The following is a 57057-nucleotide window of genomic DNA, read 5'->3' on the forward strand; positions in this document are numbered from 1 at the left end:
CAAATCGGGTAGCGCGATACGTGCCCCCCAGCGGCAGGATGTCGGCAACGGGCGGCACATCCTCCACGTCCGGATCGGGATCGGCGAGGGGCGTATCTACGGCCGAGGACGCAGCAACGTCCGGCTTCGCCTGCTCTGCAACCGCGGCATCCGCGCGCGATCGGTCGAGCATCACCTTCAGCGCGACATCGAGGCGATCGAGCGCCGTTTCAGCATCGATCCACCAGTCGGTCGACCAGACCCGGACCAGCGACCAGCCCAGCCCCGACAACACCGCCTCACGCACCTTGTCCCGGTCGCGCGCAGTCGCGGCGCTGTGGTACGAGGCGCCGTCACACTCGACACCGGCAAGAAAATCACCGGGCCGATCGGGGTGGACGATGCCAAGGTCGATCCGGAAGCGCGAGACGCCGATCTGCGGGACGGGCGTCCAGCCGCGCTCCGTGAGCCCGCGTGCGACCGCCTGTTCGAACGGCGATTCGAACGGCGATTCGAACCCGCCTACCGATCCCATCACCGCCTCGCCAAGCGCGCGTGGGCCGCGCTCGGCATATTCCAGGAAGTGCTTCAGGTCGCGCACCGCCTTCGCATTGGTCCGGTTGAGGTCGATCAGGCCGGGCGGGAACGATGCGAACACCACCATCTCCCGGCGTGCGCGGGAGATCGCGACGTTCAACCGCCGCTCGCCGCCTTCGCGGTTGAGCGGCCCGAAGTTCATCGCCATCACCGGGGCACCGGGCGTCTCGGGGCCATAGCCGATGCCAAGCAGCACGAGATCGCGCTCGTCACCCTGCACCGTCTCCAAATTCTTGACGACGACCGGCTCGGCGGCATCTTCTGCAAAGAAGCGTTCCAGCTCGGGCCTTCCCCTGCGTGCCCGGTCGAGCAGATCCTCGATCAGCTTCTGCTGTTCGGCGTTGAGCGTGATGACCGCGATCGTCAGCGGGCGACCGGCCTCGTCGACGAAGTCCGGATCGGTCAGACGCGCGATCACCTCGGCGACGATCGCCTCCGCCTCGATCTGGTTGGTGCGCGATTTGCCGCGCGACCACGCGCCCGCGACCGATCGCAACGACACCGCGGTGTCGCGCGTGACGGGTGCGGGGAAGGTGATGAGATCGCCGTTGTAATAGCGATGGTTGGAGAATGCGATCAGGCTCTCGTGACGGCTGCGGTAATGCCAGGTCAGCCGGCGTTGCGGCAGGCGTGCGCCGAGGCATTCCTCGAGAATGCTCTCCTGGTCGGTCTCGACCTCGCTGTCATCCTCCTCGGCGCCGGCGGCGCGGTCGAAGAAGCTGGTCGGCGGCATCTGCTTGGGATCACCCGCCACGACCAGTTGCCGCCCGCGCGCGATCGCACCGACCGCATCCCACGGCGTGATCTGCGAGGCTTCGTCGAAGATCACGAGGTCGAACAGCGCTGCGTCCGCCGGCAGGAACTGCGCAACCGACAACGGACTCATCAGCAGGCACGGCGCGAGCGTCGTCAGCGCCGGGCCCATCTCGGCCACGAGCTGCCGCACCGGCTTGTGGCGTTTCTGGAGTTTCAACTGATGCGCCAGCGTGCCGAAGCCCGGTGGTTGCGTCTTGGCATCCTTGGCAGGGATACCGCCGGCAATCCGTGCGCGTATGACGCCTTGGGTCAACTCCGCGAACTGGCGATCCAGATCGCGGAAACGGTCGATCGTGTCCGCCTGCTCGGCAAGGTTGAAGTCGCGCACGACCGGTTCCGCATCGATCGTCGCCTCGGCCCACCAGCGCGCATAGGCGAGATCGAACGCATCGACGGCGCCGCCCGCGGGGACGGTCTCCGCCTCGATCGCCGCTATCAGCGGCCCGAGCCCGGCATCATGCGCCGCCGCTCGCGCCCGGCACCACGCGACCCAGGCGTTCAGCTGCCCGGCGCGCGCGATCAGGGTAGCGGCGACCGCTTGCACTTCGCCGAGCAGGTCGGGCGCGTCGATCGCCGCCGGCGACGCTGCAATTCTCTCGAAGCCACCCAGCGCCTCCTGAAATCGGGCATGAGCCGTGCGGTAGACGGCGCCCGCGCGACCGATCGCCGCATCGGGGCCGAGCAATTCGTTGGCATCGGTACACAATGTCCGCATCGCCGTACGCAGCGTCACCAACTGCTCGGGCGTCTCGGCCGCACCGACCATCGCCGTCCGCATCAGGTCCGCTGCGTCGAGCAGATGCGTGACGCGTGCGTCATCGGTATCGACACCGGACCAGCCGGGAACGGACGACGCCACGCTCGACAGCGGATCGAGTTTCGCCAGGACGTCCTGAAGCCGCCCGATCCGAGGCAAGTCCTCCGCCACGTCGGCCCCACCGCCAGGGGCAAGACGCTGCGCCACCGCCTTGCGGCGAAAGACCGACAGCGGCCAGATCGACTCGTTCGCGGTCGTCCAGGCGGTTTCCAGCTCGGCCAGCGGCAGCGCGGCGATCGTCGCGTCGTCGAGCGGTACGGACAGGCTGGCCGCCTCCGCGCGATAGGCGGCGATCAACGGCAGGGCCTCGCGGGCATGGCCGATCGTTCGCGCGGCATCGGGCGCAAACGCGAACCGGAGATCGAGCCCCGCACTCGCCGACAGCGCAGCCGCAAGCCGCGCCGTCGCCGCCAGCCCCCGCGCGTCGCGATCGAGCGTCGTGCCGATCGCCTCCGAAAAGGCCGCGCGCGCAATCTCGGTCTCGGCGGCTCTGGTTCGCAGCGTATCGGCGGCAGCGACGAGTTCCGCCTGCCAGCCATTCGACCATTCGGTGCGGCCGACATGGACAAACGCCGTCCGCGCCTCGCCGAGCCCTGCGGGGCGTTGCAGGTCCAACCGTCGTGCGGTTTCGCGCAGGGCCTCCAGTTGCGCCTCGTCATGCTGCACGCCCGTCGGCCAGTCGAGCCGAAGCGCGCTGCCCGCGCTGCCCCCGCCGTCCCGGACGACACGGCCGACCGCGGCATACAGCGTAAGCCCGTTGTGACGTCGCCGGTGAAGCGCGGACACCAGCCGGTTGAGCCGATCGCGCGTGGCCTTCAGATCGTCGGCGCGACGCTGCCAGACGTCGGCACTCGATGCCTCGCTGGTCGACCAGGCGGCATCGAGCTGTCGCAGCACGTCCGCTTTCACCGCCTTGTTGCTGTGCAGTTCGAGGCAGAACGGCCCGAGCCCGTGCGCCACCAACCGCCGGTGCACGACCTCGAGCGCCGCGCGCTTTTCGGCGACGAACAGCACCTTGCGCCCGAGCGCGAGGTTGTGCGCGATCATGTTGGCGATGGTCTGCGACTTGCCGGTGCCGGGCGGCCCATCGAGCACGAAATCGCAGCCCCGCGCAGACCCCACCACTGCGGCAAGCTGCGACGAGTCCGCCGGCAGCGGCGTGAACAGATCGGCCGGCACCACTTCCGCGTCGAGCGCTTCGGGGCGCGGTGGCACGGTGTCGCACGCATAGGGCTCGCGCGGGGACTCGAGCAGATGGCGAACCACCGGATTGGTCTTCAGCGCATCGGTGCGGTCGACCAGATCCTTCCACATCAGGTATTTGGCGAACGAGAACGCGCCGAGCACGACCTCCTCGACCACTTCGAACCCGGCCATGTCGCGCACCGCACGCCGGACGATCGTCCAGATCCGCGCCACGTCGACGCCCGAAGCGTCGGTCGGCAGCGTGCCGGACAGTTCGGGAATGTCGAGCTCGAAATCCTGTCGCAGCATCTGCAAGAGCGTAAGGTTGAAGCGCGGTTCGTCCTCATGCGCGACCAGCCGCACGCCCGATCGCACGCTGCGCCGCTCCAGCTTGACCGGGAGCAGGATCAGCGGCGCACGGTAGCTCTTCGCATCGGTCGCGGACTTCTTCCACGTCAGGAAACCGACCGCGAGGAACAGCGTGTTGGCGCCGCCCTCCGCCATGTCCAGCCGCGCCTTGCGGTAGAGCTCGACCAGCTGCCCATCGAGCTTGTCGGTGGCGGACGGCGATAGGATCTCGCCGCGATCGAGCGCATCGCGCGCATACGCCTGGTCGAGTTGCTCGCCGGTCCGTTGCGCGTGCAAGCCGGCGTCGCGTCCTGCCGCGCCTTCCAGTTCGGGCGCGCCGACGATCTTGAAGCTCTTGCCCTCTGCCAGCGCATCCTCGAGCCCCGCCGGATCGGGACATAGCAACCGGATCACCATCGCGCCGGGCTTCACGTTCAACAGCCGGTTGCGCGTCGTCAGGTCGAGCAGCTTGCGTTGCCAGCGTTCGAGCCGCCCCTCCGCGGTGGTCGGCGGCAGGTCGGGTTCGGCGAGATCGAAGTCGGGGAGGGCAGGGCCTGCTTCGAGGTTGAGTGCGGTTGCGTCGGGCTCCACGGTCTCGAAGGCCGACGACGCACCCTGATCGGCGATTGCCAGCGGTCGGATCCGCTGCATCCGCGCACGGCGGACGTCGAGCGCATTGACGAACCGCGCTTCATTGTCTTCGCCGATCTTCCGCTGGGCATCGGCCAGCGCGCGCGAGAACGGGGACGGGGACGCACCGGTCGCCAGCGTCGTCTCAAACACGATCAGTTCGTCAAGTGCGACCCGCTTGCGCAGCGCCGCCGCGTCGGGAACGAGCAGCGTCGCAAATTCCTGCGGCTGCAACCAGACGCCGGTGAACGCGTGGCCTTCGGTCAGGATCAGCACCGGATACAGCCCGGCCTGTTCCAGCGCGGCCGCGAACAGCAACGCGGTATCGAGGCACGTCGCCAGGCTACCGTCCAGCACCGCCGACGGGCTGCGCACCTTCTGTCCCTGCAATTCGAAACTGGCGGGCGGTTCGGCATAGGTCAGCCGCAAACCAGCGACCGCGGACCAGATCGCCGAGGCGAGTTCATGCACGCGGGTCCGCGACTTCGACTGATACCCCTCCAGCGAGTCCCGCTTGCCCCCGCGGCGCAGCACGTCACTCGCTGCCTTCAGCACGCGGTTGATCGCCGGATCGTTCGGCAGCACGAACGCTGCGAGCAGTTCGGGCATCGACGCGCCGCCGCCCCATTCGTTGCGCGCAAGCACTTCGACCGCGATCTGCCGTTCGGCGAGCAGCGTTCCGTCGTCGGCCAGCGCACGCAAGGTGACCGTCGTGCGGATCGCCTCGGTCAGTTGCAGCAACAGCCCGGCATTGAGTTCGAGATCGCGCTTGGCGACATGCACCTCGCCGCCGGCCACGATCCGGTCGAACCGCCATTCGTGCCGCGCGAAGATCGGCGGGTCCGCCTCGATCGTCAGCTGGATGTTCTCGACCGCCTCGCCGCCGAAATTGACGACCCGCAATTCGCGCAACACCGGCACCGCATTCTGGTGCGTCGCGAAACTCACCTTCGGCGCGATGACCGCGTCGATCGCAAGGTCGCGACGATCCGCGGTAGCTGTAACGTCGCCGCGATCCGCGGTGGCGGCAGCAGCGGGCGCGATCATGGCGGCGGTATCGGTCGTTTCTGACATGATTGCAGTCCTCAAGAGCCTTCACAGCTTGCACGCTTTGCCCGATAACGAAAGGACATGGCTGATTTCCGTTTCGTCCACGCTGCCGACATTCATCTCGACAGCCCCCTGCATGGCCTGTCGCGCTACGACGGCGTTCCCGCCGACGACATACGCGGTGCAACGCGCAATGCCTTCGACAATCTGATCCGATTTGCCGTGGACGAGGCAGTCGACTTCGTCCTCATCGCCGGCGATGCGTTCGACGGCGATTGGCGCGACATGGGCACCGGCCTGTATTTCGCGCGTGCGATGGGACGGCTGAACGAGGCGGACATCCCGGTGTACCTGCTCGCGGGCAATCACGACGCCGCGTCGGTGCTGACCCGCAGCGTACCGTGGCCCGCCAATGTCCACCGCTTCGGTACGAAGCACGCCGAGACGCATGTGATCGATGCGCTGGGCGTGGCGATCCACGGGCACAGCTTTGCCAACGCCGCCGTCACCGACAACATCGCGCTCGGCTATCCCGCGGCGGTCGCGCATCATTTCAACATCGGCATGTTGCACACCTCGCTGACCGGCCATGCCAACCACGAACGCTATGCGCCGTGCAGCATCGACGATCTGCGTGCTCGCGGCTATGACTATTGGGCGCTCGGTCACGTCCACGACTATCAGCGCGTGTGCGAGGACCCGCCGGTGATTTTCCCCGGCAATCTCCAGGGCCGCACGATCCGCGAAACCGGGCCGAAGGGCGTAGTGCTCGTCGAGGTGCAGGACCGGGCGATCACCGCGATTACGCCGGTGGAACTCGACGTGTTGCGCTGGGCCCGTGCCGAGGTCGATTGCAGCGCTGTCGCCGATCTCGACGTGGTCCAGTCGGGTATCCGCGATGCGCTCGCGCGCGCGCATGCCACAGGTGACGGCCGGCCGGTGATCGCACGCGTGATCCTCAGCGGAGAAACGGCGCTTGCCGGGATGCTGGCGGACCGCGCGACGGCACTGCGCGACGATGCCCGCGCGCATGCGGCGGCGATCTCACCCGACCTCTGGATCGAGAAGCTGTCGGTCCGTGTGACGGCGCCGCGCACCGACACCGTGGAAGTCGGCGACGAGTTTCTCGCGTTGCTCGCCGAAGCGCACGAAAGTCCTGAGCTTGCGACGTTGCTGGCCGCCGATCTCGCGCCGTTCCTCACCACGACCGCGGCGATAGGTCCGGCCGATCCCGACGAACTGCGTCATGCGGCCTCGGCAGGCGACTGGTCGCGGTTGCTGTCCTCGGCCGCGGTCGCGCTCGAAGCGCGGCTCGCGCGCACCGGAGACGCCTGATGCGGTTCCGTCGCCTGCTGCTGGAACGCTATGGCCGGTTCGAGGATTGCGCGCTCGATTTCCGCGAAGGCGCGCCCGACCTCCACATCGTCTACGGCAACAACGAGGCCGGCAAGTCGACCACCCTTGCCGCGGTGTCCGACCTGCTGTTCGGCTTCGCCCGGCGCACCGCGTATAATTACCGGTTCGACAACGCCCTCCTGCGCGTCGGCGCCGAACTCGAAGACGAGGGCCGGACGCTGTTTTGCCGGCGTCGCAAGCGCGATACCGCGACGTTGGTCGATGCCGACGACCAGCCGATCGACGAGGGCGACCTGCTCGCGATGCTTCGCGGCCAGACGCGCGACACGTTCCGCCTCGCATTCAGCCTCGACCAGCAGGGGTTGCGCGACGGTGGCCGGGCGATGGTCACCGCGAAGAACGATGTCGGCCAGGCGCTGTTCGCGGCAAGTTCCGGGCTCACGGGCGTCGCGGGTACGCTCGCCGCGCTCGACGAGGAGGCGGATGCGATCTGGGGCAAGCGCGCCAAGGCCAGCCGCACCTACACCGCCGCCGAGCGCACGCTGGCCGAAAGCCGCCGTGCCGTGCGCGATCTCGAATTGAAGCCGAAGGCCTGGGTCGACGCGCATGCGGCCCTCCAGCGCAGCGAAACCGAACTGCTCGACCTCGAACGCCAGCGCGACCAGCTCGGGGCGGAGCACCGCGGTGTCGAACGGCTGCGACGCGTCGGACCGGGCCTGCGTCGCCGGGAAGAACTGATCGCGGCGCTGGGGGACCATGCGGCGACGGTGGTCCTGTCCCCGCAGCGTGAAGCCGCCGCGCTCGCTGCGCTGACTGCGGCCGACACCGCGGATCGGCTCAGGCAGAGTGCGGCGGCGCTGGTCGCCGATGCGCAGGACCGTGCCGCGCAGCTCCAGCCGGACGTCGAGACGTTGGCCGTTGCCGACGCGATCGATGCGCTCGGCGAACGACGCGGCGCGCTGAACAAGGCGATGCACGACCGCGCCCGGCTCGTCGTCGAACGCCGCGCAAAGGAGGTCCGCATCGCCGACCTGCACCGTGATCTGGGTGGCACGGTGGCGATGGCACCGTCGCGGCTGGTGGTCGGTCGCCTGCGACAGATCGCGCGTACGCATGCCGATGCGGCCTCGGGCGTGCGCGCGCTGGACGGCACGATCGCCGATCTCGTCGCGCGCGAACGACCGTTGCGCGACCGGATCGCCGACGCGACGCTGAGCGAGACGTTGCCCACGCTGGTTGCCGCAGTCGATGCCGCACGGCGTCTCGGGGGCGATGTCGACGAACGCTGTGCAGCAGCCGACCGCGCCGTGGCGCGCGCGGAGGACATGGTGCGCGATACGATGGCGCGGCTGCTGCCGTGGCCGGGGACGGTCGACGCTCTGGTACGCCTGCCGGGCATCGCCGAGGCCGAGATTGCGAGCGCACAGGCGGCGCATGCGGGACATCAGGCGCAGGCGGACCACGAGGCGGCAACCATCGTCAGGCTAGATCAGGAGCGCGAGACGCTTCTGCTCGAACGTGCCGAACTCGCCGAGCGCAGCGGCGCGATATCGGCGGACGTGGTCGACGACGCACGGTCGATGCGCGAGCGGCAATGGCACGAGCTGCGCGATCACCTGCGCGGGTTGTCGCCGCTGCCTGATCCGGTCGGATCCAGCGACGCGTATGAGCGTGCGGTGATCGGCGCGGACGACGTGGCCGACCGGCGGTTCATCCTCGCCGAAGCCTCCGGGCGCCTCGCGAACCTCGACGCGAGCGATGCGAAACTACGCCTGCAGGCCGAACAGGCGCGATATCGGCGCGAGGCTGCGGTCCGTGCGCTGGCGGCGGCGCAGGCCGGATGGCACGCGCGGCTCGCCGATGCCGGATTGCCGACGCTCGACCCGATACCCCTTCGCGCGTGGCTTGGCGATCGTACAGCCGTGCTGGATGCCGAGGCGAAGGCCGTCCAGGCGCGCGATACCGCGGCAATCGAGCAGAAGCGCCGGAGCGATGCCTGCGCCGTGCTTGCCGCTGCGATGGCGGAGAGCCTCGTCCCGCTGCCTGACGGTTCGCTCCTCGCGCCGTTACTCTCGCGAGCCGAGACGCTTCGTCACGAGGGCGAGGCCCGCGATCAGGCGTTCCGGGACGATCGCGCCGAGCTGCGCCAGGTCGAGACGTCGCTGGCGGAACAACGCCGGCGCCAGGCGCAGGCGACCGGCGATCTCGATGACGCGGTGCGGGCCTGGAACGCAGAACTGGCGGACACCGGGCTGACGCTGGCGATCGAGGCATCTGAGCCGCGGCTGGTCGCCTTCGAGGACTTGCGCAGCGAACTCGATGCCGCGGCGCATCTCGATACGCGGTTGAACGGTATCGACGTCGATACCGCGCGGTTCGCGAGCGACGTGGCCGCGCTGGCGATCCCGTTGGGGGTCGATCCTGCCGAGGATGCTTCGGCGACCGCCTCGACCTTGCTGGCAAGACTGGACGCCGCGCGCCAGACCGCCCGCGCACTCGCCGACCTCGCCGTCGAACGTGACCGTCGCCAGCGTGAGGTCGATGCCGCCGCCGCCGATCATGCTGCCGCGATCGCGATCGTCGCACCGATCCGCGATGAGCTCGGTCTGGACGAACGGGGCGACGTCGCCGCAGCGATCGAGGCCTCTCGCGCCGCGCGACGCCTGGGCGAGGAACGCGACGCGATCGAGCGGACGGTGACTGCGCAAGGCGACGGCTATGCGCTGCTCGATCTGGTTGCGGCGTGGCAGGCGCAGGACCCTGACGGCGTGGCCGGTCGGGCCGATGCACTGGCGAACGAGATCTCCGAGCTGAATGCGCGGATTTCCGCCGCCGCGACCGCGACGGGCGATGCCAGACGCAGCTTCACCGCGCTCGAAGGCCAGCCCGGGGCCGCATCCGACGCGCTCGCCGATGCCGAGCAGGCGCGGGCCGAAATGGGCGCGCAGGCCGAGGCGTATCTGCTCAAGCGAACCGAGGCGGTGATGCTGCGCTGGGCGATGGAGCGCCACCGTGAGCGCCGCCAGGATCCGTTGCTGTCCCGCGCCAGCGAGGTGTTTCGCACGTTGACGCTCGGCCGCTACGTGCAGCTCCGCGTCGATCTCGACGGCAGCACCCCGCGCTTGGGTGGCCTGCGCGACGACGGCCGGACCGTCGTCGATGTCGGCGCAATGAGCGAAGGGACGACCGACCAGCTGTTCCTCGCGCTACGCCTCGCCTCGGTCGAGCAATCCGTTGCCAACGGCGTGCGCCTGCCGTTCCTTGCCGACGATCTGTTCGTGAACTTCGACGACGATCGGTCGCGCGCCGGGTTCGAGGTGTTGGCCGACCTCGCCAAATCGACTCAGGTGCTGTTTTTCACGCATCACGCCCATCTCGCTGCGGTGGCGCGTGACGTGGTCGGCACGACGCTGCATTCCGAGTGCGCGCTCGACTAGGCGATCAGGACTTCCGGCGTGACGTCAGGCAAGCCGAATTCATGCTCCGAGACGATCCGGATCGTGCCGCCGAGCCGCCGATATTGCTCTGCCCGGCGATACGCACCGCTGTTGCGGATCGAATATGTGAATGGCGCACGCCCGGCGATCACGAGCACCGTCGTGGTGTTGCCGACCGCGGACACGATCCGGCCGCCAAGCGCCGCAATTCGGCAGGCGAGGGGGCCATCGCGAGGCTCGCCCAGGATTGCGATGCGCTCGCCACTGAGCGGGCCGGTCGGCGCGGGCCGGGGGGCGGGACCCGGTTTGCGCGGCGGCGCGAGCCATTCGTCGAGTGCGATGCCGGTATGGTCGATCGCCTTGACGATCACCCAGTCGGCGGCGCGCGCATCGCTCAGGGCATCATGATGCTTGTGCGCAATTCCCAGATATTGCGCGAGCAGGCCCAGCCTGTGGCTCGCCAGATCGGGCCAGGCGCGCTGCGCGACGCGCACGCTGTCGAGCCATCGTGTCTCGATCATCGGCCGGTCGTGCACGCGACACGCGGCGGCGAGCGCGCCCTTGTCGAAATAGGAATGCGCCACCGTCGTGCGGCCCGACAAATGCCCATGCACGATAGCGTGGACGTCGCCGAAATGCGGTTTGCCCACGACATGATGCTCGGCGATGCCGTGGATCCGCGTGTTGAACGCGTTGAATTCGTCGCGCGGGTCGATCAACGTCTCGTATTCGAAGATCTCGCAGCCGTCGCGAAAGCCGACGATCCCGACCTGGCAGATGCTGCTGACGCGCGAGCACGCGGTCTCGACGTCGATGACCACGAAATCGGGTGCCAGCGCGTCGGTTCGGGTCTCGGTCGGGAAATCTGACATCGCTGGCTCATATGTGGCTGCCGGCAGTGTAGGCAACCACCGTGAGAGTTTGCGGCCTACTTGGCCTGCGCCGCCAGATCGGGATAGCGATCGAGGATCGCGCTGGTTACGCCGTTGGTCCACCCGAAGCCGTCCTGCACCGGATATTCTCCGCCACCGCCCGGCGTCCGCTGTTCGATATTGTATTTCTCGAGCATCTTGCCGGTTTCGGCATAGGCCGCGCCCACCGTGCCGAGCCAGCGTCTGGCGATATCCTTCGCGACCGCCGGTTCGCCGTTCCGCTCCAGCCCGGCGATCGCCACCCATTGCAGCGGCGCCCAGCCATTGGGTTCGTCCCATTGCTGCCCGGTGTTCAGCGTGGTCGTCCGCAATCCGCCCTCCGCCACCAGCGATCTGCGCACCGTAGCCGCGACAGCCTTCGCTTGTATTGGCGACGCGAGCCCCACGAACAGCGGGTGCAGCATCGCCGCGTTGACGCTGACGGTGGGTTTGCGCGTCGACAGGTCCCAATCGGCGTAGCGCGCCGTCGTGGCTTGCCAGAGGTAACGATCGATCGCCGTCTTGCGCTTCGTCGCGAGCGTTGTGAATTCGGTTGCGCAGGCTGCGTCGCCCGCGGCTCGGCATCGCTCGGCGATGCGGCGCTCCATCGCCCACACCAGGCTGTTGAGATCGACGGGCACGATATCCGTCGTGTGGACCGTTGCGAGCGACTGCGGATCACGGAGCCAGCGCGAACTGAAATCCCACCCGCTTTCCGCACCTGCACGCAGGTTGCGTTGCGTGTCGGCCGCGGGGCGGGGTGCCGCCTTCGCCGCGGTCTCGACATCCTCGGCATAGGATTCGTCACGCGGCGTATCGCGGTCATCGTAATAGCGGTTCAGCACGCTGCCGTCGGGCATCCGCACCAAGCGCAGGCATGCCGGCCTGCCCGTCAGGCAGGTCGTGCCCTTCATCCAGAACGCGTGTTCCGCCTTCAGTGCGGCCAGCCGGCGCCTGGCGACCGCGGGATCGGCGTTGGTCGAAAGGTCGAGCATCAGCGCGTAATAAGGCGGCTGCGAGCGGCTGAGATAATAGGTCCGCGTCCCGTTCGGGATATGGCCGTACCGCTCGATCAGGCTGGTGAAATCCTCGAGCATCGATTCGACGAGCGGTTGCTGGCCGTCGACCTTCAGGCCGAGCATCGTGAAATAGCTGTCCCAGTAATAGATCTCGCGGAAACGCCCGCCGGGGACGACATAGGGGGCGGGCAGCGGCAGCGCGGAACTGCCCGCGACGGGCACCACCGGCTGGCGCACCAGTTGCGGCCATAGATTGCGCACATGCGTCCTCAGATTGCCGGAGCCGCGATCATTCTCGCCCGGCACCACGAAATTGGCGAGTACGAACGCCTTCAGGGCGGGGCCGGCGGGCCTGGTCCGGGCGTAGTCGGCCATGATCGCGTCGGCGGCGCGCTTCGGCGTCGCATCCACGAACGTCTTGCCGTCTGCGAACACATGGCCCTGCTGGACCGCGCGGAACAGCGCACCATAGACATCCGCGGGAGATTGAACGGTGGGCGGAGAGGGGACGGTGGGCGGAGAGAGGATGGCCGGCGGGGAGGGGACGGTCTGCGCCGGGGCCATCGCGGCGATCGATGCCAATGCGGCGAAACGGCTAAAATACTTCATCACGTCGCGAACATCCCGGTAGAGCGATCGATCCCTCGCATATCGAGGGATCGACCGTTTGTGCCCGTCTTAGGGCGTGAGGGTCAGAACTTGAACGCGGCGGCGAACCGGATCGAGCGACCAACGATCGGCCGTGCCAAAATCGTGCCGCTGCCCTGCGATCCGAGTGTGCGCGGATTGCCCTCGGTCAGCCCGATCTCGTCGGTCAGGTTGTCGCCGATCACCTGGAACTGGATCTGCCGGGTGACGTCCAGCGTGACGCCCGCGTCTAGCTTGTAATAGCCTGGCAGGACCTGCGCGTTCTGGACGTCGGAGAACCGGTCGCCGACATAGCCGACCGTCGCATACACGCCCGCCTTCGCATCGCCGCCAAGCTCCAGATCATAGGCTGGGGTCACGCGCCACTGCCATTTCGGCTGGCGCTGAACCCGGTTGCCGGTCAGGTCGGTCCGGCCGCCATCGGTGAAGAAGTCGCGGTATTTGGCGTCGAGATACGTTGCCGACCCGCTGAGCGTGAATCCAGCGAACGGGCGCAACTGCCCCTCGAACTCGACGCCGGTCGCCTTGGCGCCGCCGACCGACGCGATCGGTGCGCCGCTGGTGATGACCGTCGTCGCGAGGCCGTCGAACGTGTTGTGGAACACCGTCGCGTACAGGTTTGCGATGCCGGTCGAGACCTTCACGCCGCCCTCATAGCTGTCGACCTGCGGCGCCACGTCGATGCCGTCGCGCAGATTGTCGAAGAACGGGAAGCTGTTGCCACGGCTGTAGCGGACGAACGCGCCGATCTGGCGGGTCAGGTCGTAATTGACGCCACCGGTCCACGACCACGCGTCGCCGCGGTAGCGTATCGTGCGGAAGGTGCCGTTCAACTGCGCGTCGCCATTGTCGTACAGCGTCAGCGGATTGCCGTCCGCACCCGCCGCCGGCACCGTGCTCGCGAGGTTTTCGAGCGTGCCGTCGACCGAGTGATGCTGCCAGCGCACGCCGCCATCGACGCGCAGCTTGTCGGTGATCTGCAGCTCGTCGACCGCATAGCCCGCAACGTCCTCGCCGGTGTAGCGCGCGTTGACCTTGAACGTCGATCCGCTGGAAAAACCGTCGCGCGTGACGATCCGGCCGTCCGCCAGCGTCAGGTTCAGGCGGCGCGCATTGGGCTCGGCGGTGAGCAGCATGCTGTTGCCGAGGTTCCACCGGTCGCGCGACTTGTAGCGCGTGTAATAGACGCCGCCGGTCAGCGTGTTGCTGCCCGACTTCCACTCCAGCGCGAAATCGTTGACGAACGCCTGGATGTGCTTCTCGACGCTCCAGAGCCCGGCCTCGACGACCGCCTGGTTGGGCGAGGCCGCGGCACCGCCGGTCGCGAAGGTGAGCGATCCGATCGTCCCGCCCCTGCCTGCGGCATAGGCCGCAGCGGTGATCGGCGGGGTGCCGCCGGGGACGAGACCGATCGTGTCGGCATCGCCCTCCATCCAGCTGCCACGATCGCGCACCGTGATGCCGCTGCCGAGTTCGTAATCGAAATTGCCACCGAGATTGTAGATCTTCGCGCTGCGTCCATCCGCCAGGTCCACGCGGCTGCCGTCGTTGCGCACGCCGATCCGCGTGTCGCGCCCGACCAGCGTCCCGGTACCGGCATCGAACCCGGGATATTCGCGGATCTTGTCGCCGTCCTGCACCACCGGGATCGGCAGCAGCCACTGGCCACGGTCGTCGAGATAGCGACCGAACAACAGGATCGAGCCCTTGTCGAAGTCATGACGGATATTGCCGGTGATCTGGCCGCCACGCTCCGCCTCGAACTGCGCGTCGCGAATGCCGCGCGATGTCGAGTAATAGCCGCCGAGCATGTAGGTCGTGCTGTCGTCGATCGGGCCCGAGACATAGCTGTCGACGCGGAACTCGCCGAAATCGGTGCCGCTGAGCTTCAGCAACCCGGCCGGCGTCTGCTTGCCCTCGCGCTGGACGAGGTTGACCGTCAGGCCGGGCTGGCCGTTCGAGAACAGCGCGCCGGTGCCGCCGCGCACTGCCTCGACCCGCTGGATCGTCTCGTCGATCCGGATCAGCTGCGTGTTCTCGAGGAACGACAGCGTCGGTGGCGGGAAGAACGGCACGCCTTCGGTTTGGAAGGTGACGTATTCCGCGTCGCCACCCGACGGATAGCCGCGCACGAAGATGTTCGCGCCGGTCTTGCCGCCCGAGCTTTCGGTGGTGACGCCCGGCACTGCGCGAAGGACTTCGGCGGTGCTGGCGGTACCGAGGCGCTGCGCCATCGTGCTGTCGATCGTGGTGACCGCAAACGCCGCATCCTGACGCCGGGTGCCTGCGCCCGCGGTGCCGATCACGACGATGTCAGGGGCAGGCTCTTCGGATGCCTGCGCGGCGGACCGATCGGCGGGCTCCTGAGGCGGAGAGACCTGCGGCGCCGCGGGCGTGGTGCCTGCCGCCTGATCCTGCCCGTCGACGATCAGATACGCGCCGCTCGGTGTCAGTTTGTGGCCGAGCCCAGAGCCCTTCAGGATCGTGGTCAGCGCATCGCCGACCTCCATCCGGCCGGTCACTGCGCGCGCGGTCTTGCCGCGGACGAGGTTGGGGGAGAACAGGATCTGCTTGCCGCTCTGGCGCGAGAAGGCGAGCAACGCGGTGCTCATGTCCTGCCGGGCGATCCGGACGCCGGCCGCGGCCTGCGCAGTCACGCCGATCGGGATGCCGCCCGCGCCCAGCGCCAATGCGGTCATCGTCATGCCGCGCAATACCGCGGTCCTGCCTGTGGATGTCATGCAACCCTCCCTGTTCGTGCGATCCCTCTGCCGGGGTCGATCTGAGGGTAAAGACGCGGGGCTTCGAAAAACCCGAACCGCGTTTTGCCGTCCGGTCGATTATTTTTTCGAGGCGACCGTGATGGCGCCGTTCGCGCGCCGATCGACCGTCACCGGAAAGCCCATTTCGAGCGCGTCTAGGAACGGCTGGACCTCGCCCGTCCGGAACGCGCCGCTGATCCTTACCCGTCCCGCGTCGGCATCGGCGATCGTAATCCGTGGCGCGCCGTAGCGGTTCATCTCGGCCACCGCCTGGCGCAACGTCTCGTCCTCGAACACGAGTCGGCCTTCGCTCCAGCTCGACAGGGCCAGCGCGCGACCCGGTATGTGCTGCACGGATACGCCCTCGAACGACGCGGTGAGGACGTCGTCGGGTACCATCGCGACGGGCTTGCCGCGCACGCCCTTGGTCGCGACGCTCACTCGTCCTTCGACCAGCGCGACCTGCACTGCGCCGGGGTCGAGCCGCACGTCGAACGCGGTGCCGTGCGCGGTCACCGATTGCGCGCCGGCGGTCACGACGAACGGGCGGGCCTGATGCTTGGCGACCTCGAACAGCGCCTGACCGCGCTCCAGCACCAGCCGCCGCTCGGTGTCGGTATACGCCATCCGGACCCGACTGTCGGTATCGAGCGTCAGGCGCGATCCGTCGGTCAGCGTCACCATGAGGCGCTGACCGGTTGCCGTCCGATACACCGGCGCTTCGGCGATCCGCACGGCGGGCGCATCGTCGGCAAAGCGCCACAGCGTCAACGGGGCGACCACTGCGGCGCAGGCGGCCGCAGCCAGCATCCACGGCGCGACCCGTTGCGGCTCGCGACCCAGCGCCGCTCGCGCCACCGCGGCATGACGCAGCGCCAGCATGTCGGGATGGTCGGCAAGCGTCGCGCTGGTTGCCCGTGCTTCGGATACCACCGCCCAGGCTGCTGCGCGATCGGGCGCCGCATGCCAGTCGTCGAACCGGGCACGCGTCGCGCCGCCGTCGTCGCGGTCGAGCCGTTCGGCCCATTCCGCCGCTTCGATCATGACCGGATCGCTCACCGTCGCCAATCCTTCAGCCGTTCCGCAACATGCGCCAACGCGCGCGCCTGATGCTTTTCGGCGGCACGTGTCGAGATCGCCATGGCATGCGCGACGTCGGCCATCCTCATTCCTTCCAGCATCCTGAGCACGAACACGTCACGCGTCCGTTCGGGCAGTTCGGCGAGCGCACGACGCAGCGCGTCGGCGATATGCCTACTCTCCAAGACGCGGTCGGGCGCGAAATCCGAACCCTCGAGGGAAAGATCGTCGATTGGATCGGACAATCCGGCGCCGCGCCCCTGATTGCGCCGCGCCTGATCCTTCAGGACGTTGGCGGCGGTGACGAAGATGAAGCTGTCGTGCTGGCGGATGTCGTTCGGGTCCGCGAGCCGGCTGAGCCGCAGGAACACCTCCTGGACCAGATCGGGAACGTCGTGCGACGCCGACACACGCCGATTGAAGTACCGGCTTAACGGTCGACTATACGTCTCGACCAGCGTCCGGAGGATCGTCGCCCTCTCGCCCGGATCGGACGACCTCTCTTCCGCCGCGCCCATGGTCACGGTCTAATGGGTCCGCATCGGCCGTCAACGGCTATGCGCAGACGCCGCGTCATCGGCCTGCCACTCGGGCCGATCACCTCATCTGTATCCACTAGCGCTAGCGGCCAAGGTGGTTCGCGTTATGATGCGCGCCTCTTCTCCAGCGCAATTGATCGAAACGAATGAGACACTTTCCTTCCCGCTTCCGTCGGCTCGACGGCGCGCTTGCCGATCTTCCTCTCGACGAGCCGATGCTGCTCACCGAACTGGACGGCTTCCTCACCGGCATCGTCGTCTGCCCGGACCGGATCCCGTCCAGCGAATGGCTGCAGGGAATATGGGGTGTCGATGACGGCGAGACCGCGCCCTTCGAGGATCCCGCCGACGTCCAGTGGTTCGTCGATGCGGTGACGGCGCGCTCCACCGAGATCGTCCGCGATCTGGGCCGCGGCAAGCCTCAGCCGATCTTTGACGTCGACGAACGCAACGGCGAAATACTCTGGGAGCTGTGGGTCGATGGTTTCTCTGCGGCCATGGCGCTGCGCCCGGACAGCTGGGCGATGATCGCCGCGGGCAACGACCTCGACGCCGCGGACGCCCTGTCCCGCCTGTCTTCACTGATCGCGATCGCCCACGAGGAGAGTCCTTTGGACAGTCTCGAGATCAACGTCGTGAATGACCGGGCGCCGGCTGATCTGAACGACAGCATCGTGCGTCTGTACGCGGCGCGCATGCGCGGTGCTGAGCCCGGCTCGATAGCGCCGGTCCCGCCGAGCGCCGCGAAGGTCGGCCGAAACGATCCCTGCCGATGCGGATCCGGAATCAAGTCAAAGCGCTGCTGCGGATAATTTTTGGTTTCGATCGGGCGCCGCCCCTAAAAACCGCGCATCGGAATGCCGTGATCTGGAACAGGAGCGAGGACCGGGACGCGATCTGTTTTTTGCGCGATGGTGCCCCCGGCGAGATTTGAACACGCGGCCTACGGTTTAGGAAACCGTCGCTCTATCCGGCTGAGCTACGGGGGCATCGGCTGGCGCAATACGCCGGTCGGTTGGGACGATCAAGCGTGGGAAAGCTCGGGGCTCGCGTCCGGTCGTGCACGTTAGCGTTCGAGCAACGACGATATCCTGGGTATTCCGAACCATCGACGGGTTCGATCAAGGGCGACGGGTATCGCTGTGGATGCCCCGTCGCCGCTTGCCGTGCAGTGCTGGCGGTTAGGCCTTGACGTGCTGCGAGATGTACTTGTTCATCTCGAACATCGTGCACTTGTCACGCCCGAAGACCTTCTTCAGCTTCTCGTCAGCCAGAATCTCGCGCTTGTTCTCGGGGTTCTGGAGGTTGTTGGCCTTGATGTAGACCCACACCTTGCTGATCACTTCGCTGCGCGGCAGCTTGTCGTTGCCGACGATCTCGCCGAGCTCGGGAGAGGGCTGGACGGGGGCGTGGATGCCGCCGGTCTTGGGAGCTGTAGCCATAAGCATTCCTTCCTGTTGCGCACGTGCGTTAGGCACTGCGCGCGTGGTCACGCCTTGGTGAGCGCGTCCGCCTTGTGCGCTGCCTTGCCGCCCTTGTCACTCCTTACGATGAACTGCGGCTCCTCCTTGGAGGCCTTGACGGTATGGCTCTTGATCTTCGTATCGGTGGTCTGCTTCTTTTCGACCGTGCCGTGCGCCTCGCCGCCGTGCGATTTCCAGGTGACCTCGTCGCCCTTCTTCGGATCCTTCATGCCGCCATCTCCTTGAATTGAAAGGATCAAGCGCGGGAACACGTCATTGGTTGCATCGCCTACGGGTTGCGGAGCCGGGGCGCGGGGGGCATCAGGGCGGCAATCAAGGAGACCAACCCATGAAGACCCGCGCTGCCGTAGCCTTTGAGGCAAAAAAACCGCTCGAGATCGTCGAACTCGACCTCGAAGGGCCGAAATTCGGTGAAGTCCTCGTCGAAATCATGGCGACGGGCATCTGCCATACCGACGCGTACACGCTCGACGGGCTTGATTCGGAAGGGTTGTTTCCGAGCGTGCTGGGCCACGAAGGCGCCGGCATCGTCCGCGAAGTGGGCGCGGGCGTGACCAGCGTCGCGGTCGGCGATCACGTCATCCCGCTCTACACGCCCGAATGCCGCCAGTGTAAGTCGTGCCTCAGCCAGAAGACCAACCTGTGCACCGCGATCCGCGCGACGCAGGGGAAAGGGCTGATGCCGGACGGGACGACGCGGTTCAGCTACAAGGGCCAGCCGATCTTCCATTACATGGGCTGCTCGACCTTCTCGAACTTCACGGTGCTGCCGGAGATCGCGGTGGCGAAGATCCGCGAGGACGCGCCGTTCGATACGTCCTGCTACATCGGTTGCGGCGTGACGACGGGCGTCGGCGCGGTGGTGCACACCGCGAAGGTCCAGCCGGGCGATACGGTTGTGGTGTTCGGGCTCGGCGGGATCGGGCTGAACGTAATCCAGGGCGCGCGGCTGGCGGGCGCCGGAATGATCGTCGGCGTCGACCTCAATCCGGACCGCGAGGAATGGGGGCGTCGCTTCGGCATGACGCACTTCGCCAACCCGAAGGACGTGGGCGACATCGTCCAGCACATCGTCGCGCTGACCGACGGCGGCGCGGACTACACCTTCGACGCGACCGGCAACACGACGGTGATGCGCCAGGCGCTGGAGGCATGCCATCGCGGCTGGGGCACCTCGATCGTGATCGGCGTGGCCGAGGCGGGGAAGGAGATCTCGACGCGACCGTTCCAGCTCGTCACCGGGCGCAACTGGCGCGGGACGGCGTTCGGCGGCGCGCGCGGGCGAACCGATACGCCGAAGATCGTCGACTGGTACATGAACGGCAAGATCGAGATCGACCCGATGATCACGCACCGCCTGACGCTCGACGAGATCAACAAGGGCTTCGACCTGATGCACGCCGGCGAGAGCATCCGCTCCGTCGTGATCTACTGAGGAGCGGGGCCATGTTCACGCACATCATGCTCGGCGCCGACGATATCGCGGCATCTAAGGCATTCTACGACGCGGCGCTGGGCGCGCTTGGCGTTCCCGAGGGCGTCGTCGATGACTGGGGCCGGGTGGTCTATGCGCACGCCGGCGGGCGCTTCCTGCTGACGAAGCCGATCGACGGGCAGCCGGCGAGCCACGGCAATGGCAGCACGATGGGGTTCGCTGCGGCCTCGACGGATGCGGCCGATGCGTGGCACGCTGCGGGCCTCGCGAACGGCGGGGCGGCCTGTGAGGATCCGCCGGGCGTGCGTGAGGCTACCGGGGGCCGGAAGCTGTATCTGGCGTATCTGCGCGATCCGTCGGGGAACAAGATCTGCGCGCTGCACCGGGTCGCGTGATGGAGGCCGTCTCCACCAGCAAGGCGTACAGCGGCACGCAGGGCGTGTACCGCCACGCCTCGACCGCGACCGGCACGGACATGACTTTCGCGGTCTATGTGCCCCCGCATGAGCAGGGCGCGCGGTTGCCGGTGCTGTGGTTCCTGTCGGGGCTGACCTGCAGCCACGCCAACGTCATGGACAAGGGCGAGTATCGGCGCGCGTGTGCCGAACTGGGCGTGATTCTGGTCGCGCCGGATACCTCGCCGCGCGGCGACGACGTGCCGGACGACGAAGCGTACGACTTCGGCAAGGGCGCGGGCTTCTACGTCGATGCGACCGAAGAGCCCTGGGCGAAGACCTTCCGGATGCGGTCGTATCTCGAGGACGAACTGCCGGCGCTGATCGCTGCGGAGTTTCCGATGGCGGACATGGCGCGGCAGGGGATCTTCGGCCACTCGATGGGCGGCCACGGCGCGTTGACGATCGCGTTGCGCAATCCCGACCGCTTCAAGAGCGTGTCGGCGTTCGCCCCGATCGTCGCGCCGTTGCACTGCCCATGGGGCGAGAAGGCGCTCGGCGGGTATCTTGGGAACGACCGGGCGGCGTGGCGGCGCTACGATGCCTGCGCGCTGATCGAGGATGGCGCGCGGGTGAAGGAGATCTTGGTCGACCAGGGCGATGCCGACGGCTTCCTGGCCGAGCAACTGAAGCCGGCGCTGCTGGCCGAGGCTTGCGACGCAGCTGGAATCGACCTGACGCTACGGATGCAGCCGGGATACGACCACAGCTACAATTTTATCTCGACGTTCATGGCGGATCATGTCGCCTGGCACGCCGAGCGGTTGCGATAGCGCCGAACTTCGTCATCCCAGCGAACGCTGGGATCTCATTGTGTGGCGAACGACGCGCGCCACGCGTGAGACCCCCGCTTCCGCTGGGGTGACGGGTAGGGCTTAAGCTCTGCTTTCTAGCCGCTCAGCGTCCCATCCGTCATCCCAGCGGACGCTGGGATCGCATCGAGTAGCGAACGACGCGCGCCACGAACGAGACCCACTCCCGATCGCGGCGCCCGCACCCTCAGAACTTGAACCCAGCCGCCACGCCATACCGCCGTGGTTCGACCGTGAAGACGTTGGTGAACAACCCCGACGACTGATCCGTCACATACTGGCCGGTAATCGCGTCGTTGCTCGTCAGGTTCTGGACGAAGCCGCGGACGTAATAGCGCTCGTTCGGCCCGTTGAGCTGGATCTGCGCGTTGACCACTTCATAGCCCTGAACGCGGTTGATGTTCTCGTTGAAGATGCTCGCCGAGAAGCCGCCGGTATACGCCAGATCGACGCGCGGGACGATCGTGAAGTCGCCGATGTCCGCGACATATTGCGCGCCCGCCGAGAATTTGTAGCGCGGCGCCTGCGGCAGTTCGTTGCCGCGGATGTTGACCAGCACGCCGCTGCGATCGACCACGAATGGCAGGGCGCCGTTCGCATTCGTCCCGAACCCGGCGTTGAGCGGCGCCTGCAACGCAGCCAGCGCCGGGTTGTAGTTCGCCAGCGCACCAGCCGTCGCGGCGGCGAGCGCGTCGCACACCGAATACGCACCGGTCGTTCCGTTCGGCAGCAACCGCGTCGGTGGCCGCAGCCCGAGCGCGGAGTTCACAGCACCGACGAACGCGTTGACGCCCGCCGCATTGCCCGGCGTGGTCGGCCGCACCGCGCAATTCGACGCGTTGGTGATGTCCTTGATGATCACCGCATCGGCCCGCCCGCCCGACGGATCCTGCGGATTGCCGATGAACTTGTCCTGCGTCACCTTCGACTTCAGATAGCTGAAGTTCATGTTGACGGTGAACTTGGGCGAAGGCCGCATGATCGCCTCCGCCTCGACGCCGTAGATATCGGCGTCGATGTTGTCGTTGACCGCGGTGCGCGCGACGATCCGGCTCAGCTGAAGCTGCTTGTACTTGTAATAGAAGCCGGTGAGATTGAGTTGCAAAGTCCGGTTCAGGAAGCTGTTCTTCGAGCCGATCTCGAACGAGTCGACGGATTCGGGCCTGAACGCCTGATCGACCGCGAACACCGGCGACAATGGCGGGTTTATGCCGCCCGATTTATAACCGCGCGAATAGGAGGCGTAGACGAGGTTGTCGGGCTTGATCTTGTATTCGAGCACCGCGCGGCCGGTCAGTCGACCGAACGAGACGTTGGCGACGCCGAACGGCTGGTTACCCGCGGTGAACGGGTCATAATCGAGCGAGGCATAGTTGATCGCGTTCTCGAGCGCGTTGGTGCCGTAGGGGCTGAGTGCGGTCGAGACCGCAGACACGACGATCGAATTGCCCTCCGCATCGCGCACGGGAGCACCGCCCGCACCGACGAGCGTCCGGGTCTTGTTGTCGAAGATGAACGAGGTGCGCGCCCGGACTTCCTTCTCGTCGTGATTGTAGCGCAGGCCGAGCGTCAGCTTCAGCTTGTCGGTGAAGTCGAAATAGGTCTCGCCGAAGAGTCCGTACGACTTGAGGTGCACCGAATCCGTAAAGCTGCGATAAAACGGCGTCGAGCCGAACGCGTTGGGCAACGCCGCGCCGGCCACGCGCGCGCCGAGCACGTTGGCGGCGCCGATGACCGCGGCGCCGTAATCGAGCGGGAAGGCGGTCACGTAGTAGCTGTTGTCGCGGATCTTCTGGTCGAGATAGATGCCGCCGATCAGGAAGTTGAACATTCCGTCGAAGCGGCTGTCGATATGCGCCTCGGCCGAGAATTGCCGCGATCGGGCGTTCGAGCGATCGACGTCCTGGCTGCTCGGCCCACACAGGCTGCTGCCGCTGAACACGCCGAGATCGGGGCCGGGTGCCGATTGGCAGATCGTGCCGGTGTTGCCGTTCGGAAACAGCGTGGCAACCGCGTTGGTGAACGGGTTGATGCCACCGGGAAACGCCGCGCCGGGAAGCTTGGAGGCGCCGATCAACGTAAGTGCGCCGACATTGGCGCCGAGCGGGTTTTCCACCGCGAGATTATAGTCGTTGGTAGAATCCACCGAGTTCCGCGCATAACCACCGGTAAAGTTGAACGAAACCGGTCCGAAATCGTGGAAGATCTTCGCGGTGTATTGCTCTTCGTCGCTGAAATAGGTGGGCTTGTAATCGATGTTGACGGTGCGGACGTCGGTCGGATTGACGACCCCGGTGTAGGTGTCGCGCCCGTACAGGCTCTGCAGCGCATAGGGGGCGAATGCCGCGCCCAGCGCGAAGCGGTAGAACTCGCTCGACGAATAGGCGGCGGCAAGCGTGGAGTTGCCATTGGTCGTGCCGTAATCGAGCCGGTCGGGAAGGCAGCCCAGTACGCCGGTCGGATCGCGGTGGCACAGCTGCTTCTGGATGCGCGAGCGATTGTCGCGTTCGTGGAAATAATAGCCGATCAGGTCGACGCGCGTGTCGCTGTCCGGCTCCCACGACAAGGTGCCGCGGACCGAATAGAGATCGCGGTCGTCGATCCGGCCGCCGTCGAACAGGTTCTTGGTATAGCCGTCGCGTTTCAGATACTGGCCGGCGACGCGGATGCCGATCGTTTCGGTGATCGGCAGGTTGAACATGCCCTTCACGCGTTTGGAATCGTAATTGCCATATTCGAACTCACCGGCGGCATGGCTCCCCGAGAGATCGGGCTTGGCGGTGATGAAATTGACGACGCCCGCGGTCGCGTTGCGGCCGAACAACGTGCCTTGTGGTCCGCGCAGCACCTCGACGCGTTCGAGATCGTAGAATTCGGACTCGAACAGCCGCGTCGATACCAGCGGCATGTCGTTGACGTGGATCGCGGTTGCGCTGTCGCACGATGCGCCGACGCAGAGATCGCCGATGCCGCGGATCGTGAAGCTCGACGAGGTGAAGTTCGTCTTGGTGAACGTCACGTTCGGCAAGGTCTGCTGGAGCGCGATCGGGTTGACGATCTGCTGCCTTTCAAGGTTTTCAGCGGTAAAGGCGCTCACAGCAATCGGAACATCCTGCAAACGCTGCGATTGGCGTTGCGCGGTGATGACGATATCGTCCGCGCCGTACGGATCGGCCGCTCGTTGCTGGGAGACAGCCTCCTGGCCCGGACCGTTCGTCGGGGCGGTATTTTGCGCGGAACTGGTAGTGGCGGTCTGGGCAACTGCCGGAACAACAGGCAGGAGTATCATCGCCGATGCGGCGAGCAGTTCGAACTTTGCCATGATCTATCCTCTCCCTGAACCGCGTCGGTCTTTGCCGCTCACAGTTTCGATTATCAGGTATGCTCAATAAGCGATCAAAAAACTAAGTCGTCAACGCTTATTTCTTAGGCAAAACGGTGACTAATCCAGCAGGAACGCAAGATGAACCAGTTGCAAATTCGAACTCATGTTACGGAAGTCGCGCGTGACGCTACGGCAGTCTACCATGTCGGTTGACGCTGCCCTGGATAGCGGCGATCTGATCGACGAAGACGGCAAGGTCGTGGTGCCGCCGCACGTCGCCGAGGCGATCAGGACCCTGATCCGCTGGTCGGGCGACGATCCGACACGCGAAGGCCTGATCGATACGCCGTGGCGAGTCGCGCGGGCGTGGAAGGAATATTGTGCGGGCTATGGCGACGATCCCGCCAAGCATCTCGAACGCGTGTTCGAGGAAGTCGGCGGCTATGACGAGATCGTCCTGCTGAAGGACATCCCGTTCCAGTCCCACTGCGAGCATCACATGGCGCCGATCATCGGCAAGGCGCACATCGCGTACCTGCCGCGCGATCACGTCGTCGGCATCTCGAAGCTCGCGCGCGTGCTGCACGGGTTCGCACGGCGATTACAGGTGCAGGAACGGCTGACCGCCGAGGTCGCGGACTGCATCTGGGATAACCTCAAGCCGCAGGGCGTCGCGGTGGTGATCGAGGCGAGCCATGCCTGCATGACGGCGCGCGGCGTGCGCACGCCTGGCGTGACGATGGTCACCAGCCGGATGATGGGCGTGTTCCGCGACGACGAACGCAGCCGCAAGGAAGTGCTGGCGTTGATCGGCCGCGGCGTCTGATGCGATCGGGTTCGAGCAGGGCCGTCCTTGTTACGGGCGGAGCAAAGCGGCTGGGTGCAGCGATCGTCCGGCGGCTGGCGGCGGACGGCCATGCCGTGGTCGTGCATCAGGGACATTCGCCGGACGAGGCGGCGGCGCTCGTGGCGGAGATCGTCGATAAGGGTGGGCGTGCCGTGGCTGTTGCTGGGGACCTGAGCGATCTCGGCACGATCGGCGACCTGTTCGCAGCCGCACGATCAGCGATCGGCGGGCCGATCGACGCCCTGGTGAACTGCGCCTCGAAGTTCGAGTTCGATCGACCGCCGACTGTCAGCCCGGTGCTGTTCACTGAACTCAGCGCGATCAATTGCGGCGCGCCGGTGCTGCTCGCCTCTGCGCTCGCGTCGCAAGACGATGTCACGGACGGTGCGGTGGTGAACCTGCTCGACCAGAAGGTGGCGAACCTCAACCCCGATTTCTTCTCGTACACCTGCGGAAAGATCGCGCTGGACGGGGCAACGGCGATGCTGGCGCAAGCACTCGGCCCGCGCATCGCGGTCAATGCGGTGTCGCCGGGGCTGACGCTGCCGAGCGGGGACCAAAGTGACGAGGAGTTCGCCGCCGTGGCGAGCGATAATCTGCTCCGGCGACCAGTCGGTGCAGAGGCTGTTGCAGACGCGGTGGCATGGCTGCTGACTGCGAAGGGCGTGACGAGCCAGAACCTCTTCGTGGATTGCGGGCAGCGGTTTCTGCGCCGCGACGGCGACGTGATGTTCGATCGGGACCCTGGGGGACGACATGGCTGAATTCACGACGATCCTCGACGGGCTCGAGGTCATGATGCGGCTCGGCATCCACCCGCACGAGGTGGCGCCGCAACGCGTGGTCGTCTCGGTCGAGATGACGGTGGTGTATCCGGGGCCGCTCGGCGAGGATGCGATTGAGGACGTGCTCGATTACGATTTCGTACGCACCGGAATCCTCGCGATGGTAGCGGAGCGCCCGTTCGCGTTGCAGGAAACGCTGTGCGAGGCGATCGCTGCATTGTGCCTGGGTGACGCGCGGGTGCGGCGGGTCGAGATCGAGACGATGAAGACCGACGTCTACCCGGACGCCGCGATCGGTTGCCGCATCGTGCGGGAGCTGCCGACCTCATCGGACAATTAGTCCCACGATCGGGCGCATTTCGTTTCCCCCGCGTAAGGCGCCGATTCTAGAGCCGGATCGTTCTCTCCCCTAGAACATCGATCCGGAGACCCATGTTGAAAATTCTCGTCGTCCTCACCTCGCACGCCGACCTCGGCGATACCGGCCGCAAGACCGGCTTCTGGCTCGAAGAACTCGCCGCACCCTATTATGTCTTCAAGGATGCCGGTGTCGAAATCACGCTGGCATCGCCCGCCGGTGGCCAGCCGCCGCTCGATCCGAGCAGCGCCAGGCCCGATGCACAGACCGACGCGACGCGGCGGTTCGAGGCGGATGCCGAGGCAACCGCCGCGCTCGCCGACACGCGCGTACTGTCCGATATGCGGATTGCCGACTATGACGCGGTATTCTATCCGGGCGGGCACGGGCCGCTCTGGGATCTCGCCAACGATCCGGCCTCGATCGCGCTGATCCAGAACGCGATCGGCGCAGGCAAGCCCGTCGCGCTGGTCTGTCACGCACCCGGCGTGCTGCGCGATGTGAAGGCCGCCGATGGCACGCCGCTCGTCAAGGGCAAGGCGGTCACCGGCTTCACCAATAGCGAGGAGGCTGCGGTCGGGCTCAGCGATATCGTGCCGTTCCTCGTCGAGGACATGCTCGAACAGCAGGGCGGCAACTATTCGAAAACCGCCGATTGGGGGGTGTACGTCGTCGAGGACGGCTTGCTGATCACCGGGCAGAACCCTGCGTCGTCGGAAAAGGCGGCGCAGGCGTTGGTGGCGAAGCTGGCGTGAGGGGAGCGGCCACCGGCTCAGCCGGTGGCCGCTCGTTGGAAGGTCAGGCGCGGTTGGCGGCGCTCAGGACCGCGCGGACCGAGGCGGTGGCGATGTCGGTGTCCATGCCGACGCCGAACACCGTCTTGCCCTCGGCCGTCCGGCATTCGACATAGGCCGCGGCCTGCGCATCGGCCCCGTGGCCGATCGCATGCTCGTTGTAATCCACCACGTCCAACGTCGGCCCGGTCGACTCCGTCAGCGCCGCAATCACGCCCGAGATCAGGCCGTTGCCACGCCCGGAAATTGACCGCTCCTCGCCGTCGATCGCGACGCGGCCGATGAACACGCGCTGCCCCGAGGCGCCGCTTTCCTCATAGTCGCGCAACTCCACCCGGTCGTCCGCCTGCGGCATGTACGTCCGCTCGAACAGGCCCCAGATATCCGCCGCGTTCAGCTCGCGGCTGGTCTCGTCGGCATAGGCCTGCACATGCCGGCTGAAGTCCGCCTGCAAGCGCTTGGGCAGCTTCAGCCCCTTGTCCTGCTCGATCACCCAGGCGACGCCGCCTTTGCCGGACTGCGAATTGACGCGGATCACCGCCTCGTAGCTGCGGCCCAAGTCGGCGGGGTCGATCGGTAGATACGGGACCTCCCACAGCGTGTCGTTCTTCGCTTCCTGCGCCGCGAACCCCTTCTTGATCGCGTCCTGATGACTCCCCGAAAACGCGGTGAAGACGAGGTCGCCGGCATAGGGCGTGCGCGGGTGGACGGGGATGTTGGTGCAATAATTGACCGTGTTCACGACGCCGTCGATGTCCGACAGGTCGAGTTTCGGATCGACGCCCTGCGTGTACATGTTGAGCGCGAGCGTGACGAGATCGCAATTGCCGGTGCGTTCGCCATTGCCGAGCAGGCAGCCCTCGACCCGGTCCGCACCCGCCATCATGCCGAGTTCCGCCGCCGCGACTCCGGTGCCCCGGTCGTTGTGCGTGTGGAGCGAGATCGCCACCGCGTGGCGGTTGCGGATGTGGCGGCCGAACCATTCGATCTGGTCGGCATAGATGTTCGGCGTCGCGCACTCGACGGTCGCGGGCAGGTTGAAGATGATCGGGTTCTCAGGCGTCGGCATGAGGACGTCCATCACGGCTTCGCAAACCTCGAGACTGAAATCGAGTTCGGCGGTCGAGAACGTCTCAGGCGAATATTCGAATTGCCAGCGGACGTTCGGTTGCTTGGCAGCTTCGTCGCGCAGCACCTTGGCGCCGTCGATCGCGATCTGCTTCACCTGCGCGCGGTCCATGCCGAACACGATTTTCCGCCACGCGGGGGAGACGGCGTTGTACAGGTGAACGATCGCGGTCTTCGCGCCGACGAGGCTGGCGAAGCTGGTCTCGATCAGGTCGCGGCGCGACTGGGTCAGCACCTGGATCGACACGTCGTCGGGGATCCGGCCGGTCTTCACCAGCCCCGAGATGAAGTCGAATTCGGTTGCGCCGGCGCTTGGGAAACCGACCTCGATCTCTTTCAGGCCGACCTTGCAGAGCAGGTCGAAGAACCGCGTCTTCTTCTCCGCATCCATCGGGTCGATCAGCGCCTGGTTGCCGTCGCGCAGATCGGTCGAGAGCCAGCGGGGTGGCTTGACGATGGTCTTCGACGGCCATTGGCGGTCGGGCAGGTCGACTTGCGGGAAGGGACGGTATTTGGTCGATGGGTCGCGCAGCATGGCTCGTGTCTCTCGTGTCGTCGGGAGCGTTCGGGTCAGCCCTTAGGCGCGAGGCACGGGGCATGGCCACCGCGCAAACGATCGGCGCGCCTAAGGGCGCGTAAGTCGAAGCAGCAGGAGGCGGCCATACGTCATTGCGCTTCTTCTATCGGCGGCGAACGCTCGCGTCCACTATGGATCGATCTATAAGTGCGTGAATTCTCTGGCGCGGTACGATGGCTCGATCAAGCAGAAGGAGGAGATGCCATGAGTACCGTAGCCCATGCTGTAACCGATATTTACGCTGTCGATGATGTCGCGGTGACGCTTAGCAAAAGTAGGCCACCGATTCTCGGGGTTGAAGCGAAAGGACGGACGAATACATCGGGATGGACCGATCCCGTGCTGTCGAAGTACGTATATATCGTGCCGCCGGATGACGGCATCCAAGGGTTTGACTTCGTCGCTGTCGAGCCGGAGGGTATTGTCTTGCAGGTTGTGACGCCGATCGCCGCGTCCTATTCCGATACCTCCGCCGATTGGGTGAAGGGTGTTCGCATCAAGTCGGCGACGAACACCATCGAAGCACTGATCTGAGGTCGTTCGAGCGATTGGAGTTGAAGGGCGCCCGGGGGCCGTTACGGCGGCGACCCCGGGCGATTGGTATTATTCCGCGGCGAACGCAGCGTTGATGGTTAGGTCGACCTTGTCAGACACCACCGGGGCGTAGGCGCCGATGTTGAAGTCGCTGCGCTTGATCGAGGTCGTCGCGCGGAAGCCGAAGTTGAGCTTCTTGTTCATTGGGTTCGCGCCCGCGCCGACGAAGGTCGCCTGGAGCACGACCGGCTTGGTGACACCCTTGAGCGTGAGGTCGCCGGTGATCGTCGCCTTGTCGCCGGTCGCGACGACCTTGGTCGACACGAACTTGGCGGTGGGGTAGGTCGCCGCGTCGAAGAAGTCCTTCGACTTGAGATGGCCCGCGAACGGTGCCGAGGTGACCGAAAGCTGGTCGATGGCGAAGTTCACTTCGACCTTGGTCGCGTTCGGCTTGGCGGGATCGATCGTGATGCTGCCCCCCGACGCGCCCAGCTGCCCTTCGAGCATCGAGAAGCCCATGTGGTTGACGGCCCACGTGACCTGCGTGTGGTTCGCGTCGACTGCGTAGGTGCCGGCGGTGACGCGCGCCTTCACGGGGGCGCCGGGGATGGCAGCGGTTTGCGCGATTACCGGAGCGGCGGTGAGGGCGAGGATCGTGGCTAGGACTAGGCGCATGCGGGGTCTCCTGTTGAACGCGCGATGCTGGCCGAGTGGAGGGAGCGCGTCAAATGACGTTATGCCAACGCTGTGTTTCGGAATTGGGTCGGTGTTGGGAGGGTGTCGCTCCACCCAGTTCCCCCGCGGACGCGGGGGCCCAGCTAAACCACGAACACCGCGCGAGACCCTGGCCCCCCGCGTTCGCGAGGGAACAGGGAGAGAGAACGGCCCCCACCTCACAATACCACCCCGGCGAAGGCCGGGCCCCAATTGGGGAACGTCGCTAACGGAAGACAGCGCTCCGTTACTGCAGCCTCTCCAATTAGGCCCCGGCCTTCGCCGGGATGGCTGGAGCGGGCGGAAACGCCAGCCCGTCGGACCCGGCGAAGCCGTGCCCTATGGGCAGGCTCCGTCGTGCCGGCCGGTCGATAAAGCGAAAACTGACGAGGTCAGTTTTTGGCTTTATCGACCAAAGCATTCTTTCCGATCCAAGGCATCATCCCACGCAACTCCGACCCAATCTTCTCGATCGGATGCGCCAGCGCCTGCTTCCTTGCCGCCTTCAACTCAGGCTGCCCCGCACGGTTGTCGAGGATGAAGTTCTTCACGAACCGGCCCGACTGGATGTCGGCCAGCACGCGCTTCATCTCGGCCTTGGTCTCCGACGTGATGATCCGCGGACCGGTCGTGATGTCGCCATACTCAGCCGTGTTCGAGATCGAGTAGCGCATGTTGGCGATGCCGCCCTCGTACAGCAGGTCGACGATCAGCTTGGTCTCGTGCAGGCACTCGAAATACGCCATTTCGGGTGCGTAGCCGGCTTCGACCAGCGTCTCGAACCCGGCCTGGATTAGGTGGGTGATGCCGCCGCACAGCACGGCCTGCTCGCCGAACAGGTCGGTTTCGCATTCCTCGCGGAAGTTGGTCTCGATGATGCCCGAACGACCGCCGCCGACGCCGCTGGCATAGGCGAGCGCGATGTCGTGCGCGTTGCCCGACTTGTCTTGGTCGATCGCGATCAGGCAGGGGACGCCGCCGCCGCGGACATATTCGCTGCGCACGGTGTGGCCGGGGCCCTTGGGTGCGATCATGATCACGTCGAGATCGGCGCGGGGCTCGATCAGGCCGAAATGCACGTTGAGGCCGTGTGCGAAGGCGATCGTCGCGCCCTGCTTGAGGTTGTCGTGCAGGTCGCTCGCGTAAATCGCGGCCTGATGCTCATCGGGGGCGAGGATCATGACGATGTCAGCCCAGGCGGCGGCCTCCGCATTCGACTTGACCGCGAAGCCGGCCTCGATCGCCTTCTTGGCGGTAGCCGAACCCTCGCGGAGTGCGATCGCGACGTCCTTGACGCCCGAATCGCGGAGGTTCTGCGCGTGCGCATGGCCCTGTGAGCCGTAACCGACGATCGCGATCTTCTTGTCGGTGATGAGGTTCAGGTCGGCGTCGCGATCGTAATAGACACGCATTGGATGGTCCTTTCTGGAAACATTGAATCTTGAAGCGTCGGAGCCCGCAAATCCGCCACGCCAGCGGCAATCCCGTCATGCCAGCGAAAGCTGGTATCTCATGCGGCTCTTGCGGGACAGGAGCCGCGGGAGACCCCAGCTTTCGCTGGGGTGACGGATTTAGGTGCAATGCGGGGTGATGAAGTTGGCTGGAAATTCAGGCCGGCTCTTTGCCGCGGGCGATCGCGACGATGCCGGTTCGGGCGACTTCGATGAGGCCGACTTCACCCATGAGTTCGACGAACTTGTCGATCTTGTCGATCCCGCCGGTGACCTCGAACACGAAGCTCGACGTCGTCGCGTCGACCACGCGGGCGCGGTAGACGTCGGCAAGGCGCAAGGCTTCGATCCGGTGGTCGCCGGTGCCGCGGACCTTCACCAGCGCGAGCTCGCGCTCGACGTGCGCGCCGAGTGCGGTGAGGTCTGTGACCTTGTGCACCGGCACGAGCCGGTCGAGCTGCGCGATGATCTGCTCCATCGTCGCCGCGCTCGCCGAAGTGACGATGGTGATACGGCTGACCGACTTGTCGGCGGTGATCTCCGAAACGGTCAGGCTCTCGATATTATAGCCACGCGCGGTGAACAGGCCGGCGATCCGGGCGAGGATGCCCGGTTCGTTGTCGACGATGACGGCGAGCGTGTGCCGCTCGGCCTTTTCCTGGGAAATGTGCATGGTTCAGTCTCCCCCCCGCCCGCTTGCGGGAGGGGGTAGGGGGTGGGCGCGCGGATGGCCGCTAGGGATGCCGGTCGGGATTGAGCGCGAGCCCACCCCCGGCCCCTCCCGTTCACGGGAGGGGGGAAGAAGTGACTGCCCCATCAAACCAGTGCCTTCGCTTCGTCGTCCATCGTGCCGGACACTTCGTTCGCCTGCAGGATCATGTCGGTATGCGCAGCACCCGACGGGATCATCGGGAAGCAGTTGGTCAGCTGCGATACGCGGCAATCGACGATCACCGGACCGTCATGCGCCAGCATGTCCGCGATGCCGCCGTCGAGCTGGTCGCGCGTCTCGATCAGAATACCCTTCCAGCCATACGCCTCGCCGAGCTTCACGAAATCAGGCAGCGAATCCGAATAGCTCTCCGAATAGCGGCTCTCATAGGTGAGCTCCTGCCACTGGCGGACCATGCCCATATACTGGTTGTTGAGGATGAAGATCTTCACCGGTAACCGGTATTGCGAGGCCGTCGCCAGCTCCTGGATGTTCATCTGGATCGACGCCTCGCCGGCGATGTCGATCACCAGCGCGTTCGGATTGCCCATCTGCGCGCCGATCGCGGCGGGCAGGCCGTAGCCCATCGTGCCGAGACCACCGCTGGTCAGCCACTTGTTCGGCTTCTCGAACCCGAAATGCTGGGCGGCCCACATCTGGTGCTGGCCGACCTCGGTCGTGATGATCGGCGATTGCGCGTGCGTTGCATCGAACAGCGCCCGAATCGCGCGCTGCGGCATGATCTCGTTCGGGTCGTTCTCGGGGAAATCGAGACACTTCACAGCACGCCAGCCGGCGATCCGACGCTGCCAATCGGTCGTGTCGGGTTTCGGATGCTGGCGGCTCTTCCAGATCCGGACCATGTCCTCCAGCGCGTGGCCGACATCGGCGATGATCGCGAGGTCGACGCGCACGGTCTTGTTCACAGACGAGCGATCGATGTCGATATGCACCTTCCGCGAGTTCGGGCTGAACGCGTCGAGGCGCCCCGTCACGCGGTCGTCGAAGCGCGAGCCGAGCGCGACGACGAGGTCGGCCTGGTTCATCGCCATATTGGCCTCGTACGTGCCATGCATCCCGAGCATGCCGAGCCACTGCGGGCCGGACGCAGGATACGCCCCGAGACCCATCAACGTCGACGTCACCGGCGCGCCGGTGATGCGGACGAGTTCGCACAGCAGCTGGCTCGCGGCTGGACCGGAGTTGATGATGCCGCCACCGGTATACAGGATCGGGCGTTCGGCCGCGGCGAGCATGTCGACGAGCTGCTCGATCTGGCTCTGGTCGGCCTTCACCTGCGGGCGATAGGTCTTGTGCTGGATCGGGCCCGGCTTCTTGTACCGCGCCGTGGCGACCTGCACGTCCTTGGGAATGTCGACGACCACCGGGCCGGGACGACCCGAGGTAGCGATGTGGAACGCCTCGTGGATCACGTCGCCGAGCTTGGCGGGATCCTTCACGAGGTAATTATGCTTCGAGCAATGACGCGTGATGCCGACGGTATCGGCCTCCTGGAACGCGTCGGTGCCGATCAGCGCGGTCGGCACCTGGCCGGTGATCACGACCATCGGGATCGAATCCATCAGCGCGTCGGTGATGCCGGTGACCGCGTTGGTCGCGCCGGGGCCGGAAGTGACGAGCACCACGCCCGGCTTGCCGGTCGAGCGGGCATAGCCTTCCGCGGCATGCGTCGCAGCCTGCTCGTGGCGCACCAGAATGTGCTTGATCCGGCCGCTGCGAAACAGCGCGTCGTAGATCGGCAGCACGGCACCACCCGGATAGCCGAAGACGACCTCCACGCCGAGATCGCACAGCGCCTCGATCAGGATATCGGCTCCACTCTTCTCGGTCATTTCATATCATCCTTTGCGAGAACGCTGCCTTTAGCGTCTCGTGGATGGGCCGGCTACCGATATAAAAGATGCGTGTCAAACATCATTTCAGCAATATAGTTTCAAATTGCTGCAGGCGCGTCGGGAGATCGAGGGCGTCGGTGCGGGTCCAGGCGGCCGGCGGCTGGTGTCGGAGCCAGGTGTATTGGCGCTTAGCGTAGCGCCGGGTGGCGAGCGATCCGGCGGCGATTGCGTCGGGGTTCGATGTCTCGCCGCGGACTAGGGCGGCGATCTCGGGGACGCCGATCGCGCGACGGATCGGGGCGTCCCAAGGGATGTCCGTGCGAGCAAGCAGCGCGGCGATCTCGTCACGGCTTGTGTCGGCCATCTCGGCGAAGCGCTGGTCGATGCGCGCGTTGAGCCAGTCGCGGTCGGGGATCAGGATCAGCGCGCGGACGTCGATCGTCTCGCCGATCCCGCCGACCTTGTCCTTTTGCCAGTCGGCGAGCGTGCGGCCGGTGCCGCGCACGACTTCCAGGGCGCGGGCGACACGGGCGGTGTCGGCAGCGTTGAGCTTGGCGGCGGCCTGCGGGTCGAGGTGCGCAAGCGCCGCGTGCGCCTCGACGACAGGGAGGGCGCGGACGTCTTCGCGGAGAGCCGGGGCGATCGCGGGGACGGGGGCGATGCCGTCCAACAAGGTGCGGACATAGAGGCCGGTGCCGCCGACCAGAATCGGCAGCCTGCCCTCGGCCAGCGTGTCCCGGATCGCCTGCGTCGCTTCGGCGGCCCAGCGCGCGGCGGAGTAGGTGGCGTCGGCGGCATCGACGTGGCCGAACAGGCGGTGCGGGGCGCTGTCTTCTTCCTCCGGCGAGGGCCGCGCGGTGAGGATGCGGAGGTCCGCATAGACCTGTGCGGAGTCGGCGTTGATGACGACGCCATCGTGGCGCGCGGCGATGGCAAGCGCGAGCGCGGACTTGCCGCTCGCGGTCGGCCCTGCAATGAGCGCGACCTTCGGGAGATGTTCTATGTTCACGGCAACGCTTATAGCCTCGGGCACGCTGACCGCGGGCGATATTTCGACCGCGATGGATCGCCTGCGCGACGCCGGGTGCGCGCCGGGTGCCAGCGGGTGGATCGACGAGGGCACCGCTGCCGACCTGATCTTCGGGATGGCGCCGGATGCGGCTCGGGTCGCGCTCGAAAATGCATTCCCAGCAACCGACGTAGTCGTGCAGTCGAGCCTTACGCGCACCAAGACGCTACTGGTGGCCGACATGGATTCAACGATGATCACCGTCGAATGCATCGACGAGCTAGCCGATTACGCCGGGATCAAGCCGCAGATCGCCCAAATCACCGAACGCGCGATGCGCGGCGAACTCGATTTCGAGGCGGCGCTGGATGCGCGCGTGGCGCTGCTGAAGGGGCTGGCCAAGAGCGACATCGAACGCTGTCTCGCCGAGCGTGTGACGATCATGCCGGGTGCGAAGGCGCTGGTACGGACGATGCGGTCGCGCGGCGCGCTGGCGGTACTGGTGTCGGGCGGCTTCACGCGGTTTGCTGAGCCTGTGGCCAAGGAGATAGGCTTCGACCGCGCAATCGCCAACGTGCTGGAAATCGACGGCGGCGTGCTGACGGGGACGGTGACCAAGCCGATCGTCGGTTCGAACACGAAACTCACGACCCTACAGGCCGCGATCGCCGAGCGGGGGATCGTGGTGGAAGAGTCGCTGGCAGTCGGCGACGGTGCGAACGACTTGGCGATGATCGAAGCGGCGGGGCTGGGCGTGGCCTATCACGCCAAGCCGATCGTCGCGGCAGCGGCGGCGGCGCGCGTGGATCATGGCGATCTGACGGCGCTTCTCTATGCGCAGGGGATCGCAAAACGCGAGTGGGTGTTGGACTAAACGCTCTCACGATCCTCCCCCGCCAGGGGGAGGTGTCGCCGAAGGTGACGGAGGGGGAGGACACGAAACAGACGTGGCCGCCTACCTCCCCCTCCGTCTGGCAAGGGCCAGCCACCTCCCCCTGGCGGGGGAGGATCGTGGACGGCCCGCCGCTGTGTTACCCCTTCGCCAACGGCGTACCGCTCGCGTTGCAAACATACGTCGCGAGTTCCTCACGCAACGGCAGGCCCTTGATCGGCCGCAGCGGGCCGTCATGCGCGATGTTGGTCTCGACCAGCGCGCGGTTCGGTCCGACGCCCAGCACGTGGAAAAGACGGTTGGCGCAGTCGGTCTCGGTCCGCGCATAGGCGACCTTGGCCTCATGCTCCTGCCGCAGGATCGCGATGATCGTGCCGCCGACGGCTTTCCGCTCGCGCAACAGGAAATGGCGCGAGGTCGGGTCGGACGGGGTCGGGATCAACCGGCCCTTGACCGTCAGTTGCTCGGGTTTGGGCACGGCCACGTCGGTTTCCGCAAGGTTACGCAAGGACACGCCGTTTTCGGTTATCGTATCGGTATTGGTCGTCGCAGGCTGTTCGCCAGAACACGCGGCCAACAGCGTTGCGCCGGCAACTGCCAGCGCCAAGGTCTTCGAAATCATTCATCTAGCTCCCGGTCGATGTCAAAACGAAACGACCGGTTGGGCTATTTGATCCCTCCCACGCCGGATCGTTCGTCCGCCGTCCAAGGGAGGCCGTCGCTCAGCGCGCCCTCTTGCCGGCGCTACGAACCGCGCGTGCCCCGGTCTTCGGAACGACGGCGGGTTCGCAGATGCGGCGGGTCGGCTGGCAGGCGATGCCGGCCGTCGAGCACCCTTTTACGCTGCCTTCGGTAGGGCATGCCCGACATTGCTGCCTGATCTCGGTGCAGATCGACGGCGCGGACAACAGGGCCAAAGTCAGGAAGAACATTCGCACATCCTCGTCAGGAGTGTCCGCCGCATCCGCTCAGGGCGCGACGATCACACAGGGTACGCCCGCCGCCGAGCAAGCCCGCGTCGCGTCCGCCTTCGACGCGAAGCCGCCCGCCTGAAGCCGGGTCACGCTACCCGCCTTGGGATAGGATGGTTGCGCGCCACGAAGCTTGCCACGAACCTTGTTCCACAACGTCTCGGCATTGCCTTGGTCGCGGAAGGCGCCAAGCTGGATGCGCCAATTGCCGGTCGCACGCGCTGGGGCAGGCGTCGGCTTGGCGACCGCGGGCTTCGGTGCATTGGCCTTCGGCGGCACGGGCTTCGGTACGGGGTTTGCTACCGGCTCACGCGTCGGGACCGGAACGCGGGCGGGCAGCGAACTTGGCGCCGACGTCGTCGGGCGCGGCGTTTCGGCGATGCGGGACGGCGGGACGGGCGTCTGTCCTATCGTCGAGCGCGGCGCTGCTGCGGGCTTGGCCTGCAACGCATATTGCTGCGCCAGTGCGGTGCCCTTCTCACGGTCTGCAGGCGAGATATACTGGTCCATCTGCGTCAGCGTCTGCGAAGCCGACTGCAACCCGGACGCCGACGCGCGCGTCATCAGCGCATAGGCGCGAGGGAAATCGCGTGGGACGCCGTCGCCGTTGAACAGCATCGTGCCAAGCACCAGCTGCGTGCGCGGTTCGCCGCGCGCGACCGACTTCTCCAGCCACGGCAGCGCGTCGGACTGCTTGCCCGCCTGGAACAGCGCGAGCCCGTAATTGTCCTCCGCCTGCTGATGCCCCTGCATCGCCGCCTTTCGGAACCAGCTCTCGGCGAGCGCCGGATCGAGCGGTACGCCGCGCCCCAGCTTGTACGCCTGGGCGAGATTGAACTGCGCGTCGGCATCCCCGCCGATCGCGAGCGGGCGCCATTCGCTGATCGCTTTCGGGAAATCGCCCTTGCCCCAGGCTTCGACACCGGCCTTCACGTCGGCCGTCGCGGGAACGGCGACGAGCACGCCACTCAACGCGATCGCACCCAAGAGAAGCTTCCCAACCGTCATCGCTCTACCTCAACATCCACTCGTCGCTACCATGCCGCCGTTCGGCGCGCATGGCAAAGGGGGCTTGTGCGGATTTTCGTACCAATATCGCTTGGTTCGAACCCATTATGACGCCGCGTTAACTGCTTCTTAGACCCCCGCATGGCACTCCCGTCTCGAATACAGGGGTTGGGCCGATTATGCGCGTTCTTGCGTTCGCATCGCAGAAGGGGGGATCGGGGAAGACGACCTTGACGGGTCATCTCGCCGTCCAGGCCGAGCGTGCGGGAAACGGGCCCGTGGTCCTGATCGACATTGATCCGCAGGGGTCGCTGACCGACTGGTGGAACGAGCGCACCGACGAAAAGCCGGCCTTCGCCCAGACCACGGTTGCGCAACTTGCGGCGGATCTGGAAATCCTTCGCCAACAGGGCTTCAAGCTGGCGATGATCGATACGCCGCCTGCGATCACGATGGCGATCCAGAGCGTGATCCAGGTCGCCGAACTGATCGTCGTGCCGACCCGGCCCAGCCCACATGATCTGCGTGCAGTCGGTGCCACCGTCGACATGTGCGCGCGGGCCGGCAAGCCGCTGATCTTCGTCGTCAACGCCGCGACGCCGAAGGCGCGCATTACCGCCGAAGCTACGCTTGCCCTGTCGCAGCACGGTACGGTGGCGCCGACTATCATACACCAGCGCACCGACTTCGCGGTGTCGATGATCGACGGACGTACCGTCATGGAGCTCGACCCGAAGAACAAATCGACCGCCGAGATCGAGGCGTTGTGGATCTATGTCTGCGACCGGTTGGAAAAGAACTTCCGCCGCACCGTGTTCGCCGTACCGACCGCCGCCGGGCATCGCCCCGCCGTTGGGGGCTTCGGCCGCCGGGTCGTCAATTAATGGTACAGCCGAAACCCGCCGCGTCGCTCACGTCCTCGCTGCTGGCGCGCAAGGGCGACGCACGCCCCGCGATGCGCGCTCAGGACGAACGGGCGTCGGACGCCGTAGGTGACGATCTGGGCTGGAACGACATGGGATCGCCCGTGCCGCCCGTGTTGATCGAGCGCGAAGCGTTGAAGGCTGGGATCGAGACGCAGCCGATCGCCGTTGCCGATGTTTCGCTGGCGACCGCCGTACGGATCAGGCGCCAGGCGGCTCCGACGACCAACGGATCGAAGGCGGCGTTTACGTTGCGGCTCGATGCGGATCGTCATCTGCGGCTCCGGCTGGCGAGCGCGATTACCAGACGTTCGTCGCAACAGCTCATGACTCAAGCGCTCGACGCTTTCCTGCACTCCTTGCCCGAGGTGGAGGCGCTCGTCGCGCAACTGCCACCCGCAAAACCCAAACGTTGAAACAGGGATCATCCCGATGAACACGCGCGCACTTCTCCTCGGCGGCATATCGGCCCTCCTGCTTGGCGGTACGATGGTCGGCTGTGCGGCCACCGGCGGCGGCGTGGCGTCGGCAAGCGACCGCAGCGGTGCGTTGGCGGCCAAAGGCGCGGCGACGAAAGCGGGCAAGGCGCAGACCGCGCTCGCCCGACGCGATGGTCCGGTAGCGATCGGCTATGCGGAAAGCGCTGTTGCTCTGCTGCCGCGGTCGGCGGAGTATCGCATGCTGCTCGGCCAGGCTTATATCCAAGGCGGTCGGTTCGCATCGGCGTCCCGCGCGTTCGCGGACACGCTCCAGCTATCGCCGGGCAACGGCAAGGCTGCGCTGAACCTCGCGCTGTCGCAGGTCGCGACGGGCGACTGGCAGGCGGCGCGGCAGACGCTGGCGGCAAACGCTGCGATCATCCCGGCGATCGATCGCGGGCTGGCGCTATCGCTGGCAGGGGACACGGCCGGCGGCATCGCGCTGTTGACCGAGGTTGCGCGTTCGCCAGCCGCAAGCGCCAAGGTGCGGCAGAATCTGGCGTTGAGCTACGCCTTGGCAGGGCAGTGGCCTGTGGCGCGCGTGGTCGCTGCGGCGGACATGGCCCCGGCGGACGTCGATACACGGCTCGAACAATGGGCGACGTTCGCGCAGCCTGCCAACGCATCGGACCAGGTGGCGGGGCTGCTCGGCGTACGTGCGATGGCCGATGCCGGGCAGCCGGCGGCGCTGGCGTTGAACGCGTCCGCGCCTGTCGTGCCCGGCGTTCCCGAGCAAGCCTTGGCGGCGGCCGATCCGGTCGAGGCTCCTGGCGCGCCGCTTCCCGTGGAAACTGCTGCGGTACTGACGGCGGGGCCGGTCGCGGGCTTCTCCAAGGTGTCGTTCGGACCGCGGCAAGAGGTGGTCCAGTCGCTGCCGTCGATGATGATGCGGCCTGCCGGTGGTCCGATCAAGGTTGCTACGGCGCCTGCGCCAGACGGCCGCGGCATGGCGACCGCAGCGTACCGGGCGAAGGCGGCGACGACCGGCAACTGGTACGTGCAACTCGGCGCATTCGAGAGTCCTGGCGTTGCGAAGGACGCCTGGGGCCGCGCCTCGCGCCGGTTTGCGGTGCTCGCCAGCTATTCGCCGAACGGCACCGCCTTCAAGGCAAAAGGCGAGGATTTCTACCGGCTCTCGGTCGGCGGATTCAGTCGATCGACGGCGGTTTCGATGTGTCGCCAGTACCGCGCCAAAGGCGGTGCGTGCTTCGTCCGCCAGGGCGCTGGCGATGCGATGGCGCAGTGGGTGCGCAAGCCTGGTATGCAGATCGCTTCGCGGTAAGAGGATCAGGCCTGCCCGTTCTTCGGAGGACCACCCAGCCTTCTCCGGGGTGGTCCATTTTATGAGCGTCCTCTACGCGGTCACCGAATTTCGCGCCCACCCTTCCACAATCGCAGCACGCGACCCTGCACCGGCAAACCGTCGAACGGGGTATTGCCCGCCTCGGCCGCAAACTCCTCCCCGACGATCTGCCATGGCGCCTGCTGGTCGAACAGCATCAGGTCGGCAGGCTTGCCCACCTCCAGCGTGCCGGTATCGAGCCCGAGCACGCGCGCCGGGTTGCTCGCCAGCAGCGCGAACAATCGCTCGACCGTCAGCAGTTCGTCGCGCACCAGCATCAGTGCGAGCGGCAACAGCGTCTCCGCACCGGCCATCCCGCTGCTCGAATCGGTAAACGGCAGCCGCTTCTCCTCCGGCCCGCGCGGCTCGTGCCCAGAACACAGCACGTCGATCGTACCGTCGGCGATGGCATCGAGTGCCGCGCGACGGTCGCTTTCCGCACGTAACGGCGGTGACAGCAGCGCAAACGATCGGAAATCGCTGACCGCGATCTCCGACAAATGCAGATGTGCAGGCGTGATGCCGCACGTGACGGCCACGCCGCGACGCTTCGCCGCGCGGATCAGGTCGAACCCGGCCGCCGTCGTCACCTGGCGGATGTGGAGCCGCGCCCCGGTATCCTCGGCGAGCATCAGGTCGCGCGCGATCGCCAGCGCCTCGGCCACCGCCGGCGCGGCGGGCAACCCAAGCCGCGTCGCCGTCTCGCCCTCGGTCGCGACCGCGCCAGCGGTGAGCCCGCCGTCCTCCGCATGCGCGATCACCGTCACGTCGAGATCGCGGGCATAGGCGAGCACGCGCCGCATCACGCCACTGTCGGCGATCCAGCGCTTGCCCGTGCCGACCGCCTTCGCGCCCGCCGAGAGACAGATCGCCATCTCGGCGAGGTCATGGCCGTCAAGTCCGCGCGTGGCGGCGGCGATCGGGTGGATCCAGAGGTCGGGCTTGCCGATCAACGCGGCGCGCTGGACGATGCCCGGATCGTCCAGCACCGGCGACTGGTCGGGCATGAGGCCGATCCGCACGATCCCGCCGGCACGGAACGCCGCACGATCGACCTTCGCCACGCCGAGATCGACGATTCCGGGCGCGACCGTCTTGCCGCCGCAATCGACGACCGTCGCATCGGACGGGATATCGACGATCCCGGTCGCGACGATCACGCCGTCGCGGATCAGCAGATTGCCCTTCGACACACCGCCAACGGGGCAGGCGAGCGTCGCGTTGGTGAGAGCGAAGATCATGCCCAACCCTCCACGCCGCGCGCTCTTCGGGTCAGCACGTCGAGGCAGGCCATCCGGACGGCCACCCCCATCTCGACCTGTTCGGTGATCGCCGAGCGTGCGTGATCGGCGACCGCGGAATCGATCTCGACGCCGCGATTCATCGGGCCGGGATGCATCACCAGCGCATCGGGCGCCGCCTTCGCCAACCGGTCGAGCGTCAAGCCGTAGCGCAGTCGATATTCGCGCGTGGAGGGGACGTATGCGCCATCCATCCGCTCGTTCTGGAGCCGGAGCATCATCACCACGTCCGCGCCCTCCAGGGCCTTGTCGAAATCGGTGAACGCAGTAACGCCCATCCGCTCGATCATCGGCGGCATCAGGGTCGAGGGCGCACAGACGCGGACCTCTGCGGCAAGAGCGGTAAGCGCCAGGATGTTCGACCGCGCGACCCGACTGTGCAGCAGGTCGCCGCATATCACCACGCGTTGGCCAGCGATCGAGCCCTTTCGCCGCCGGATCGTGAGCGCATCGAGCAGCGCCTGGGTCGGATGCTCGTGCCGCCCGTCGCCTGCGTTGAGGACAGGACAGTCAACCTTGTCCGCGATCAACCGCACGGCGCCGCTCGACATATGCCGGATCACGATCACATCCGCGCGCATCGCGTTCAGCGTCATCGCGGTGTCGATCAGCGTTTCGCCCTTCTTCACGCTCGACTGCGCCGCGTGCATGTTGACGACGTCGGCGCCGAGCCGCTTGCCGGCGATCTCGAACGACAGGAGCGTGCGCGTCGAGTTCTCGAAGAATGCGTTGATCTGCGTGAGCCCGGCGAGCCGCTTGTCCGGCGTCGCATGCGTGCGGTTCGCGTCCACCCACGTCTCCGCCTCGTCGAGCAGGAACGCGATCTCGTGTGGTTGGAGCCCGTCGATACCGGTGAGATGCCGGTGCGGGAAAACGGCGCCGCCTTCGATGAGGGCGGCGGGGCGGTGATCTGAGGTTCGCATTAAAGCTGCGGGATAGTGTCCGCAGGGGCAGGGGGCAAGCGCCACGCGATGCTCCGTCGCAAACCGCATGGTTAACCGAAATTTAGCGCGGGGCATGGGATGACGTTTGCAGATGGGGCGAGGGCGCAGGACGAGATGACGAAGGCGAACGGTGCTGGATGGTGGGAAACGCGCGCGTTCGCTGTGACGCTCGTTCTGCTGTCCGCGGTGCCACTGTTGTGGCCGGCGTTGCCCCCGCTCGGCGACCTGCCAGGGCATATGGGGCGCTGGCACATCGCGATGGCACTGCCGACCTCGCCCGATCTTCAGCGCTATTACACGTATCACTGGGCGCTGATCCCCAACCTCGGGATGGACCTGCTGGTGCCGGCGCTGGCCCGGCTGGTCGGGTTCGAGCCCGCGACCAAGCTGGCTGTGATCGCGATCCCGATGCTGACCGTCGCGGGACTGTTATGGGCCGCGCGCGAGGCGCATGGTCGCATACCGCCGACCGCGATGTTCGCCGTCCCGCTCGCCTATGCCTGGCCGTTCCAGTTCGGCTTCGTCAATTTCGCGCTGTCGCAGGCGCTGGCGTTCTGCGCGCTGGCGTTTTGGATCCGGCTTGGGCGGCAGGATCGACTCGTCCTGCGCGCGCTGCTGTTCGTGCCGATCGGGTGCGTGCTGTGGATCTCGCATAGCTTCGGCTGGGGACTGTTTGGGCTGATGGCGGCCGGCGCGGACGTGGCCAGATTGCGGCGCGGCGGGCGAAGCTGGTCTGCGTCATGCTGCGTCGCGGCGCTGCAATGCCTATCGCTCGCGGTCCCGCTGATCGCCATGGTCTTCGCCGCGGGGCGGGGGCCGGGAGGGCTCGGGGCGGACGATTGGTTCGACCTCCCGATCAAGACCCTCTGGCTTTTGTCGCTCTTTCGCGATCGGTGGCAATGGTTCGATCTGCTGTCGTTGCTGCCGCTGATACTCGTTTTGTACGCAGCCCTGCGGAGCCGGCATAGCGGGTTTGCGCCGCTGCTCGGGTTGCCCGCACTGCTGTGCCTTGCCGCGTTTATAATCCTGCCGCGGTTGTTGATGGGCGGGGCGTATGTCGACATGCGGATCGCGCCCGCTGCGATGATGCTGGGGCTGATCGCGATACGGCCGACCGACGTCGCGCCCACACGCGTGCTCGCCGTAACGGCGGTCGCGTTCGTGCTGATACGTCTGGTCGGCAACACGGTCAGCTTCGCCGAGCGATCAGCCGAGCAGCAACGCGAACTCGCGGCGATTGCCGTCATCCCGCGCGGGGCCGCCGTGCTCTCGCTGATCGCGCGGCCGTGCATCACCGCATGGACCGATCTCCGACGCGATCACCTTCCCGGACTGGCGGTCGTCCGGCGTGATGCTTTCAGCAACGAGCAATGGGCCATCGAGGGGCAGCAGGCGCTGCACATTCGCTACACCATCGCCGCACCTTATACGTCGGACCCCAGTCAGAGCGTCTATCCGGCGGTCTGCTCCGACGTGGGGTCGAATTTCAAGGCGGCGATCGCGCAGTTCCCCCGCGCCGCGTTCACGCATGTGTGGAAGATCGGCTTTCCGCCTGGTGCGGCGAAGGCGGCGGACCTACGCCTGATCTGGGGTAACGGCGGGTCCGCGCTCTACCAGGTCGAACCGCGCTAGATCCGCGCCGTCACCAGCGCATCGATCGCGCCCTGGAGGATGTACGCGGCGGCCATCTTGTCGACGAGTTCGGCGCGTTTGGCGCGGCTGGCGTCCTGTTCGATCAGCGTGCGGGTGACCGCGACCGTCGACCAGCGTTCGTCCTGTAGGAGGATCGGCAGGCCCATGTCCTTCAGGTTCTGCGCGAAAGCCCGCGTCGATTGTGAGCGCGGGCTTTCGCTGCCGTCGAGGTTGATCGGCAGGCCGATGACCAAGCCGACGACGTTCTGCGCCTTGATGATCTCGGCCAGCGCGGCCTTGTCCTTCTGGAACTTCGTGCGGCGGATCAGGAGGGCGGGGCTCGCGAACGACCAGCCGGCGTCGCACAGCGCGGTGCCGATCGTCTTGGTGCCGACGTCGAGGCCGATCAGCCGGCCGCCGTTCGGGAGCGCGTCGCGGAACTGTGCGGCGGAGAGCGTGATCATTTCGCGAAAGCCTCAAGGCGGCGGTTGGCGTCGGTGCGGATGTTCGCCCAGAACAGGCTGTAGTCGTAGACGTGGTAATTGTTGCCGGGCAGCACATACTTCCCCAGGTTCGGCCCTTCGCCGATCAGTAAGAAACCGCGGTCGGCGCAGCGTGCGGGGACGCGGCCGATCGCCATCGTCGCGGTCTTCAGGTCGGTCGACGGCACCAGCGTGCCGTGGTTGGCGGTTGCCGGCGCGGTCGCGTCGGCAGTGCCGGTCAGCGGGTTGGTACAGACGATCGCCGTGCCCTTGCGCGGCTGGCCGTTGAAGCCGGTGGTCTGGTCATAAGCGTCGATGATCAGCGAAGGATCGGCGGGTTCGGCAAAACTCTCCCACGACAGGATGCAGCCGGTCTGGTCGTCGGCGCGGCATTCGGGGAGGCCCATGCGGGGCAGGTCGGTGGCGCGCGAGACGGGCCAGCCGACGACATAGGCCGCGACGATCCGCGCCTTCAGCTTCGGGTCGGTGGCGATGCGGTCGCGGAGCAGGCGGGTGAGGTGCAGCGCGCCCTGGCTGTGGCCCGCGAGGATGATCGGGCGGGTCGGGCCAGCCTCCTTGAGAAACCGGTCGAACGCGGCGGACACGTCGCCGTACGCGAGCGCCAGCGCGCGTTCGCTGTCCGCGACGCTGGTCAGGAACGCGCCGAACGTCGCCTGACGATAGCGTGGTGCCCAGATGTCGCCGGCCTCGTTGAACGCGCTCGCCTGGCCGCGAAGGAACAACTCCGCCCGCGCATTAGTCTCGGGATCGTCAATCGGCGCGTTCCAGTGATCGCGATTGATGTACGAGGTCGGGTGGATGAAGAAGATCGCGGCGCCCTTACCGCGCTCGCCGGGCGTATAGCCGGGAGGCGTCCAGAGCGCGGGGTTGCCGGGCGTGTCGGGGCGCGCGAGCCACATGATCTTTCGCGCATAGATGTTGCGCGGGGCTTCGCGCTGCGCCTGGAACGTCTCGCTCGGGACCATCACCGCGCGCATCAACTGCGTGCCGAACAGGCGGTAGGCGAGCAATGCGGCAATCGCGAGAACGATCATCGCGGCGACGAAATAGAGAAACTTGCGGGCCAAGCGGGACCTTCCGTGCAGGCGGTTCGGCTCCCGTGCCGCAAGCTGGGGCTGGTTGCAACGTGCTCTCTCTCGATCCTCCCCCGCCAGGGGGAGGTGGCTGGCGCTCGCCAGACGGAGGGGGAGGTAAGGGCAACCTCGTTCCGTGTCCTCCCCCTCCGACGCTTCGCGCCACCTCCCCCTGGCGGGGGAGGATTGGAATATGACAGGGAAACATATTGCGCCCCCGCGCCGCGCGGTGCTAGCCGCACCTCATGTCCGTAGATACTGCAACCGTGAAGCGGATCGCGAGCCTTGCGCGCATCGCGATCACCGACGAGGACGCCGCCCGCATGGCGCCGGACCTCGGAAACATCCTTGGCTGGATCGAAACGCTGGGCGAGGTCGATACGACCGGCGTCGAGCCGATGACCGCCGTCATTCCCAACACGCTGAGGCTGCGCGACGACGTCGTCAACGCCGACCCGCTGACCGGCGGCGGCATCCGCGAGCAGATCCTGGCCAACGCGCCGGCAGCTGAGCACGGGTTCTTCGCCGTGCCGAAGGTGATCGAATGATCACGGCACGTTATCATTCGATCATCCCCGCGCCGGCGGGGATCCAGGAATCAAAAGCATGACCGACCTTACCGATCTCGGGATCGCCGGCATCCGCGACGGCGTACGCGATGGCGCCTTCAAAGCACGCGAAGTCGCCGATGCTTTCGTCGCAAAAGTGAGTAAGGCCAAGGCGTTGAACGCGTTTCTTGTCGAGACGCCCGAACACGCGATTGCCGCCGCCACCGCCGCCGATACCGCGCGCGAAGCCGGCGAGGCGCTCAAGCCGCTGGCCGGCGTGCCGATCGGCATGAAGGACCTGTTCTGCACCACGGGCGTCACGACGACTGCAGCGAGCCATATCCTCGAAGGCTTCACGCCGACCTATGAGTCGACCGTCTCGCAGAACCTGTGGGACGCAGGCGCGGGGATGCTCGGCAAGCTGAACATGGACCAGTTCGCGATGGGCTCGTCGAACGAGACCTCCGCGTTCGGCAATGTGATCTCGCCGTGGAAGCGCAACGACGGTGGCAACGCCGCGCTAACGCCAGGCGGGTCGTCGGGCGGTTCGTCGTCCGCAGTCGCCGCGCGACTCTGCCCTGGCGCGACCGGCACCGACACCGGCGGCTCGATCCGCCAGCCCGCCGCCTTCACCGGCATCAGCGGCATCAAGCCGACCTATGGTCGCTGCTCGCGCTGGGGAACGATCGCGTTCGCATCGTCGCTCGACCAGGCTGGGCCGATGGCGCGCGACGTGCGCGACTGCGCGATCCTGCTGGAGGCGATGGCCGGGTTCGATTCGAAGGACGGCACCTCGTTGCAGCTCGACGTGCCGAAATGGGAAGCAGGTTTGTCCGGCAATCTCAAGGGCTTGCGCGTCGGTATTCCCAAGGAATATCGCGTCGAAGGGATGCCCGAGGAGATCGAGGCCCTCTGGCAGCAGGGTGTCGACTGGCTGAAGGATGCCGGCGCGACGATTGTCGAGGTCTCGCTCCCGCACACCAAATACGCGCTCCCCGCCTATTACATCATCGCGCCTGCCGAGGCGTCGTCGAACCTCGCGCGCTATGACGGCGTCCGCTACGGCATCCGCGACCTGCCGGCCGGCGCGGGGCTACAGGACATGTACGCCGCGACCCGCGCCGACGGCTTCGGCCCCGAGGTGAAGCGGCGCATCATGATCGGCACCTATGTGCTGTCGGCCGGCTTCTACGATGCCTATTATACGCAGGCGCAGAAGGTCCGCACGCTGATCGCGCGCGATTTCGAACGGGCTTGGGAAACGTGCGACGTCCTGCTCACCCCGACGGCCCCTTCGGCGGCGTTCGCGCTTGGCGAGAAGTCGGCCGATCCGATCGCAATGTATTTGAACGACGTCTTCACCGTGCCGTCGTCCCTCGCGGGGCTGCCGGCGATGTCGGTGCCGGGTGGTCTCGACAAGCTGGGCTTGCCGCTCGGGCTTCAGATCATCGGCAAGCCGCTCGACGAGCAAGGCGTGCTGAACGCAGGGCTCGCGATCGAACAGCGGGCAGGATTTACCGCGCGACCAGAGGCTTGGTGGTAACATGAGCGATTATCGTATCCAGGGCGAAACCGGCGAGTGGGAGGTCGTGGTCGGCCTCGAAGTGCACGCGCAGGTGACGTCGAACGCCAAGCTCTTTTCGGGCGCGGCGACTGCGTTCGGCGCGGAGCCCAACACGCAGGTGTCGCTGGTCGACGCCGCGATGCCGGGCATGCTGCCGGTGCCGAACCGCGAGTGCATTCGTCAGGCGGTCCGCACGGGCATGGCGATCGAGGCGCAGATCAACAAATGGTCGCGGTTCGACCGCAAGAACTATTTCTACGCCGATCTGCCGCAGGGCTATCAGATCAGCCAGCTCTATCATCCGATCGTCGGTGAGGGCGCGATCGACATCAGCCTCGACGAGAAGAACCCCGACGCGACGGGCAAGCGGATCGGCGTCGAGCGCATCCATGTCGAGCAGGATGCCGGCAAGCTGATGCATGACCAGCATCCGACGCAGAGCTATGTCGATCTCAACCGGTCGGGCGTCGCGCTGATGGAGATCGTGTCGAAGCCGGATCTGTCTTCACCAGCGGAAACAGGGGCTTATCTGCGGAAGCTGCGATCGATCCTGCGCTATGTCGGGTCGTGCGACGGCAACATGGAAGAGGGCTCGATGCGCGCCGACGTCAACGTCAGCGTGCGCAAGCCCGGCGACGAGCTCGGCACGCGAACCGAGACGAAGAACGTCAATTCGGTGCGCTTCGTGATGGCGGTGGTCGAGCAGGAGGCCAAGCGGCAGGTCGAGGTGCTGGAGGCCGGCGGCAAGATCCAGCAGGAAACGCGGCTTTACGATCCCGATCGCAATGAGACGCGATCGATGCGGTCGAAGGAAGACGCGCATGATTACCGCTACTTCCCCGATCCCGATCTGTTGCCGCTGGTGCTGGACGACGCGTTCCTCGCCGAGTGCCGGGCGTCGTTGCCGGAGTTGCCGGATGCGAAGCGCGCGCGGTACGAGGCGCTGGGGATCACGGCGTACCAGGCGACGGTGCTGACCGCCGAGGTCGAGGCGGCGCGGTGGTTCGATGCGTTGCTCGACGCGGGCGTGAAGCCGGCTGCGGCGGCGAACTGGACGACTTCGGAGTTGTTCGGCGCGCTCAACCGGACCGGCAAGGACATCGAGAACTCGCCCGTTTCGCCTGCTCAGGCGGCGGAATTGTTGGGGCTGATCGCGGACGGCACGCTGTCGGGGAGCCTCGCCAAGCAGGTGTTCGAGGTGATGCTCGAGACTGGCGACGGGGCCGCGCAAGTGGTCGAGGATCGCGGGTTGAAGCAGACCAGCGATACCGGCGCGATCGAGGCTGTGATTGCCGAGGTGATGGCGGCGAATGCGGACAAGGTTGCCGATTATCGTGGTGGTAAGGATAAGCTGTTCGGGTTCTTCGTGGGCCAGACGATGAAGGCTATGGGGGGGAAGGCCAACCCTGCTGTTGTAAATGAAGTGCTGAAGGGGGCACTTGGGGAGTCGGTGGCTTCTTAAGGCCTGCTCTCCCGCCCTTTTCCGTTCTCCCGCGAAGGCGGGAGTCCAGGGTAACGGAACGCAGCGCTGCTTGATCCTGGGCCCCCGCGTTCGCGAGGGAACAGTGGAAGTAGTTTCGGTCTGCCCTTCCAGTTGCACCACCCCGGCGAAGGCCGGGGTCCAATTGGGAAACGTAGCTAGCGAAGGGCCGTGCTCGGTTACCGCTGTTCCCCACCTGGGCCCCGGCCTTCGCCGGGTGGCGGTAGCTGGGGTTGGCGGGAAAACGAGAGGGTAAGAGGCCTTACGCGTCGACCTTCTGCGGATGATGCGGCACTAAAATCAGCGTGTTCTCCTCCACGCGCCACGAAGCCAGCCGTGATAGAAAGTTCATCCCCAGCACATTGGTGTCCCCAAACGCCGGTGACACCACAACCTGCAAGTCCCGCGCGACGATCGCGCCCAGACGCAAGTCCGCTATCTTCCCCGTCTTAGCCGCGATCGACCCGTTGGCGGTCTGCAACACGATCGGCACCACGCCTACCCGTGCGTCGATCCCCGCCGCATCCGCAGTCTTCTCGGAAATCGCGGTAATCGTCGCGCCGCTGTCGATCAGCAGGCGACGACTAACCCCGTCGATCGTCGCGCGTGCCCAGAAATGACCATCCGGCGACATGCGGATACGGACCTCGCCACCAACGACCTGCTGGTCCTCGATCTTCAGAAAGCGCGCGATCTTGCCGATATAGGGGTCGAACTGGCGGCGCTGGTCGACTGCGACGAACAGCAGCCCGACGAGTACGAGCGTCATCGTCAGGTTCACGAGCGTTCGGATGATGGGAATGCGCTGCGCTATTATCAGCAGCAATACCGCGACTCCGAGCGCGATATAGAGGCTCTGGTGCTCGGCGAAGGTGGGAATCGTGGAGATTGTATCGTCCTGATGGCGGGGGTGGCATCGTCATAGGCACCCCCGCCTGTACGGTGGCTGACTTCGGCTACTGCGCGGTGTCGTCCTGGTTCTTCACCACGCCGCCGGTGCCGGCGACGCCGTCATGCCTGCCCGTCGAGGTGAACGTTTCGGGTTCCTCGCCGCCGTCGCCGCGCTCGACTGCGTCGGAGCGCGAGGCGACGACCTGTTCGATGTCGCTGCGGGTGTCCTCGGCGCGGTCCTCGGGGGGCGTTTCGGGGTTCGTGCCGGCATGGGGATCGGTCATCATGGTCAGAACTCCGGCTGGATGGGGGCAGGGTCGCTCGACGGACTACCGGGATCGGGAAAGTCGACGTCCGGCGCGGGCGGGATAAACTCCGGCGGCGGCGCGGTCGGCTCGGCCGGCTGCGTCGGGGCAGGCGTTTCTGCGGGAGGCTGGGTAGCCATGATCTGTCTCCTTCTCATCCACCAACGCGCGTAATCGAGCCTGGTTGCCTCGGGAGTTGCCTATCTGCTTGCCCCCGCATGCAACGTTGGTATAGACGCGCCCGCTACGGCGATGTCCTGTGCGGGCGTGGCGGAACTGGTAGACGCGCTTGGTTTAGGTCCAAGTATCGCAAGATGTGGGGGTTCGAGTCCCTTCGCCCGCACCAGCCCGCCGCGTAGGCGAGGCGACCGCCCGAAGAATTATCCTGAATGCTCTTTTAGACAAAGGCCGGACATGCAGACTGTCGAGACGTTGAACGAGGGCCTCAAGCGCGCCTTTACGCTCACCATCACCGCGAAGGATATCGATGCCAAGGTCGATGTCGAACTGAAGCGCCTCGCGCCGCAGATGAAGATGCCGGGCTTCCGTCCGGGCAAGGTGCCGGCGAACCTCATCCGCAAGATGCACGGCCCGGCGCTGACCCAGGACGCGCTGAACTCGGCGATCCAGGAGAGCGTCCAGACGCTCGTCGCCGAGAAGCAGCTTCGCCCCGCGATGCAGCCTTCGGTCGAGCTGGAAGACGGCTATGACCTTGGCAAGGACGCCGTGGTCAAGGTCGAGATGGAGGTCCTCCCGCAGGTCCCGGCACCCGCGATCGACGGCATCAAGCTCGAGCGCCTGACCGTGCCCGTCGCCGACGAGGCAGTCACCGAGCAGCTCCAGAAGTTCGCAGACCAGCAGAAAAAGTGGGACGACGCAGCCGACGATTACGTCGCGCAGATGGGCGACCTCGTCACCGTCGATTTCGTCGGCAAGACCGCCGACGGCGTCGCGTTCGAGGGCGGCACCGGCACCGACATGGGCGTCGAGCTCGGTTCGGGTCGTCTCATCCCCGGCTTCGAGGATCAGCTCGTCGGCGTGAAGACCGGCGACGACAAGGTCCTGAACGTGACCTTCCCCGAAGAGTATCAGGAGAAGTCGCTCGCAGGTCAGCCGGCGACGTTCGACATCACCGTCAAGTCGGTGAAGACCGCGGGCGAGAGCGCGATCGACGAGGATCTGGCGAAGTCGCTCGGTCTCGAAAGCCTGGAGCAGCTCACGGGGCTGTTGAAGGGTCAGATCGAGCAGGAGCATAACGGTCTCACGCGCACCCACATGAAGCGCAAGCTGCTCGACCAGCTCGCCGAGGGTCACGACTTCGAGGTTCCGCCGTCGATGGTCGAAGCCGAGTTCAACCAGATCTGGTCGCAGCTCCAGCACGAAGCCACGCATGAGGCCGATCCCGAGGCTGCGATGGCCGAGATGGAAGGCGAGCGTGACGATTACCGCAAGATCGCCGAGCGTCGCGTGCGCCTTGGTTTGCTCCTGTCGGAAATCGGCCAGGCGAACGGCGTCGAGGTTTCCAACCAGGAAATGCAGCGCCTGATGGCGCAGGCGGCGCAGCAGTATCCTGCGGAACAGCGCCAGCAGTTCATGCAGTACATCCAGCAGGAGCCGATGGCAGCTGCCCAGCTGCGCGCGCCGCTGTACGAGGACAAGGTCGTCGACTTCCTGTTCGAGAAGGCCGAGATCACCGACCGCGAAACGACGCGCGAGGAGCTTGAGGCTGCAATCGAGAGCGAGGACGGTTTCGCCAGCGGCACGCACGTCCACAACCACGACGATCATGATCATGCCGGCCACGACCATGATCATGATCACAAGCCCAAGAAGAAGGCGGCCAAGAAGGCCAAGCCAGCTTCGGACGAGGCTGCTTCGGATGACGCCGTGACGGAAGAGGCTCCGGCTTCGGACGCAGCGGACGACGCCAAGCCTGCGAAGAAGGCGCCTGCCAAGAAGAAGGCGGCTCCTGTCGAAGCCGAGACCGCTGTTACGGAATCGTCGCCGGTCGCCGCTGAGAACGCGGAAGGCACCGAAGCCGCCGACGCACCGGCAAAGAAGCCGCGCACGAAGAAGGCTCCGACAAAGACCGAGGCTTAAGCCTTAACTTCGTCATGCCGGACTCGTTCCGGCATCCACCGTTCCGCATAGTCTCAAGCCGATGAGTGCGCGAGACGGTGGACCCCGGAACAAGTCCGGGGTGACGGAAACGCTCAATTATACCACTTCCCCGCCGGAGGCCGGGGTCCAGTTGGAAAGGTCGCTGTAACGGCGCGTAAAGCTCCGTTATGGACTTTCCCCAACTGGGCCCCGGCCTTCGCCGGGGAAGTGCGTTTGTAGGTAGTTCGGTGGCTGAAAATAGCGGCTCCAAGCCAGCCTCCGACATATTAGGGCAGGCCATGACCGAACCAAGAATCGCCGTCCTGCTCCCCTGCTACAACGAGGAAGCCGCCATCGCGCAGACGATCGCGGGCTTCCGCGACGCGCTGCCGGCCGCCACAATCTACGTCTACGACAACAACAGCGCCGACCGCACGATCGAGGTCGCGCGTGCCGCTGGTGCTGTCGTGCGAATCGAGCGCATCCAGGGCAAGGGCGCGGTCGTCCGCCGCATGTTCGCCGATATCGATGCCGACATCTATGTCATGGCGGACGGCGACGCGACCTACGACGCTGCGTCTGCACCGAATTTGGTCGCTCGCGTCCTCGACGAACAGCTCGACATGGTCGTCGGATCACGCATCAGCCAGGTCCAGGAATCCTACCGCCGCGGCCACCGCTTCGGCAACGCGATCCTCACCGGCATGCTCGCCCGCCTGTTCGGCCGCAGCTTCACGGATATCCTCTCGGGCTACCGCGTCTTCTCGCGCCGGTTCGTGAAGAGCTTCCCATCGCTGTCCGCCGGGTTCGAGATCGAGACCGAGATCAGCGTCCACGCGCTCGAACTCAAGATGCCGATCGGCGAGGTCGAGACGCCCTATTATGCGCGCCCCGAAGGCTCCGAATCGAAGCTCAGCACCTACGGCGACGGCTGGCGGATACTGCGTACGATCATGACGCTCTACCGGATCGAGCGGCCCTTGTGGTTCTTCGGCGCGATCGGCAGCGTGTTTGGATTGCTCGCGCTGATCCTCGGCATCCCGCTGGTGCTGACGTACATCGAGATCCATCAGGTCCCCCGCTTCCCGACCGCGATCCTGATCACCGGCCTCGGCATCTTTGCCGCGCTGAATGTCTTCACCGGCCTGATCCTGGACACCGTCGTCCGCGGCCGCCGCGAAGTCCGCCGGCTTGCCTATCTGGCCTATCCAGCGCCCAGTCGCTGACCCTTTTCCTCTCCGCAGAGAGGGGGAGCGGGGGGTTGAACTCCCCACCGCGAGCGCCGATGTTGGCGGTTCACTGGGGCATTAGAGAGATTTCCATGCACAATCCGTTCGAGACCGGCGATTTCGCGAGCCCCTTGGCCAGCGCCGGGCTCGGCCTGCAGCAGACGCAAGCAGGCCTGGTTCCCATCGTCATCGAGCAGTCGAACCGCGGCGAGCGGTCTTTCGACATCTTCTCGCGCCTGCTCCGCGAGCGCATCATCTTCGTGACCGGCGGCGTCGAGGACGGCATGGCCTCGCTGATCACCGCACAGCTGCTCTTCCTCGAGTCCGAGAACCCGAAGAAGGACATCTTCATGTACATCAACTCGCCGGGCGGTGTCGTCACGGCGGGCATGGCGATCCACGACACGATGCGGTACATCCGTCCGCGCGTCGGCACCGTCTGCATCGGCCAGGCCGCATCGATGGGCAGCTTCCTGCTCGCAAGCGGCGAGCCCGGCATGCGCGTCGCGATGACCAACGCACGGATTATGATCCATCAGCCATCGGGTGGTGCACAGGGCATGGCCAGCGACATCGAGATCCAGGCCCGCGAAATCCTGCGTATCCGCAAGCGCATGAACGAGCTGTATTCGCAGTATACCGGCCAGCCGATCGAAGAGATCGAGCGTCGGATGGACCGCGATACGTTCCTCGAAGCGAACGAAGCGAAGGATTTCGGTCTGATCGACGAGGTGTTCGACAAGCGCCCAGCGGTATCCGAAGATGGTGCGAAACCCGCTTAATCGACGCTGGCATGGGGCGAATCGTAACGTCGGCCGGTTTATTTGATTGTAGGAACTCCGGGGCGCGTTACGGTGGCGGCCCCGGAAACGGCACGTGCACCGACATGCGCGAGAGGTGATTGAATGACGAAGCTGAGCGGTGGCGACTCGAAGAGCACCCTCTATTGCTCGTTCTGCGGCAAGTCGCAGCACGAGGTTCGCAAGCTGATCGCCGGGCCGACGGTCTTCATCTGCGACGAGTGCGTCGAGCTATGCAACGACATCATCCGTGAGGAGACGAAGTCTGCGCTGGTGTCCAAGAAGGACGGCGGCGTGCCGACTCCGCAGGAGATCTGCGACGTCCTCGACGATTACGTGATCGGTCAGAAGCGCGCCAAGCGCGTGCTGTCGGTGGCGGTGCACAATCACTACAAGCGGCTCAACCACGGCGCCAAGGGTGCCGATGTCGAGCTGTCCAAGTCGAACATCCTCCTGGTCGGGCCGACCGGTTGCGGCAAGACCCTGCTCGCGCAGACGCTCGCGCGCATCCTAGACGTGCCGTTCACGATGGCCGACGCGACGACGCTGACCGAAGCGGGCTATGTCGGCGAGGATGTCGAGAACATCATCCTCAAGCTGCTCCAGGCGTCGGATTACAACGTCGAGCGGGCGCAGCGCGGCATCGTCTATATCGACGAGATCGACAAGATTTCGCGCAAGGCCGAGAACCCTTCGATCACGCGCGACGTGTCGGGCGAAGGCGTACAGCAGGCGTTGCTCAAGCTGATGGAAGGCACCACCGCATCGGTGCCGCCGCAGGGTGGCCGTAAGCATCCGCAGCAGGAATTCCTGCAGGTGGATACGACCAACATCCTGTTCATCTGCGGCGGTGCGTTCTCGGGTCTCGAGAAGATCATCGGCGATCGTCTCCAGGGCAAGTCGATCGGTTTCGGCGCGTATGTCGCAGGACCCGACGAGCGCAAGACCGGCGAGACGCTGAAGTCCGTCGAGCCCGAGGATCTGCTGAAGTTCGGGCTGATCCCCGAGTTCGTCGGCCGCTTGCCGGTGATCGCGACGCTCGAGGATCTCGATGTCGACGCGCTGGTGAAGATCCTGAAGGAGCCGAAGAACGCGCTGGTCAAGCAGTACCAGAAGCTGTTCGAGATGGAGGACGTCGCGCTCGGCTTCACCGACGACGCGCTGGTCTCGGTCGCCAAGAAGGGCATCGAGCGCAAGACCGGTGCGCGCGGGCTTCGCTCGATCCTGGAGAGCATCCTGCTCGACACGATGTTCGACCTGCCCGGCATGGACGGCGTCGACGAGGTGATGATCGACAAGGACGTGATCGAAGGCCGCAAGGAACCGATCCGCGTCTATGCCGAGAAGAAGAAGACCGGCGACGCCGCTTAAGGCGAAGTTCGGCTGAGCTACGGGAAAGGGCGTCGAGCGATCGACGCCCTTTTTCGTTTCTTCAGGCGGCCGCTGTACGCCCCTCGAACCGCCACCCATCCCAGCGCATCAGCAGGTCGCGCGCATCGTGTGACACGGCGGGGGCGGCCGGATCGGCGTCGGTGCGCTTCGCCTGCCGATCGATCATCGTCATCCATTTCGCCCGTACCGCCTCGACGTCCCGCACGAGCAGGTACCGGTGCCAGAGCCGG

At 66.1% G+C, this 57057-nt stretch carries 49 protein-coding genes and 2 tRNA genes (2 of these 51 only partly in view); 24 read left to right on the plus strand and 27 right to left on the minus strand.

All coding sequences use genetic code 11. The features are described 5' to 3' along the window. A protein-coding gene (locus tag AC1MLZ_RS18720; protein ID WP_480959808.1) for a DUF3320 domain-containing protein crosses the window boundary here: on the minus strand, window positions 1-5446 show its 5' portion. The gene continues 497 nt to the left of window position 1, outside the view; the window shows 5446 of its 5943 coding nt (coding positions 1-5446); it begins with the start codon at window positions 5444-5446; its stop codon lies off the left edge, out of view. A gap of 57 nt (window positions 5447-5503) precedes the next feature. Here AC1MLZ_RS18720 and AC1MLZ_RS18725 point away from each other — a divergent pair, with 57 nt between their 5' ends. Both AC1MLZ_RS18725 and AC1MLZ_RS18730 read left to right on the plus strand, forming a co-directional pair. Next, entirely contained in the window at window positions 5504-6757 is a 1254-nt protein-coding gene (locus AC1MLZ_RS18725) for a metallophosphoesterase family protein (RefSeq protein ID WP_480959809.1), read from the plus strand. Beyond that, a complete protein-coding gene (locus tag AC1MLZ_RS18730) occupies window positions 6757-10215 on the plus strand; it encodes an ATP-binding protein (protein ID WP_480959810.1) in 3459 nt (1152 codons plus the stop codon). The genes AC1MLZ_RS18725 and AC1MLZ_RS18730 overlap by 1 nt, the downstream gene beginning before the upstream one ends. On the opposite strand, the gene AC1MLZ_RS18735 is transcribed toward AC1MLZ_RS18730, so the two are convergent. The 5 genes from AC1MLZ_RS18735 to AC1MLZ_RS18755 form a co-directional block, all read right to left on the minus strand. Next, entirely contained in the window at window positions 10212-11087 is an 876-nt protein-coding gene (locus AC1MLZ_RS18735; protein ID WP_480959811.1) for an exonuclease domain-containing protein, read from the minus strand. The genes AC1MLZ_RS18730 and AC1MLZ_RS18735 overlap by 4 nt on opposite strands. A 56-nt stretch (window positions 11088-11143) precedes the next feature. Continuing rightward, window positions 11144-12754 carry an alpha,alpha-trehalase TreF gene (treF, locus tag AC1MLZ_RS18740; RefSeq protein WP_480959812.1) on the minus strand — a complete coding sequence of 537 codons (1611 nt, stop codon included), beginning with the start codon at window positions 12752-12754 and terminating at the stop codon, window positions 11144-11146. A gap of 83 nt (window positions 12755-12837) precedes the next feature. Then, window positions 12838-15534: a TonB-dependent receptor domain-containing protein gene (locus tag AC1MLZ_RS18745; RefSeq protein ID WP_480959813.1), complete on the minus strand. Its 2697-nt coding sequence runs from the start codon at window positions 15532-15534 to the stop codon at window positions 12838-12840. A gap of 99 nt (window positions 15535-15633) precedes the next feature. Continuing rightward, window positions 15634-16614 carry a FecR family protein gene (locus AC1MLZ_RS18750; RefSeq protein WP_480959814.1) on the minus strand — a complete coding sequence of 327 codons (981 nt, stop codon included), beginning with the start codon at window positions 16612-16614 and terminating at the stop codon, window positions 15634-15636. Continuing rightward, the gene (locus tag AC1MLZ_RS18755) at window positions 16611-17153 is read right to left on the minus strand and encodes an RNA polymerase sigma factor (RefSeq protein ID WP_480961609.1); all 543 of its coding nucleotides are present in this window, start codon (window positions 17151-17153) and stop codon (window positions 16611-16613) included. The genes AC1MLZ_RS18750 and AC1MLZ_RS18755 overlap by 4 nt, the downstream gene beginning before the upstream one ends. Window positions 17154-17389: 236 nt before the next feature. On the opposite strand from AC1MLZ_RS18755, the gene AC1MLZ_RS18760 reads away from it, so the two are divergent. Then, complete coding sequence (locus tag AC1MLZ_RS18760; protein ID WP_480959815.1) at window positions 17390-17986, plus strand: UPF0149 family protein; 597 nt, start codon at window positions 17390-17392, stop codon at window positions 17984-17986. A gap of 100 nt (window positions 17987-18086) precedes the next feature. Here the strand turns inward: AC1MLZ_RS18760 and AC1MLZ_RS18765 are convergent. The 3 genes from AC1MLZ_RS18765 to AC1MLZ_RS18775 form a co-directional block, all read right to left on the minus strand. Further along, a tRNA-Arg gene (locus tag AC1MLZ_RS18765) sits at window positions 18087-18163 on the minus strand. A gap of 192 nt (window positions 18164-18355) precedes the next feature. Continuing rightward, a complete protein-coding gene (locus AC1MLZ_RS18770) occupies window positions 18356-18616 on the minus strand; it encodes an SWIB/MDM2 domain-containing protein (RefSeq protein ID WP_056411383.1) in 261 nt (86 codons plus the stop codon). Window positions 18617-18663: 47 nt separating this feature from the next. Beyond that, window positions 18664-18867 carry a hypervirulence associated TUDOR domain-containing protein gene (locus AC1MLZ_RS18775; RefSeq protein ID WP_120299952.1) on the minus strand — a complete coding sequence of 68 codons (204 nt, stop codon included), beginning with the start codon at window positions 18865-18867 and terminating at the stop codon, window positions 18664-18666. A gap of 119 nt (window positions 18868-18986) precedes the next feature. On the opposite strand from AC1MLZ_RS18775, the gene AC1MLZ_RS18780 reads away from it, so the two are divergent. From AC1MLZ_RS18780 to fghA, 3 genes are read left to right on the plus strand one after another with little or no spacing between them, the layout of a single operon-like run. Next, window positions 18987-20093 (plus strand): S-(hydroxymethyl)glutathione dehydrogenase/class III alcohol dehydrogenase, encoded by a 1107-nt coding sequence (locus AC1MLZ_RS18780; RefSeq protein WP_480959816.1) that lies wholly within the window; start codon window positions 18987-18989, stop codon window positions 20091-20093. A gap of 11 nt (window positions 20094-20104) precedes the next feature. Further along, on the plus strand, window positions 20105-20488 hold the full coding sequence (locus tag AC1MLZ_RS18785; protein WP_480959817.1) for a VOC family protein: 384 nt from the start codon (window positions 20105-20107) through the stop codon (window positions 20486-20488). Next, the gene (gene fghA, locus AC1MLZ_RS18790) at window positions 20488-21321 is read left to right on the plus strand and encodes an S-formylglutathione hydrolase (protein WP_480959818.1); all 834 of its coding nucleotides are present in this window, start codon (window positions 20488-20490) and stop codon (window positions 21319-21321) included. Before AC1MLZ_RS18785 ends, fghA begins: the two co-directional genes overlap by 1 nt. A gap of 226 nt (window positions 21322-21547) precedes the next feature. Here fghA and AC1MLZ_RS18795 read toward each other — a convergent pair whose 3' ends face one another. Beyond that, entirely contained in the window at window positions 21548-24682 is a 3135-nt protein-coding gene (locus AC1MLZ_RS18795) for a TonB-dependent receptor (protein WP_480959819.1), read from the minus strand. A gap of 205 nt (window positions 24683-24887) precedes the next feature. Here AC1MLZ_RS18795 and folE point away from each other — a divergent pair, with 205 nt between their 5' ends. From folE to AC1MLZ_RS18815, 4 genes are all read left to right on the plus strand, one after another. Continuing rightward, window positions 24888-25511 (plus strand): GTP cyclohydrolase I FolE, encoded by a 624-nt coding sequence (gene folE, locus AC1MLZ_RS18800; protein ID WP_480959820.1) that lies wholly within the window; start codon window positions 24888-24890, stop codon window positions 25509-25511. Then, the gene (locus AC1MLZ_RS18805; protein ID WP_480959821.1) at window positions 25511-26296 is read left to right on the plus strand and encodes an SDR family NAD(P)-dependent oxidoreductase; all 786 of its coding nucleotides are present in this window, start codon (window positions 25511-25513) and stop codon (window positions 26294-26296) included. The genes folE and AC1MLZ_RS18805 overlap by 1 nt, the downstream gene beginning before the upstream one ends. Then, window positions 26289-26657: a dihydroneopterin aldolase gene (locus AC1MLZ_RS18810; protein ID WP_480959822.1), complete on the plus strand. Its 369-nt coding sequence runs from the start codon at window positions 26289-26291 to the stop codon at window positions 26655-26657. The genes AC1MLZ_RS18805 and AC1MLZ_RS18810 overlap by 8 nt, the downstream gene beginning before the upstream one ends. Window positions 26658-26752: 95 nt before the next feature. Further along, the gene (locus AC1MLZ_RS18815; protein WP_480961610.1) at window positions 26753-27430 is read left to right on the plus strand and encodes a type 1 glutamine amidotransferase domain-containing protein; all 678 of its coding nucleotides are present in this window, start codon (window positions 26753-26755) and stop codon (window positions 27428-27430) included. Window positions 27431-27473: 43 nt separating this feature from the next. Here AC1MLZ_RS18815 and leuA read toward each other — a convergent pair whose 3' ends face one another. Beyond that, a complete protein-coding gene (gene leuA / locus AC1MLZ_RS18820; protein WP_480959823.1) occupies window positions 27474-29132 on the minus strand; it encodes a 2-isopropylmalate synthase in 1659 nt (552 codons plus the stop codon). Window positions 29133-29378: 246 nt separating this feature from the next. On the opposite strand from leuA, the gene AC1MLZ_RS18825 reads away from it, so the two are divergent. Beyond that, complete coding sequence (locus AC1MLZ_RS18825; protein WP_480959824.1) at window positions 29379-29708, plus strand: hypothetical protein; 330 nt, start codon at window positions 29379-29381, stop codon at window positions 29706-29708. A gap of 69 nt (window positions 29709-29777) precedes the next feature. On the opposite strand, the gene AC1MLZ_RS18830 is transcribed toward AC1MLZ_RS18825, so the two are convergent. From AC1MLZ_RS18830 to miaA, 5 genes are all read right to left on the minus strand, one after another. Beyond that, window positions 29778-30383, minus strand: coding sequence for a YceI family protein (locus AC1MLZ_RS18830; RefSeq protein ID WP_480959825.1), 606 nt, complete (start codon window positions 30381-30383; stop codon window positions 29778-29780). A gap of 431 nt (window positions 30384-30814) precedes the next feature. Further along, a complete protein-coding gene (gene ilvC / locus AC1MLZ_RS18835; RefSeq protein ID WP_480959826.1) occupies window positions 30815-31834 on the minus strand; it encodes a ketol-acid reductoisomerase in 1020 nt (339 codons plus the stop codon). A gap of 196 nt (window positions 31835-32030) precedes the next feature. Continuing rightward, window positions 32031-32546 carry an acetolactate synthase small subunit gene (ilvN, locus tag AC1MLZ_RS18840; protein ID WP_480959827.1) on the minus strand — a complete coding sequence of 172 codons (516 nt, stop codon included), beginning with the start codon at window positions 32544-32546 and terminating at the stop codon, window positions 32031-32033. Between the two features lie 143 nt (window positions 32547-32689). Continuing rightward, window positions 32690-34438 (minus strand): acetolactate synthase 3 large subunit, encoded by a 1749-nt coding sequence (locus AC1MLZ_RS18845; RefSeq protein WP_480959828.1) that lies wholly within the window; start codon window positions 34436-34438, stop codon window positions 32690-32692. Between the two features lie 82 nt (window positions 34439-34520). Beyond that, the gene (gene miaA / locus AC1MLZ_RS18850) at window positions 34521-35450 is read right to left on the minus strand and encodes a tRNA (adenosine(37)-N6)-dimethylallyltransferase MiaA (RefSeq protein WP_480959829.1); all 930 of its coding nucleotides are present in this window, start codon (window positions 35448-35450) and stop codon (window positions 34521-34523) included. On the opposite strand from miaA, the gene serB reads away from it, so the two are divergent. Continuing rightward, window positions 35443-36324, plus strand: coding sequence for a phosphoserine phosphatase SerB (gene serB, locus AC1MLZ_RS18855; RefSeq protein ID WP_480959830.1), 882 nt, complete (start codon window positions 35443-35445; stop codon window positions 36322-36324). The genes miaA and serB overlap by 8 nt on opposite strands. A 157-nt stretch (window positions 36325-36481) precedes the next feature. Here serB and AC1MLZ_RS18860 read toward each other — a convergent pair whose 3' ends face one another. The 3 genes from AC1MLZ_RS18860 to AC1MLZ_RS18870 form a co-directional block, all read right to left on the minus strand. Further along, window positions 36482-36964 carry a hypothetical protein gene (locus AC1MLZ_RS18860; RefSeq protein ID WP_480959831.1) on the minus strand — a complete coding sequence of 161 codons (483 nt, stop codon included), beginning with the start codon at window positions 36962-36964 and terminating at the stop codon, window positions 36482-36484. A 100-nt stretch (window positions 36965-37064) separates the two neighbouring features. Beyond that, window positions 37065-37274, minus strand: a complete 210-nt coding sequence (locus tag AC1MLZ_RS18865; protein WP_480959832.1) for a hypothetical protein — start codon at window positions 37272-37274, stop codon at window positions 37065-37067. Window positions 37275-37310: 36 nt separating this feature from the next. Next, entirely contained in the window at window positions 37311-38321 is a 1011-nt protein-coding gene (locus AC1MLZ_RS18870; RefSeq protein WP_480959833.1) for an SPOR domain-containing protein, read from the minus strand. 179 nt (window positions 38322-38500) lie between these two features. Here AC1MLZ_RS18870 and AC1MLZ_RS18875 point away from each other — a divergent pair, with 179 nt between their 5' ends. Genes AC1MLZ_RS18875 through AC1MLZ_RS18885 form a run of 3 tightly spaced genes read left to right on the plus strand, consistent with a single transcriptional unit; the run spans window position 38501 to window position 41005 of the window. Next, entirely contained in the window at window positions 38501-39205 is a 705-nt protein-coding gene (locus tag AC1MLZ_RS18875; RefSeq protein WP_480959834.1) for an AAA family ATPase, read from the plus strand. Further along, entirely contained in the window at window positions 39205-39660 is a 456-nt protein-coding gene (locus tag AC1MLZ_RS18880; protein WP_480959835.1) for a hypothetical protein, read from the plus strand. The genes AC1MLZ_RS18875 and AC1MLZ_RS18880 overlap by 1 nt, the downstream gene beginning before the upstream one ends. A 16-nt stretch (window positions 39661-39676) precedes the next feature. Next, window positions 39677-41005: a tetratricopeptide repeat protein gene (locus AC1MLZ_RS18885; protein ID WP_480959836.1), complete on the plus strand. Its 1329-nt coding sequence runs from the start codon at window positions 39677-39679 to the stop codon at window positions 41003-41005. 80 nt (window positions 41006-41085) lie between these two features. Here AC1MLZ_RS18885 and AC1MLZ_RS18890 read toward each other — a convergent pair whose 3' ends face one another. Together AC1MLZ_RS18890 and AC1MLZ_RS18895 are read right to left on the minus strand one after the other, a co-directional pair. Beyond that, window positions 41086-42306, minus strand: coding sequence for a dihydroorotase (locus AC1MLZ_RS18890; RefSeq protein ID WP_480959837.1), 1221 nt, complete (start codon window positions 42304-42306; stop codon window positions 41086-41088). After that, window positions 42303-43289, minus strand: a complete 987-nt coding sequence (locus AC1MLZ_RS18895; protein ID WP_480959838.1) for an aspartate carbamoyltransferase catalytic subunit — start codon at window positions 43287-43289, stop codon at window positions 42303-42305. The genes AC1MLZ_RS18890 and AC1MLZ_RS18895 overlap by 4 nt, the downstream gene beginning before the upstream one ends. A gap of 99 nt (window positions 43290-43388) precedes the next feature. Here AC1MLZ_RS18895 and AC1MLZ_RS18900 point away from each other — a divergent pair, with 99 nt between their 5' ends. Then, a complete protein-coding gene (locus AC1MLZ_RS18900; protein WP_480959839.1) occupies window positions 43389-44942 on the plus strand; it encodes a hypothetical protein in 1554 nt (517 codons plus the stop codon). Here AC1MLZ_RS18900 and ruvX read toward each other — a convergent pair. Next, window positions 44939-45406: a Holliday junction resolvase RuvX gene (ruvX, locus tag AC1MLZ_RS18905; RefSeq protein ID WP_480959840.1), complete on the minus strand. Its 468-nt coding sequence runs from the start codon at window positions 45404-45406 to the stop codon at window positions 44939-44941. The two genes, AC1MLZ_RS18900 and ruvX, sit on opposite strands and share 4 nt — an antisense overlap. Then, window positions 45403-46512 (minus strand): DUF3089 domain-containing protein, encoded by a 1110-nt coding sequence (locus AC1MLZ_RS18910; RefSeq protein ID WP_480959841.1) that lies wholly within the window; start codon window positions 46510-46512, stop codon window positions 45403-45405. The genes ruvX and AC1MLZ_RS18910 overlap by 4 nt, the downstream gene beginning before the upstream one ends. Window positions 46513-46763: 251 nt before the next feature. Between AC1MLZ_RS18910 and gatC the strand changes: the two genes are divergently transcribed. From gatC to gatB, 3 genes are read left to right on the plus strand one after another with little or no spacing between them, the layout of a single operon-like run. Continuing rightward, window positions 46764-47066: an Asp-tRNA(Asn)/Glu-tRNA(Gln) amidotransferase subunit GatC gene (gatC, locus tag AC1MLZ_RS18915; protein WP_480959842.1), complete on the plus strand. Its 303-nt coding sequence runs from the start codon at window positions 46764-46766 to the stop codon at window positions 47064-47066. A gap of 58 nt (window positions 47067-47124) precedes the next feature. Continuing rightward, window positions 47125-48609, plus strand: a complete 1485-nt coding sequence (gatA, locus tag AC1MLZ_RS18920; RefSeq protein WP_480959843.1) for an Asp-tRNA(Asn)/Glu-tRNA(Gln) amidotransferase subunit GatA — start codon at window positions 47125-47127, stop codon at window positions 48607-48609. 1 nt (window position 48610) lies between these two features. Beyond that, entirely contained in the window at window positions 48611-50092 is a 1482-nt protein-coding gene (gene gatB / locus AC1MLZ_RS18925) for an Asp-tRNA(Asn)/Glu-tRNA(Gln) amidotransferase subunit GatB (protein ID WP_480959844.1), read from the plus strand. A 280-nt stretch (window positions 50093-50372) separates the two neighbouring features. On the opposite strand, the gene AC1MLZ_RS18930 is transcribed toward gatB, so the two are convergent. The 3 genes from AC1MLZ_RS18930 to AC1MLZ_RS18940 all read right to left on the minus strand — a co-directional run bounded on the left by AC1MLZ_RS18930 (window position 50373) and on the right by AC1MLZ_RS18940 (window position 51446). Beyond that, window positions 50373-50936 carry a retropepsin-like aspartic protease family protein gene (locus AC1MLZ_RS18930; protein ID WP_480959845.1) on the minus strand — a complete coding sequence of 188 codons (564 nt, stop codon included), beginning with the start codon at window positions 50934-50936 and terminating at the stop codon, window positions 50373-50375. Between the two features lie 130 nt (window positions 50937-51066). Further along, window positions 51067-51288 carry a hypothetical protein gene (locus tag AC1MLZ_RS18935; RefSeq protein ID WP_480959846.1) on the minus strand — a complete coding sequence of 74 codons (222 nt, stop codon included), beginning with the start codon at window positions 51286-51288 and terminating at the stop codon, window positions 51067-51069. Window positions 51289-51290: 2 nt separating this feature from the next. Beyond that, window positions 51291-51446 carry a hypothetical protein gene (locus AC1MLZ_RS18940; RefSeq protein WP_480959847.1) on the minus strand — a complete coding sequence of 52 codons (156 nt, stop codon included), beginning with the start codon at window positions 51444-51446 and terminating at the stop codon, window positions 51291-51293. A gap of 121 nt (window positions 51447-51567) precedes the next feature. Between AC1MLZ_RS18940 and AC1MLZ_RS18945 the strand changes: the two genes are divergently transcribed. From AC1MLZ_RS18945 to clpX, 5 genes are all read left to right on the plus strand, one after another. Beyond that, a tRNA-Leu gene (locus AC1MLZ_RS18945) sits at window positions 51568-51652 on the plus strand. A gap of 68 nt (window positions 51653-51720) precedes the next feature. After that, complete coding sequence (gene tig, locus AC1MLZ_RS18950; protein ID WP_480959848.1) at window positions 51721-53406, plus strand: trigger factor; 1686 nt, start codon at window positions 51721-51723, stop codon at window positions 53404-53406. Window positions 53407-53705: 299 nt separating this feature from the next. Beyond that, window positions 53706-54632: a glycosyltransferase family 2 protein gene (locus AC1MLZ_RS18955; protein ID WP_480959849.1), complete on the plus strand. Its 927-nt coding sequence runs from the start codon at window positions 53706-53708 to the stop codon at window positions 54630-54632. Between the two features lie 95 nt (window positions 54633-54727). Continuing rightward, the gene (locus AC1MLZ_RS18960; protein ID WP_107954964.1) at window positions 54728-55417 is read left to right on the plus strand and encodes an ATP-dependent Clp protease proteolytic subunit; all 690 of its coding nucleotides are present in this window, start codon (window positions 54728-54730) and stop codon (window positions 55415-55417) included. A gap of 123 nt (window positions 55418-55540) precedes the next feature. After that, a complete protein-coding gene (clpX, locus tag AC1MLZ_RS18965) occupies window positions 55541-56806 on the plus strand; it encodes an ATP-dependent Clp protease ATP-binding subunit ClpX (protein ID WP_056048170.1) in 1266 nt (421 codons plus the stop codon). A 61-nt stretch (window positions 56807-56867) separates the two neighbouring features. On the opposite strand, the gene AC1MLZ_RS18970 is transcribed toward clpX, so the two are convergent. Then, window positions 56868-57057: the 3' portion of a hypothetical protein gene (locus tag AC1MLZ_RS18970; protein WP_480959850.1), read on the minus strand. Its footprint extends 194 nt past the window's final position; only the last 190 of its 384 coding nucleotides appear in the window; its start codon lies off the right edge, out of view — the gene reads right to left on this strand; the stop codon is at window positions 56868-56870.

This window comes from Sphingomonas sp. PEI4 (assembly GCF_056679955.1).

Coding starts and splice junctions, on each gene's coding strand:
- AC1MLZ_RS18725 (WP_480959809.1), top strand. CDS start 5,504: ATGGCTGATTTCCGTTTCGTCCACGCTGCCGACATTCATCTCGACAGC.
- AC1MLZ_RS18730 (WP_480959810.1), top strand. CDS start 6,757: ATGCGGTTCCGTCGCCTGCTGCTGGAACGCTATGGCCGGTTCGAGGAT.
- AC1MLZ_RS18735 (WP_480959811.1), bottom strand. CDS start 11,087: ATGTCAGATTTCCCGACCGAGACCCGAACCGACGCGCTGGCACCCGAT.
- treF (WP_480959812.1), bottom strand. CDS start 12,754: ATGAAGTATTTTAGCCGTTTCGCCGCATTGGCATCGATCGCCGCGATG.
- AC1MLZ_RS18745 (WP_480959813.1), bottom strand. CDS start 15,534: ATGACATCCACAGGCAGGACCGCGGTATTGCGCGGCATGACGATGACC.
- AC1MLZ_RS18755 (WP_480961609.1), bottom strand. CDS start 17,153: ATGGGCGCGGCGGAAGAGAGGTCGTCCGATCCGGGCGAGAGGGCGACG.
- AC1MLZ_RS18760 (WP_480959815.1), top strand. CDS start 17,390: ATGCTGCTCACCGAACTGGACGGCTTCCTCACCGGCATCGTCGTCTGC.
- AC1MLZ_RS18770 (WP_056411383.1), bottom strand. CDS start 18,616: ATGGCTACAGCTCCCAAGACCGGCGGCATCCACGCCCCCGTCCAGCCC.
- AC1MLZ_RS18775 (WP_120299952.1), bottom strand. CDS start 18,867: ATGAAGGATCCGAAGAAGGGCGACGAGGTCACCTGGAAATCGCACGGC.
- AC1MLZ_RS18780 (WP_480959816.1), top strand. CDS start 18,987: ATGAAGACCCGCGCTGCCGTAGCCTTTGAGGCAAAAAAACCGCTCGAG.
- AC1MLZ_RS18785 (WP_480959817.1), top strand. CDS start 20,105: ATGTTCACGCACATCATGCTCGGCGCCGACGATATCGCGGCATCTAAG.
- fghA (WP_480959818.1), top strand. CDS start 20,488: ATGGAGGCCGTCTCCACCAGCAAGGCGTACAGCGGCACGCAGGGCGTG.
- AC1MLZ_RS18795 (WP_480959819.1), bottom strand. CDS start 24,682: ATGGCAAAGTTCGAACTGCTCGCCGCATCGGCGATGATACTCCTGCCT.
- folE (WP_480959820.1), top strand. CDS start 24,888: ATGTCGGTTGACGCTGCCCTGGATAGCGGCGATCTGATCGACGAAGAC.
- AC1MLZ_RS18805 (WP_480959821.1), top strand. CDS start 25,511: ATGCGATCGGGTTCGAGCAGGGCCGTCCTTGTTACGGGCGGAGCAAAG.
- AC1MLZ_RS18810 (WP_480959822.1), top strand. CDS start 26,289: ATGGCTGAATTCACGACGATCCTCGACGGGCTCGAGGTCATGATGCGG.
- leuA (WP_480959823.1), bottom strand. CDS start 29,132: ATGCTGCGCGACCCATCGACCAAATACCGTCCCTTCCCGCAAGTCGAC.
- AC1MLZ_RS18825 (WP_480959824.1), top strand. CDS start 29,379: ATGAGTACCGTAGCCCATGCTGTAACCGATATTTACGCTGTCGATGAT.
- AC1MLZ_RS18830 (WP_480959825.1), bottom strand. CDS start 30,383: ATGCGCCTAGTCCTAGCCACGATCCTCGCCCTCACCGCCGCTCCGGTA.
- ilvC (WP_480959826.1), bottom strand. CDS start 31,834: ATGCGTGTCTATTACGATCGCGACGCCGACCTGAACCTCATCACCGAC.
- ilvN (WP_480959827.1), bottom strand. CDS start 32,546: ATGCACATTTCCCAGGAAAAGGCCGAGCGGCACACGCTCGCCGTCATC.
- AC1MLZ_RS18845 (WP_480959828.1), bottom strand. CDS start 34,438: ATGACCGAGAAGAGTGGAGCCGATATCCTGATCGAGGCGCTGTGCGAT.
- serB (WP_480959830.1), top strand. CDS start 35,443: ATGTTCACGGCAACGCTTATAGCCTCGGGCACGCTGACCGCGGGCGAT.
- AC1MLZ_RS18860 (WP_480959831.1), bottom strand. CDS start 36,964: ATGATTTCGAAGACCTTGGCGCTGGCAGTTGCCGGCGCAACGCTGTTG.
- AC1MLZ_RS18865 (WP_480959832.1), bottom strand. CDS start 37,274: ATGTTCTTCCTGACTTTGGCCCTGTTGTCCGCGCCGTCGATCTGCACC.
- AC1MLZ_RS18870 (WP_480959833.1), bottom strand. CDS start 38,321: ATGACGGTTGGGAAGCTTCTCTTGGGTGCGATCGCGTTGAGTGGCGTG.
- AC1MLZ_RS18875 (WP_480959834.1), top strand. CDS start 38,501: ATGCGCGTTCTTGCGTTCGCATCGCAGAAGGGGGGATCGGGGAAGACG.
- AC1MLZ_RS18880 (WP_480959835.1), top strand. CDS start 39,205: ATGGTACAGCCGAAACCCGCCGCGTCGCTCACGTCCTCGCTGCTGGCG.
- AC1MLZ_RS18885 (WP_480959836.1), top strand. CDS start 39,677: ATGAACACGCGCGCACTTCTCCTCGGCGGCATATCGGCCCTCCTGCTT.
- AC1MLZ_RS18890 (WP_480959837.1), bottom strand. CDS start 42,306: ATGATCTTCGCTCTCACCAACGCGACGCTCGCCTGCCCCGTTGGCGGT.
- AC1MLZ_RS18895 (WP_480959838.1), bottom strand. CDS start 43,289: ATGCGAACCTCAGATCACCGCCCCGCCGCCCTCATCGAAGGCGGCGCC.
- AC1MLZ_RS18900 (WP_480959839.1), top strand. CDS start 43,389: ATGACGTTTGCAGATGGGGCGAGGGCGCAGGACGAGATGACGAAGGCG.
- ruvX (WP_480959840.1), bottom strand. CDS start 45,406: ATGATCACGCTCTCCGCCGCACAGTTCCGCGACGCGCTCCCGAACGGC.
- gatC (WP_480959842.1), top strand. CDS start 46,764: ATGTCCGTAGATACTGCAACCGTGAAGCGGATCGCGAGCCTTGCGCGC.
- gatA (WP_480959843.1), top strand. CDS start 47,125: ATGACCGACCTTACCGATCTCGGGATCGCCGGCATCCGCGACGGCGTA.
- gatB (WP_480959844.1), top strand. CDS start 48,611: ATGAGCGATTATCGTATCCAGGGCGAAACCGGCGAGTGGGAGGTCGTG.
- AC1MLZ_RS18935 (WP_480959846.1), bottom strand. CDS start 51,288: ATGATGACCGATCCCCATGCCGGCACGAACCCCGAAACGCCCCCCGAG.
- AC1MLZ_RS18940 (WP_480959847.1), bottom strand. CDS start 51,446: ATGGCTACCCAGCCTCCCGCAGAAACGCCTGCCCCGACGCAGCCGGCC.
- tig (WP_480959848.1), top strand. CDS start 51,721: ATGCAGACTGTCGAGACGTTGAACGAGGGCCTCAAGCGCGCCTTTACG.
- AC1MLZ_RS18955 (WP_480959849.1), top strand. CDS start 53,706: ATGACCGAACCAAGAATCGCCGTCCTGCTCCCCTGCTACAACGAGGAA.
- AC1MLZ_RS18960 (WP_107954964.1), top strand. CDS start 54,728: ATGCACAATCCGTTCGAGACCGGCGATTTCGCGAGCCCCTTGGCCAGC.
- clpX (WP_056048170.1), top strand. CDS start 55,541: ATGACGAAGCTGAGCGGTGGCGACTCGAAGAGCACCCTCTATTGCTCG.